Origin of the sequence: Rhizobium sp. AQ_MP (assembly GCF_014237835.1) — a bacterium.
Lineage (GTDB): Bacteria > Pseudomonadota > Alphaproteobacteria > Rhizobiales > Rhizobiaceae > Allorhizobium.
This window is the reverse complement of record NZ_JACJVI010000003.1, coordinates 339,858-396,374: the sequence shown is the minus strand read 5'-3', so window position 1 is coordinate 396,374 and position 56,517 is coordinate 339,858. Positions and strand designations below refer to the sequence as shown.

General features: G+C 62.3%; 52 protein-coding genes and 1 tRNA gene (1 of these 53 cut by a window edge). 25 read left to right on the top strand and 28 right to left on the bottom strand.

From position 1 onward, the window contains the following. Positions 1–5 precede the first annotated feature (5 nt). The 4 genes from xerD (at position 6) to H6M51_RS07565 (ending at position 3,617) form a co-directional block, all read left to right on the top strand. Positions 6–947, top strand: coding sequence for a site-specific tyrosine recombinase XerD (gene xerD / locus H6M51_RS07580; protein WP_185809259.1), 942 nt, complete (start codon positions 6–8; stop codon positions 945–947). Between the two features lie 62 nt (positions 948–1,009). Then, entirely contained in the window at positions 1,010–1,963 is a 954-nt protein-coding gene (locus tag H6M51_RS07575) for an acetyl-CoA carboxylase carboxyltransferase subunit alpha (protein WP_185809258.1), read from the top strand. A 181-nt stretch (positions 1,964–2,144) separates the two neighbouring features. Beyond that, positions 2,145–3,374, top strand: a complete 1,230-nt coding sequence (locus H6M51_RS07570; protein WP_185809257.1) for a murein L,D-transpeptidase family protein — start codon at positions 2,145–2,147, stop codon at positions 3,372–3,374. Between the two features lie 3 nt (positions 3,375–3,377). Then, the gene (locus H6M51_RS07565; protein ID WP_185809256.1) at positions 3,378–3,617 is read left to right on the top strand and encodes a sulfurtransferase TusA family protein; all 240 of its coding nucleotides are present in this window, start codon (positions 3,378–3,380) and stop codon (positions 3,615–3,617) included. On the opposite strand, the gene H6M51_RS07560 is transcribed toward H6M51_RS07565, so the two are convergent. Both H6M51_RS07560 and H6M51_RS07555 read right to left on the bottom strand, forming a co-directional pair. After that, positions 3,618–4,775 carry a GTP-binding protein gene (locus H6M51_RS07560; protein WP_185809255.1) on the bottom strand — a complete coding sequence of 386 codons (1,158 nt, stop codon included), beginning with the start codon at positions 4,773–4,775 and terminating at the stop codon, positions 3,618–3,620. It lies immediately after the preceding gene. Positions 4,776–4,783: 8 nt separating this feature from the next. After that, on the bottom strand, positions 4,784–5,896 hold the full coding sequence (locus tag H6M51_RS07555) for a serine hydrolase (protein WP_407073564.1): 1,113 nt from the start codon (positions 5,894–5,896) through the stop codon (positions 4,784–4,786). 167 nt (positions 5,897–6,063) lie between these two features. Here H6M51_RS07555 and H6M51_RS07550 point away from each other — a divergent pair, with 167 nt between their 5' ends. The 3 genes from H6M51_RS07550 to H6M51_RS07540 all read left to right on the top strand — a co-directional run bounded on the left by H6M51_RS07550 (position 6,064) and on the right by H6M51_RS07540 (position 7,722). Next, the gene (locus tag H6M51_RS07550) at positions 6,064–7,227 is read left to right on the top strand and encodes a M20 aminoacylase family protein (protein ID WP_185809254.1); all 1,164 of its coding nucleotides are present in this window, start codon (positions 6,064–6,066) and stop codon (positions 7,225–7,227) included. 61 nt (positions 7,228–7,288) lie between these two features. After that, a tRNA-Arg gene (locus tag H6M51_RS07545) sits at positions 7,289–7,365 on the top strand. Between the two features lie 129 nt (positions 7,366–7,494). Continuing rightward, on the top strand, positions 7,495–7,722 hold the full coding sequence (locus H6M51_RS07540) for a hypothetical protein (protein WP_185809253.1): 228 nt from the start codon (positions 7,495–7,497) through the stop codon (positions 7,720–7,722). A 3-nt stretch (positions 7,723–7,725) separates the two neighbouring features. Here the strand turns inward: H6M51_RS07540 and H6M51_RS07535 are convergent, their stop codons facing one another. From H6M51_RS07535 to H6M51_RS07525, 3 genes are all read right to left on the bottom strand, one after another. Next, a complete protein-coding gene (locus tag H6M51_RS07535; protein ID WP_185809252.1) occupies positions 7,726–7,914 on the bottom strand; it encodes a hypothetical protein in 189 nt (62 codons plus the stop codon). A gap of 76 nt (positions 7,915–7,990) precedes the next feature. Then, the gene (locus tag H6M51_RS07530) at positions 7,991–8,164 is read right to left on the bottom strand and encodes a hypothetical protein (RefSeq protein WP_185809251.1); all 174 of its coding nucleotides are present in this window, start codon (positions 8,162–8,164) and stop codon (positions 7,991–7,993) included. 107 nt (positions 8,165–8,271) lie between these two features. Beyond that, positions 8,272–8,604, bottom strand: a complete 333-nt coding sequence (locus H6M51_RS07525) for a hypothetical protein (protein WP_185809250.1) — start codon at positions 8,602–8,604, stop codon at positions 8,272–8,274. 154 nt (positions 8,605–8,758) lie between these two features. Between H6M51_RS07525 and H6M51_RS07520 the strand changes: the two genes are divergently transcribed. The 3 genes from H6M51_RS07520 to H6M51_RS07510 all read left to right on the top strand — a co-directional run bounded on the left by H6M51_RS07520 (position 8,759) and on the right by H6M51_RS07510 (position 10,736). Continuing rightward, entirely contained in the window at positions 8,759–9,022 is a 264-nt protein-coding gene (locus tag H6M51_RS07520) for a hypothetical protein (protein WP_185809249.1), read from the top strand. 98 nt (positions 9,023–9,120) lie between these two features. Further along, positions 9,121–9,648: a sigma-70 family RNA polymerase sigma factor gene (locus H6M51_RS07515; protein ID WP_185809248.1), complete on the top strand. Its 528-nt coding sequence runs from the start codon at positions 9,121–9,123 to the stop codon at positions 9,646–9,648. Further along, the gene (locus tag H6M51_RS07510) at positions 9,645–10,736 is read left to right on the top strand and encodes a DNA topoisomerase IB (protein ID WP_185809247.1); all 1,092 of its coding nucleotides are present in this window, start codon (positions 9,645–9,647) and stop codon (positions 10,734–10,736) included. Before H6M51_RS07515 ends, H6M51_RS07510 begins: the two co-directional genes overlap by 4 nt. Positions 10,737–10,817: 81 nt before the next feature. Here H6M51_RS07510 and H6M51_RS07505 read toward each other — a convergent pair whose 3' ends face one another. Continuing rightward, a complete protein-coding gene (locus H6M51_RS07505) occupies positions 10,818–11,318 on the bottom strand; it encodes a ferritin-like domain-containing protein (protein ID WP_185809246.1) in 501 nt (166 codons plus the stop codon). 165 nt (positions 11,319–11,483) lie between these two features. Between H6M51_RS07505 and H6M51_RS07500 the strand changes: the two genes are divergently transcribed. Further along, positions 11,484–12,227, top strand: coding sequence for a BON domain-containing protein (locus H6M51_RS07500; protein WP_348644420.1), 744 nt, complete (start codon positions 11,484–11,486; stop codon positions 12,225–12,227). An 11-nt stretch (positions 12,228–12,238) separates the two neighbouring features. Here the strand turns inward: H6M51_RS07500 and H6M51_RS07495 are convergent, their stop codons facing one another. Continuing rightward, positions 12,239–14,086, bottom strand: coding sequence for a heavy metal translocating P-type ATPase (locus tag H6M51_RS07495; RefSeq protein ID WP_185809245.1), 1,848 nt, complete (start codon positions 14,084–14,086; stop codon positions 12,239–12,241). Positions 14,087–14,193: 107 nt separating this feature from the next. On the opposite strand from H6M51_RS07495, the gene dxr reads away from it, so the two are divergent. From dxr to H6M51_RS07480, 3 genes are all read left to right on the top strand, one after another. Next, complete coding sequence (gene dxr / locus H6M51_RS07490; RefSeq protein ID WP_185809244.1) at positions 14,194–15,378, top strand: 1-deoxy-D-xylulose-5-phosphate reductoisomerase; 1,185 nt, start codon at positions 14,194–14,196, stop codon at positions 15,376–15,378. Between the two features lie 166 nt (positions 15,379–15,544). Then, positions 15,545–15,994, top strand: a complete 450-nt coding sequence (locus H6M51_RS07485) for an excisionase family DNA-binding protein (protein WP_185809243.1) — start codon at positions 15,545–15,547, stop codon at positions 15,992–15,994. A 2-nt stretch (positions 15,995–15,996) separates the two neighbouring features. Continuing rightward, on the top strand, positions 15,997–16,587 hold the full coding sequence (locus H6M51_RS07480) for a PIN domain-containing protein (protein WP_185809242.1): 591 nt from the start codon (positions 15,997–15,999) through the stop codon (positions 16,585–16,587). 88 nt (positions 16,588–16,675) lie between these two features. Here H6M51_RS07480 and hemA read toward each other — a convergent pair whose 3' ends face one another. The 4 genes from hemA to H6M51_RS07460 all read right to left on the bottom strand — a co-directional run bounded on the left by hemA (position 16,676) and on the right by H6M51_RS07460 (position 21,961). Further along, a complete protein-coding gene (hemA, locus tag H6M51_RS07475) occupies positions 16,676–17,890 on the bottom strand; it encodes a 5-aminolevulinate synthase (RefSeq protein WP_185809241.1) in 1,215 nt (404 codons plus the stop codon). A gap of 221 nt (positions 17,891–18,111) precedes the next feature. Continuing rightward, positions 18,112–18,912, bottom strand: coding sequence for a xanthine dehydrogenase family protein subunit M (locus tag H6M51_RS07470; RefSeq protein ID WP_185809240.1), 801 nt, complete (start codon positions 18,910–18,912; stop codon positions 18,112–18,114). Positions 18,913–18,923: 11 nt separating this feature from the next. After that, positions 18,924–21,290 carry a xanthine dehydrogenase family protein molybdopterin-binding subunit gene (locus H6M51_RS07465; protein ID WP_185809239.1) on the bottom strand — a complete coding sequence of 789 codons (2,367 nt, stop codon included), beginning with the start codon at positions 21,288–21,290 and terminating at the stop codon, positions 18,924–18,926. Positions 21,291–21,472: 182 nt separating this feature from the next. Continuing rightward, positions 21,473–21,961 carry a (2Fe-2S)-binding protein gene (locus H6M51_RS07460; protein ID WP_185809238.1) on the bottom strand — a complete coding sequence of 163 codons (489 nt, stop codon included), beginning with the start codon at positions 21,959–21,961 and terminating at the stop codon, positions 21,473–21,475. A gap of 317 nt (positions 21,962–22,278) precedes the next feature. Here H6M51_RS07460 and H6M51_RS07455 point away from each other — a divergent pair, with 317 nt between their 5' ends. The 3 genes from H6M51_RS07455 to H6M51_RS07445 all read left to right on the top strand — a co-directional run bounded on the left by H6M51_RS07455 (position 22,279) and on the right by H6M51_RS07445 (position 28,815). Further along, positions 22,279–22,542 (top strand): glycine zipper domain-containing protein, encoded by a 264-nt coding sequence (locus H6M51_RS07455; RefSeq protein WP_185809237.1) that lies wholly within the window; start codon positions 22,279–22,281, stop codon positions 22,540–22,542. Positions 22,543–22,690: 148 nt separating this feature from the next. Further along, entirely contained in the window at positions 22,691–24,625 is a 1,935-nt protein-coding gene (locus H6M51_RS07450; RefSeq protein ID WP_185809236.1) for an autotransporter assembly complex family protein, read from the top strand. A gap of 26 nt (positions 24,626–24,651) precedes the next feature. Next, complete coding sequence (locus H6M51_RS07445; protein WP_185809235.1) at positions 24,652–28,815, top strand: translocation/assembly module TamB domain-containing protein; 4,164 nt, start codon at positions 24,652–24,654, stop codon at positions 28,813–28,815. A 17-nt stretch (positions 28,816–28,832) separates the two neighbouring features. On the opposite strand, the gene H6M51_RS07440 is transcribed toward H6M51_RS07445, so the two are convergent. Further along, the gene (locus H6M51_RS07440) at positions 28,833–29,258 is read right to left on the bottom strand and encodes an Lrp/AsnC family transcriptional regulator (RefSeq protein ID WP_185809234.1); all 426 of its coding nucleotides are present in this window, start codon (positions 29,256–29,258) and stop codon (positions 28,833–28,835) included. 125 nt (positions 29,259–29,383) lie between these two features. Between H6M51_RS07440 and rocF the strand changes: the two genes are divergently transcribed. The 4 genes from rocF (at position 29,384) to H6M51_RS07420 (ending at position 33,769) form a co-directional block, all read left to right on the top strand. Next, positions 29,384–30,319: an arginase gene (rocF, locus tag H6M51_RS07435; protein ID WP_185809233.1), complete on the top strand. Its 936-nt coding sequence runs from the start codon at positions 29,384–29,386 to the stop codon at positions 30,317–30,319. A 216-nt stretch (positions 30,320–30,535) separates the two neighbouring features. Then, on the top strand, positions 30,536–32,320 hold the full coding sequence (locus H6M51_RS07430; protein WP_185809232.1) for a PAS domain-containing methyl-accepting chemotaxis protein: 1,785 nt from the start codon (positions 30,536–30,538) through the stop codon (positions 32,318–32,320). Continuing rightward, complete coding sequence (locus tag H6M51_RS07425) at positions 32,320–32,796, top strand: chemotaxis protein CheW (RefSeq protein WP_185809231.1); 477 nt, start codon at positions 32,320–32,322, stop codon at positions 32,794–32,796. The genes H6M51_RS07430 and H6M51_RS07425 overlap by 1 nt, the downstream gene beginning before the upstream one ends. 127 nt (positions 32,797–32,923) lie before the next feature. Continuing rightward, complete coding sequence (locus H6M51_RS07420; RefSeq protein WP_185809230.1) at positions 32,924–33,769, top strand: asparaginase domain-containing protein; 846 nt, start codon at positions 32,924–32,926, stop codon at positions 33,767–33,769. Between the two features lie 61 nt (positions 33,770–33,830). Here H6M51_RS07420 and H6M51_RS07415 read toward each other — a convergent pair whose 3' ends face one another. From H6M51_RS07415 to H6M51_RS07380, 8 genes are all read right to left on the bottom strand, one after another. Further along, complete coding sequence (locus H6M51_RS07415; protein ID WP_185809229.1) at positions 33,831–34,175, bottom strand: formate dehydrogenase subunit delta; 345 nt, start codon at positions 34,173–34,175, stop codon at positions 33,831–33,833. Next, positions 34,168–34,998 (bottom strand): formate dehydrogenase accessory sulfurtransferase FdhD, encoded by an 831-nt coding sequence (gene fdhD, locus H6M51_RS07410; protein ID WP_185809228.1) that lies wholly within the window; start codon positions 34,996–34,998, stop codon positions 34,168–34,170. The genes H6M51_RS07415 and fdhD overlap by 8 nt, the downstream gene beginning before the upstream one ends. Continuing rightward, on the bottom strand, positions 34,995–37,877 hold the full coding sequence (fdhF, locus tag H6M51_RS07405; RefSeq protein ID WP_185809227.1) for a formate dehydrogenase subunit alpha: 2,883 nt from the start codon (positions 37,875–37,877) through the stop codon (positions 34,995–34,997). The genes fdhD and fdhF overlap by 4 nt, the downstream gene beginning before the upstream one ends. A 151-nt stretch (positions 37,878–38,028) precedes the next feature. Then, the gene (locus H6M51_RS07400) at positions 38,029–39,585 is read right to left on the bottom strand and encodes an NADH-quinone oxidoreductase subunit NuoF (RefSeq protein ID WP_185809226.1); all 1,557 of its coding nucleotides are present in this window, start codon (positions 39,583–39,585) and stop codon (positions 38,029–38,031) included. After that, positions 39,582–40,061 (bottom strand): formate dehydrogenase subunit gamma, encoded by a 480-nt coding sequence (locus tag H6M51_RS07395; protein ID WP_185809225.1) that lies wholly within the window; start codon positions 40,059–40,061, stop codon positions 39,582–39,584. Before H6M51_RS07395 ends, H6M51_RS07400 begins: the two co-directional genes overlap by 4 nt. A 66-nt stretch (positions 40,062–40,127) precedes the next feature. Beyond that, a complete protein-coding gene (locus H6M51_RS07390; RefSeq protein WP_185809224.1) occupies positions 40,128–41,066 on the bottom strand; it encodes a LysR family transcriptional regulator in 939 nt (312 codons plus the stop codon). Between the two features lie 30 nt (positions 41,067–41,096). After that, positions 41,097–41,462, bottom strand: coding sequence for a metalloregulator ArsR/SmtB family transcription factor (locus tag H6M51_RS07385; protein WP_185809223.1), 366 nt, complete (start codon positions 41,460–41,462; stop codon positions 41,097–41,099). A gap of 85 nt (positions 41,463–41,547) precedes the next feature. Continuing rightward, the gene (locus H6M51_RS07380) at positions 41,548–42,480 is read right to left on the bottom strand and encodes an L-lactate dehydrogenase (RefSeq protein ID WP_185809222.1); all 933 of its coding nucleotides are present in this window, start codon (positions 42,478–42,480) and stop codon (positions 41,548–41,550) included. Between the two features lie 169 nt (positions 42,481–42,649). On the opposite strand from H6M51_RS07380, the gene H6M51_RS07375 reads away from it, so the two are divergent. The 4 genes from H6M51_RS07375 to H6M51_RS07360 all read left to right on the top strand — a co-directional run bounded on the left by H6M51_RS07375 (position 42,650) and on the right by H6M51_RS07360 (position 47,992). Continuing rightward, complete coding sequence (locus tag H6M51_RS07375) at positions 42,650–43,576, top strand: LysR substrate-binding domain-containing protein (RefSeq protein ID WP_246780429.1); 927 nt, start codon at positions 42,650–42,652, stop codon at positions 43,574–43,576. Between the two features lie 102 nt (positions 43,577–43,678). Beyond that, a complete protein-coding gene (aldA, locus tag H6M51_RS07370; protein WP_185809221.1) occupies positions 43,679–45,103 on the top strand; it encodes an aldehyde dehydrogenase in 1,425 nt (474 codons plus the stop codon). Positions 45,104–45,145: 42 nt separating this feature from the next. Continuing rightward, positions 45,146–46,363: a mandelate racemase/muconate lactonizing enzyme family protein gene (locus tag H6M51_RS07365; protein WP_185809220.1), complete on the top strand. Its 1,218-nt coding sequence runs from the start codon at positions 45,146–45,148 to the stop codon at positions 46,361–46,363. A 9-nt stretch (positions 46,364–46,372) separates the two neighbouring features. Continuing rightward, on the top strand, positions 46,373–47,992 hold the full coding sequence (locus H6M51_RS07360) for a GMC family oxidoreductase (protein ID WP_185809219.1): 1,620 nt from the start codon (positions 46,373–46,375) through the stop codon (positions 47,990–47,992). Positions 47,993–48,057: 65 nt separating this feature from the next. Here the strand turns inward: H6M51_RS07360 and H6M51_RS07355 are convergent, their stop codons facing one another. The 8 genes from H6M51_RS07355 to H6M51_RS07320 form a co-directional block, all read right to left on the bottom strand. Then, positions 48,058–48,465 (bottom strand): F0F1 ATP synthase subunit epsilon, encoded by a 408-nt coding sequence (locus H6M51_RS07355; RefSeq protein ID WP_185809218.1) that lies wholly within the window; start codon positions 48,463–48,465, stop codon positions 48,058–48,060. 69 nt (positions 48,466–48,534) lie between these two features. Next, entirely contained in the window at positions 48,535–49,998 is a 1,464-nt protein-coding gene (gene atpD / locus H6M51_RS07350; protein ID WP_185809217.1) for a F0F1 ATP synthase subunit beta, read from the bottom strand. A gap of 24 nt (positions 49,999–50,022) precedes the next feature. Next, on the bottom strand, positions 50,023–50,901 hold the full coding sequence (locus H6M51_RS07345) for a F0F1 ATP synthase subunit gamma (protein WP_185809216.1): 879 nt from the start codon (positions 50,899–50,901) through the stop codon (positions 50,023–50,025). 29 nt (positions 50,902–50,930) lie between these two features. Further along, positions 50,931–52,460 (bottom strand): F0F1 ATP synthase subunit alpha, encoded by a 1,530-nt coding sequence (gene atpA, locus H6M51_RS07340; protein WP_185809215.1) that lies wholly within the window; start codon positions 52,458–52,460, stop codon positions 50,931–50,933. Next, entirely contained in the window at positions 52,460–53,026 is a 567-nt protein-coding gene (locus H6M51_RS07335) for a F0F1 ATP synthase subunit delta (RefSeq protein WP_185809214.1), read from the bottom strand. The genes atpA and H6M51_RS07335 overlap by 1 nt, the downstream gene beginning before the upstream one ends. A gap of 264 nt (positions 53,027–53,290) precedes the next feature. Further along, positions 53,291–53,674, bottom strand: coding sequence for a DUF4345 domain-containing protein (locus H6M51_RS07330; protein WP_185809213.1), 384 nt, complete (start codon positions 53,672–53,674; stop codon positions 53,291–53,293). A 113-nt stretch (positions 53,675–53,787) separates the two neighbouring features. Continuing rightward, on the bottom strand, positions 53,788–56,001 hold the full coding sequence (locus tag H6M51_RS07325) for a primosomal protein N' (protein WP_185809212.1): 2,214 nt from the start codon (positions 55,999–56,001) through the stop codon (positions 53,788–53,790). 60 nt (positions 56,002–56,061) lie between these two features. Continuing rightward, positions 56,062–56,517: the 3' portion of a GNAT family N-acetyltransferase gene (locus H6M51_RS07320; protein WP_185809211.1), read on the bottom strand. 438 nt of this gene lie beyond the right edge of the window; 456 of the gene's 894 nt are visible here — the last part of the coding sequence; its start codon lies off the right edge, out of view; it ends in the stop codon at positions 56,062–56,064.

Here is a 56,517-nt window from a genome sequence, read left to right as displayed (position 1 = left end):
GCGACATGTCGGATCTAAGCCGGGCCCGCGTCGAAGCCTTTCTGGAAATGCTGAGCGCGGAGCGCGGGGCAGCCGTCAACACGCTCGCCTCCTACGAGCGCGATCTCGACGATGTCGCGGACTTTCTGTCGAGCCGCAAGGTGAGCCTAGGGGCAGCAACGCGCGAGGATCTCGCCGCCTATCTTTCCGATCTCGCCCGCCGCGGCTTCCAGCCCACCTCCCAGGCCAGGCGGCTGTCCGCCATGCGCCAATTCTACAAATTTCTCTATTCCGAGGGGCTGCGCGGCGATGACCCCACCGCGATCCTCGATGCGCCGAAGAAGTCCAGGCCACTGCCCAAGGTGCTGAGCGTCGAGGACGTCACGGGCCTTCTGTCGCTTGCGGAGAAAGAAGCCGAGCTCGACGGCCCCGAGCAGCCGGCCCGTATCCGCCGTCTCGCACTGATTGAACTTCTCTACGCGACGGGCATGCGCGTCAGCGAGCTCGTTTCGCTTCCAGTGAAGGTGCTGACGCAAGAGGGCCGCTTCCTGCTGGTGCGCGGCAAGGGCAACAAGGAACGGCTGGTGCCGTTGTCGCGCACCGCCATCGAAGCGCTTGCCCGATACGGCAGGATCCGAGCCTCGGACCCGGCGCATGCCGACAGCCCCTTCCTCTTTCCTGCTTCGAGCAGGGAGGGGCATCTGCCCCGCCAGGTCTTTGCACGAGACCTCAAGGATCTCGCTGTCAGGGCCGGATTATCGGCCAATGCCGTCTCGCCCCATGTCCTGAGGCATGCTTTTGCCAGCCATCTTCTCGGCAATGGAGCGGATCTTCGCGCCGTGCAGGAACTGCTGGGCCACAGCGACATTTCAACGACACAAATCTACACGCATGTGCTCGACGAACGCCTGCAACAACTGGTGCATACACATCACCCCCTTGCAAAACAGGCCAAAAACCCCGATTAGGACCGGCTAAGCCGGTTCCTGCGGGCGGCGAGCGCCAGGAACGAACGATCGGAACGGAGTTCATGCACAACTATCTCGACTTCGAAAAGCCCATCTCCGACCTCGAGGCCAAGATCCGCGAACTGAAGAAGCTTGCGGAAGAGGACGAGAGCATCGACACCTCGGAAGAGATCAGCCGGCTGGAAAGCCGTGTCGACGAGGCGATGGTGGAGATCTATTCGAAGCTCAACGCTTGGCAGAAGACGCAGGTCGCGCGCCATCCGCAGCGCCCGCATTTCGTCGATTATGCCGATGCGCTGTTTACCGAATTCACGCCCCTGGCAGGCGATCGGAAATTCGGCGAGGACGCCGCCATCCAGGCCGGCCTCGCCCGTTTCCGCGGCCAGCCCGTCGCCGTCATCGGCCAGGAAAAGGGCAACGACACCAAGTCGCGCATCAAGCACAATTTTGGCAGCCCCCGTCCGGAAGGCTATCGCAAGGCGATCCGTGTCATGGAAATGGCCGACCGCTTCGGCCTGCCGGTGATTTCGCTGATCGACACGGCCGGCGCCTATCCGGGCGTTGGTGCTGAAGAACGCGGCCAGGCGGAAGCCATCGCCCGCTCGACCGAGATGTGCCTGTCGCTCAAGGTACCGATGGTCTCCGTCGTGATCGGCGAAGGCGGCTCCGGCGGCGCGATTGCAATTGCCACCGGCAACCGCGTCTACATGCTCGAACATGCGATCTATTCGGTGATCTCACCGGAAGGCGCGGCATCTATTCTCTGGCGCGACTCGACCCGCGCCAAGGAAGCGGCGACCAACATGAAGATCACGGCGGAAGATCTGAAAAGTCTCGGCATCATCGACGCCATCATCCCGGAACCCGTCGGCGGCGCGCACCGGGCTCCGGATCGCGTGATCGGCATGACCGGGGACATGATCGCCGGCGCGCTGGCAGAACTGACACCCATGCCGGGCGACAAGCTTCGCTCCGACCGGCGTCAGAAGTTCCTCGATATCGGCCGCAATCTCTGACATTTCGGCGGTTGCTGCGTCAATTTGCCATCACTCCGCCGCTTTGCAGGAATAGCGGCGGGGAAAGAATGGCAAATCCGACGGTCATTGGTTTATAATTTGTGAAGAAAGCAGTTCTAAACTCCCGCATGACCGGCTCGTTCTGAGCCTCAACATGTGTTCCTGGAAAGAGCGTTTGCGCATGCGCTTGACATCGACGGCCCTGGTTCTGGTTTTCGCCGCTGCCCTTGCCGGCTGTAACGACACGTTGGAAAGCGCTGCCTATGATACGCCGCGCGTGGCCAACAAGGTCGAACAGCCGCTGCCGGCTCGCCTGCTTGCCGAAATCCAGAAGAAGGGCATGGATCGCAACTCGCCGATCATGATCCGCATCTTCAAGGAAGAAGGCAAGCTCGAGGTCTGGAAGGCCAAGACCAACAACCGCTTCGACAAGGTCGTGGAATACGACATCTGTGCCTGGTCGGGCCGTCTCGGTCCGAAGGTGAAGGAAGGCGACCGTCAGGCGCCGGAAGGCTTCTATCCGCTGACGCCCTATCACCTGAACCCGAACTCCAAGTATTTCCTGGCCATCAACACCGGTTACCCGAACCAGTTCGATCGAGCCAATGGTCGCAATGGATCCCACCTGATGATCCACGGCGCCTGCTCATCCTCGGGCTGCTATTCCATGACCGATGCGCAGATGCTGGAAATCTATGCCTTCGCGCGTGACGCCTTCAAGGGCGGTCAGCAGGCGGTTCAGCTGCAGGCCTTCCCCTTCCGCATGACGGCCGAAAACATGGCGCGTCATCGCCACAGCCCGCATTACGATTTCTGGAAGATGCTGAAGGTCGGCTACGACCACTTCGAAGTGACCAAGCGTCCGCCGGAGGTGAACGTCTGCGAGAAGAAATATGTCTTCAACCAGTCAGCTCCGGCCGGCTCGAGCTTCAATCCCCAGGGCGCCTGCCCGCCGATGAGCACGCCGCCGGCGCTTTCAGTCGCACTCAACGGCTTCAACGAAGCCTATGACGCCGCCTATGCCAAGGCACTGAAGAAATACGACGGAAAGATCTGGTACGACCCGACCGAAGCCGAGCGCAAGGCGCTGGTTGCCGACCTGCGCAAGTCGCGCTCGCACGATCTGGCCTTTGCCCCGACGGGCTCTGCGTTGAAGGCCGGCAAGCTGATGGACATCGATGATGTCGATCCTGCCAAGCTTGCCGCCGCCAATGGCACTGCCGCCGTCAACCAGATGGCGACCAACCCGAACGGCGACCCGCAGACGCAAACCGCACCGGCAACCGCTGCCGCCGGCGCTGCACCCGCAACGACGGCCATCCCCGTTCCCCAGCCAAACCCGCTGGCACCGCAGACGGCTCAAGCTGCCACGGAAGCCGCGCCGAAGAAGCCCTTCTGGAAGCTCTGGTAAGGCATGGCCGACGCGCCGATCTATGATCTGAGGGGGCTGAAATGCCCCCTTCCCGTTTTGAAGACACGCCGGCGCATGGCCGATCTTGGGCCCGGCGACGAGCTGATCGTCGAGACGAGCGATCCGCTGGCCGGCATCGACATCCCGCATTTCTGCCATGAGGACGGTCACACGCTGCTCGCCCAGGAACGACTGGACGGCGGCCACCGCTTCCATATCCGCAAGGGCGGACCGAGCGTCTGATCAGAACTTGAAGCCCGGGATGGAGAGCGGATTGTCCATCATCGCGGCCCGATCCGGACGGTCGATCGAGACCTTGCCGGTAAAGGCCCCGAACAGATCCCGCACATAGCTTTCCGACAGGTCCTTCGTGATCAGGACCAGCCGCGTCTTGCGATCCGAGCCTTCCGGCCAGGCCGGCAGGCGCACCGGCGGATGGAAGATCGACTGCACCCCATGCAGGACCAGCGGCCTGTCCGGCCGGTCGGTCAAGGCGACGATGGCCTTCATCCGGAGAAGTTTCTCGCCATGGGTGGAGCGCAGGAGATCGACGAACATGTTGATCGCCATCGGATCGATCGGCTCGTCGTGCAGGATCGAATAGGACCGGATCGACGTGCCGTGCCGGTTCACATCATGGTGGTGATGATGGCCATGATGGTGATGGCCGTGCCCATGATCGTGATCATGATGATCACGCCCGTGATGATGATGGTGATCATCGGCAGCCGCCATCTCCGCCTTCAGCCAACGGTCGACATCGGCAATCTTGCTTGCCGGATCATAGAGACCGTTGACCAGAATTGCGGCTGAGGCCGCATCAGCAGCATCGCCATCGGTGATCGGCGCCCGGGGATTGAGCGCTCTCAGGCGCTCGACGAGCGCCGCCATGCCCGGCGCATCAGCGAGCGTCTTCTTGGTAAGGATAAGCCGGTCGGCGACTGCCACCTGCTTGTAGGCCTCCGGATAGCTGTCGATGGTCGAGAGACCATTGACCGCATCGACGACGGTGATCACGCCATCGAGGTCGAAATGCTGGGCGATCGCAGGGTGCCCCATCACCGACTGCATGACGGGCGCCGGATCGGCAAGCCCCGTCGTTTCGATCACGACGCGCGACAGCGGCTTGATCTTTCCGGTCTGCATGCCGTCGATCAGTTCGGCGAGCGTATCGACGAGTTCCCCGCGCACCGTGCAGCAAAGGCAACCGTCGGACAGCTCGACCACCGCATCATTGGAGGCTTCGACCAGCAGATGGTCGATACCGACCTCACCGAACTCGTTGATGATGACGGCCGCATCCTTCATCGCCGGATCCTTGAGGAGACGATTGAGGAGCGTCGACTTCCCGGCTCCCAGAAAGCCGGTGAGAATGGAAACGGGAATGCGGTTTTGGGTCATCTATCTGCTCAGAAGGTGGGACGCGGCCGAGGGATCGGCACATTGGCGATCTCGCCCGTACCAGCGCCCTTTTTTGTCTCGACCGGTTCGCTCCCGGGGATGAGGCCGGCAAAGCTCATCGCCGGCGGACGGCCCATCTCCTGGATATAGGGCGAGGTCAGCTTCATGCGTCCAGCCTCGTCGCGGCCTTCGCTACGCACCTTCCGGGCCTGCGGATTGCAGATCTCGGCGCTGATGTCGGTCACCTGATCCAGACCCTCACCATAGGGCTGCAGCTGGTCCAGCCGGTTGCCTGCCAGCGAGGTCGTCAGTCCCTTCTGCAGGAGATCGGCCGAGAGGTCGGCACGCGCGCCCAGGCTGTCGGCGCCGAGCACGACGGAGATGACCGTGCGACCGTTGCGGGTCGCGGAGGACACCTGATTGAAACCCGAGGCGCAGACATAGCCCGTCTTCATGCCATCGGCGCCCGGAAAACGGCCGACCAGGAGATTGAAGTTCGGATAGTCCTTCTTGCCGGTCGTCACACCTTCCAGCGCGAAATAGCCCGCATACTCCGGAAACTCGCGGCGGATCGCTGTTGCGAGGATCGCCATGTCGCGGGCGGTCGTATACTGGCCCTTGCCCGGAAGTCCATTCGGATTGACGAAACGGGTCGAGGTCATGCCAAGACGCTGGGCTTCCTGGTTCATTCGCTGCACGAAGGCGCCTTCGCTGCCGCTGATCGTCTCGGCAATCGCCACCGCCACGTCATTGGCGGACTTGATGATGAGAAGCTTGAGCGCGCTGTCGAGCGTCAGCTTGGAGCCCGGCCTGAAATACATCTTGCTCGCCGGCTGGTCGGCAGCATGCTTGCTCATCACGACCACGGTTTCCGGCGAAAGCTCGCCGGCACGCATGGAGCGGAAGGTGGTATAGGCGGTCATCAGCTTCGTGAGGGAAGCCGGATACCATTTGCGGAACGCTTCCTGATGAGCGATGACCCGGCCGCTGCTGACATCGACCACCATCATGGGATTTGCGGCAGCCATCCCCGGCAGCATCAGCGCGGTCAGGGAAACGGCAACCGCCCATCGACGGAAGGCACGGGCTGCGGGCAACATTCGGGAACGCTTCGTCAACACCAGTTCGATCCTCTTGTTCGGCTGGTCACTCGCCAAGGTCACGGCGATCTCTTATGTAGCGAAGGAATGGCAAAGCCCATTGAATACGTCAATTGAAAGGCGCACATTCGTGCCGACAATCACGTGATCCCCCCAAACGTGATCAAGAATGAACGCAGGACGAGAGAATGCCGATTCTGAACCGTGCTTCCGAACTCCAATCGGAGGCCACCGAATGGCGCCACCATCTGCATGCCAATCCGGAAATCCTGTACGACGTTGAGAACACCGCAGCCTTCGTCGCGACGAAACTACGCGAATTTGGCGTCGACGAGATTGTCGAAGGTCTCGGTCGCACTGGCGTGGTCGGGATCATCAAGGGGCAAGGCGTCGGGGAACGCACGATTGGCCTACGCGCCGACATGGATGCGCTCCCGCTCGACGAGATCACAGGCAAACCATGGGCCTCGACCATACCGGGCCGCATGCATGCCTGTGGGCATGACGGGCACACGGCCATGCTGCTGGGGGCCGCCAGATATCTTGCGGAAACCCGCAACTTCGCGGGGCGGGTGGCCCTCGTCTTCCAGCCAGCCGAGGAAGGCGGCCGCGGCGCGCTCGCCATGGTCGAAGACGGACTGATGGAGCGCTTCGGCATCGAGGAGATTTACGGCATGCACAACATGCCGGGCATGAAGGTCGGAACGTTTGCCATCCGCAAGGGCGGAATCATGGCGGCACCGGACAAGTTCTTCCTGAAGATCACGGGGCGGGGCGGCCACGCCGCCGAACCACACAACACGACGGACACGATCGTGATCGGCTCGCAGATCGTGGGCGCCCTGCAGACGATTGCAGCACGCAATGCCAATCCGCTGCGCTCTGTCGTTGTTTCCGTAACCCAGTTTCATGCCGGCACGACGCATAACATCATTCCGGAAGAGGCCATCATCAACGGCACGGTCCGTTCGCTGGACGAAGAGGTGCGAGATCTCGCTGAACGCCGGATCGGCGAAATCGCGGCTGGCATTGCAGCGGCGCACGGCGCAAGCATTGATTACGAATACGAGCGTGCCTGCCCGGTCACGGTGAACCACCCGGCGGAAACGGAGCATGCGGCGAGGGCGGCATTCGATGTCGTTGGCGCCGATAACGTGGATACCGAAGTCGATCCCACCATGGCCGGCGAGGATTTTGCCTTCATGCTGCAGGCTCGACCCGGCGCCTATATCCTGATCGGCAATGGCGAGACAGCCGGCTTGCACAATCCGGCTTACGACTTCAACGACGACGTCATAGCCACCGGCATCTCCTACTGGGTTCGCCTCGCCGAGCAGCGGCTGCCGCGCTGACGGACATCGTCGCGCAAAACCGCTTGGCTTGAAGGCTGGGCTTTTGTATGGAGGAGGAAGTGGTCCCGTAGCTCAGCAGGATAGAGCACCAGATTCCTAATCTGAGGGTCACGCGTTCGAATCGCGTCGGGATCACCACTCCCCCCAGGTCAGATATTGTCATTGCGAATCCAGGGTTGCATTTGAATCGTTATGCGGCATGATGGTTCCATGCCAAGCCGGCGGGTGGTTATCCGTTTTACGTCGGCCTCGAACGGAGGGAATGCTATGGCATCGACACCCCCCGGCAAGACCCAGGATGAACATGCAATTGTCGAACGAGCCGTCAGACGGCTGCAGGAACGCAACCATCTTGACAGGCACGTGAAGAAAAACGCCGAAGCGTTTGTCAGCTATCTCGTGAAAAGCGGTATTCGCAACGAAGACGATCTCGTCGAACTGGCAAGCATTGCAAACGGCAAGCGTTACGATCCCAGGGATGGCAGCTTCCTCTGAAGCTTACCGCCGTCCGCCATACGGGCGGGTATCTGCTGCTTCATCCTTTTGATAGAGCTCTCGCGTGGCCGCATCCTGATGGATGCGCTCGCGCCCGCTCAGGCGCCTCTGACGCATGATCGCGAAGAAAATGGCTCCACCGAGAAGAACCGGTCCGAGCATGACGACGACTAACCAGAAGTAATTGATCATGATCTGCCCTTTCATGACGTGCATATGGATGTGTCATCAAGGCAACCCTCGACTGGCCGGAAGGTTCCGGAATGCCTTATCTGACCGGCTTCTCGTCAAGGGCGGTCTGAAGCTCCTCGGCAAGCCGGATCAAGTGCATTGGCACTTCTTCCCGACGCATCTCGGCCATCAGCAGGTCCAGCTTGTCGCGCACCAGGCCGCCCGTGCGGTCGCGCCTCGTGTCTTGCGATAGAGATTTCAGTTCTTCCATGTGGACCTCCGACTTGAGGGCATTGCGTTGTTTTAAAAGGGCAACAATACCCTTACGCCAGATGAACGGTTTCGGATCAAACCGTTTACGCAAGTCATGCAGCCGGGTCAGCTTTCGCGGCCGATCAACTCAGGGAAAGCGTCACACAGCTCCTGACGATCTCTATACTCGAGCGCGTCGGTACGCAGGACGACACTGATGCTGTCCGTTACGTCCAGTTCCCGACCATAGGTAATCTGCGCGCGATCTCCGGATGCGAGAACAAGCGTGGCCTGCTTCTCGAACCCCTGCCGGATCAGCCAGTCGCGCGGTGCCTGCATTTCGACTTTTGCGGCATAGCCATCACCCCTTTCCTCGACCTCGACGTGATAGCTGATCGGGGAGACGCGCTCCCCTATCAGCAATTGTCCCTGGCCGTCGGCATTCTGCAGATAAGTCATGATCGCGCTCTCGTTGAGGAACTATTCGGTGAAAAGAAACCTTCAGACCGGCTCCGAGTTCCGTTCGAAAAAGCCGTGACCTGCGGGGAACCACTCACGTGTAGCAGCGTTCCCTCACCGGGTCTGGAGGAGAACAAGAACGAGCGAGACAACCATGAGCAGTGCGCGTCAAACGACGGACCATGACGAAATCCGTCGATGGATCGAGGAGCGTGACGGCACGCCGTCCCGCGTGAGGGACAGCGGCGAAGGCGGCATCTTGCGCGTCGATTTCGGTGAGCCGGAGGAAACCCTCGAACCGATCGGATGGGATGAATTCTTTGAGATCTTCGAGAAGAGCGATCTGGCCTTTCTCCACCAGGAGAAGACCGACGACGGCAAGCTCAGCCGCTTCAGCAAATTTGTAAGCCGAAGCTGACCGCCCGACCGGCGAGCCGGCCGTTCACATTTTCGGGAACCAAGGCAGTTGACGAGCGTTCTCGCGTCGTTGTGCCGTGGTACCACAGACATCGGAGGATGGCGATCTTGACGACCCGTAGAGCCGAGCTTGCCGCACAGTCTGAAGTGGTCGAGTTGATACCGGCATTGCGCGCCTTTGCGCGCACCTTCTGCCAGAAGCCGGAAGAGGCTGACGACCTCGTCCAGGAGACCCTGACCAAGGCGCTGGCCAACCTGGACAAATTCGAGCCGGGCACGCGCCTGAAATCCTGGCTTTTCACGATCATGCGCAACACCTTCTGTACACGCTTCAAGAAGAGCAGCCGCGAGACCGTGGGCCTGCCCGACGCCGTCACCGCTCGGCTGACCAGCGAGGCGAGCCAGGAATGGACGGTGCAGGCCGAAGAGGTGCGCCGGGCACTCAACCGGTTGCCGGAGCATCACCGCGAAATGCTGGTCCTGATTGTGATGCTGGGCGAACGTTACGAAGACGCAGCCGAAATCTGTGGCTGCGCAGTCGGCACAGTAAAAAGTCGGCTGAGCCGGGCCCGCCAGCAGTTGCGCAGGGAACTCGGCGAAATGGGTACGGACAGCCCCGTCGGATGACAGTGACCGACAAGGAAGCCGAAAGCACATCCGGGCCGCCACCCTCGACCGAGGACCTGCCCGAACTTACCGAAATTGGCCTCGTTTACGGCACGGATGCAGCCCTTGGCATCAGTCGCCGGAGGCGCGGCAAGGGCTTTTCCTATCATCTTCCTGATGGCACGACCGTCAGCGACACCACCCTTCTCGATCGCATTCGCAAACTCGCTTTGCCACCCGCTTACGAACGGGTATGGATCAGCCTTGACCCACGCAGTCACCTGCAAGCGACCGGCTATGACCAGCGAGGTCGCAAACAATATCGCTACCATCAAGAGTGGGCCGCCTGGCGCAGCACTCGCAAGTTCGACGACCTGATCGCCTTCGGGGAGGCTCTTCCAGGTATCCGGCGTCGGATTGCGCGCGACATCGCCGCACATGCGGACGAGAGCTATTTTCTTTTATCCGCACTCATCAGTTTGCTCGATGTGACTTACATGCGCGTTGGCAATCGCACCTATGCGGAGGAAAACCGCACCTATGGTGCGACTACGCTCCAGAAGCGTCATCTGACCTTCGAGCCGGACGGCATCCGCCTCAGCTTTCTCGCCAAGGGCGGCAAGCGCGTGCGCCGAAAGCTCCGTCATCCGAAGCTGCAGAAGATCCTGGAAGAGATCGCCGACCTGCCCGGACGCGACCTGTTTTCCTGGAGGGATAGGGATGGTCATCTTCACCGGATCGATTCGGGACGACTGAACAGCTATTTGGCAGAAATCACCGACAGGAGGCTGTCGGCCAAGACTTTCCGGACCTGGGGCGGCTCGGTGGCTGCCTTTGCCGAAGCCTGGAGGCTGATCGAGGTGTCCGAGCGCCCCACCATCCGACAAATGTGCGAGGTCGCCTCCGATCGGTTGCACAATACGCCGAGCATCTGCAGATCGAGCTATGTGCATCCGGCAATCCTGGAACTTGCGGACAAGACCACGGATCTGGATGCGGTGCGCGCCGTGGTCGGGGCAGCACCTGGCCGCGCCCTCCTTCGCGCCGACGAAAACCGTCTCATGGCATTCCTGCAGGCGCGTTATCCCGACACGAACGCAGCCGCCTGAAAAGCCTCAAACTGAAGCGATGAAGACAAATAAAGAGGCCGGGAAAATCCCGACCTCTTCGCTTCCGTGCAGCGATCCGGATTACGCCGCCTTCTTCTGGGCTGCGGCGTTGACGGCCTTCTCGGCAAGCTTGGTCAGCGCCTCGTCGGTCTTGGATTCTTCCGCCAGCGTCTCATCGAGCAGCTTCACGGCATCCTGGTAACCGAGCTGCTGAGCCCAGGCACGCAGGGTGCCGTAACGGCTGATCTCGTAGTGTTCAACGGCCTGGGCGGCTGCCAGCAGGCCGGCATCGAGCGCAGGCGAACCCTTGAACTCTTCCATGATCTCCTCGCCCTCTTCGACGATGCCGTCGATGGCAGGGCAGGTCTTGGCGCGCGGGCGCTTGCCGATGATCTCGAACACCTGCTGCAGGCGCTCGACCTGTCCTTCGGTCTCTTCCTTGTGTTGCTGGAAAGCGGCCTTCAGCTTTTCGTCCTGGGCGCCCCGCGCCATCTTCGGCAGGGCCTTCAGGATCTTGCGTTCAGCGTAGTAGATGTCCTTGAGGGTCTCGTGAAAGAGGTCTTCGAGTGTCTTGGTAGCCATTGTCTGTATCTCCTCGGTTATCAGTTATGGCGAGAGAAGAACCGGTGCGCTGGCGCTTTGTTCCGGAGAGGATTTTCCGCTTTCAGCGGAACGATCGACGGGGGCCGGGGGTTAGTTTCCAAGGTGACGCAGCGTGTCACCCTCCCCAATCCAAAGGAGGAAACAATGGTCAATCGCAACGACAACTGGGATGCCGATTCCGGCCGAAACCGCAATACACGACGCGGCCCGACGGGCGACTACGGCCCAGGTGAAAGTGGCTTTGTCCGCGGCTATGGCGAGAACCGGCCGGAAGCCGACCGTTATGATGCAGAACGTCAACGGGACTTCGGCATGGATGGCGGCAATGGCGCCAGCGGGTCGCGATACCCGCGCATGGGCCGGTCGGACTGGACGACGGACGACCTCGGCTACCAGGGTGATCTCAGCGACCGTGGATATGGTGATGATACCCGCCGCTATGCGAGAGGCACCGGCCGCGGCTATTACCCGTCCGACAATCCTTCATACCGCGGTGGCTACGGTCGAACCAACCGCGATTACGACGATGACCGCGGTTTCGTTGACCGCGCGAGCGACGAGGTCGCCTCCTGGTTCGGCGATGAAGAGGCCGCACGCCGCCGCGAGATGGACAGCCATCGCGGCAAGGGACCGAAAGGCTATCGCCGCTCGGATGCCCGCATCCTGGAAGACGTCAACGACCGGCTAGCTGACGACCCGGCAATCGACGCTTCCGATATCGAGGTCACCGTCAAGGACGCCGAAGTGACGCTGTCAGGCCACGTGACCGACCGTTGGGAAAAGCGTCGGGCTGAAGATTGCGCCGAGCGCGCAAGCGGCGTTACCCATGTGCAGAACAACCTTCGCGTCCGGATCTCCGGCGAAGGCAGCGTGATGACTCAGGCCTGAGCTGAGAAGCCTTAGCCGCGAAGCGCGCGCAAGGCATTGAGGATGACCGCTACATCGATCACCTCCTGCAAAAGCGCCCCCTGAACCGGCGTGAGGTACCCAAAAGCCGCCAGCACCATGGCACCGCCCGAGAGAACGAGCCCGGCAATCGCACTTTGCCGGGCTATTTTGCGGGATCTCCTCGCAATGCTACAGGCAAGCGGCAGGCGTGACAGCTCATCCGCCAGCAGCACAACATCCGCCGCTTCCGACGAGGCCGCCGAGCCCCGCGCACCGATTGCCACGCCGACATCGGCTAGCGCCAGCGCCGGGGCATCATTGACCCCATCTCCCACCATCATCACCACGCCACCGGCGCGTTCCCGACTGATAAGATCGACCTTGCCTTCCGGCGCGAGATCGCCTGCGACGGCATCAAGGCCGAGACAGGCCGAGGCTTTTTCCGCCACATCGCTGCGGTCGCCGGAGGCCATGACGATGCGGCGCACACCGCCAGCCCTAAAAGCACCGATCGTATCACCGGCGTCCGCACGAATGGGATCGGACAGGAGAATGAGGCCGGCAGCCCGTCCATCGATCCCGACGGCGACCACCGCCGTGCCACTGTCGATGCCGGCTCTGGCGAAGTCTTCGCCGGCCAGCAGCTGCGAGCGGACATAACCACTGCCGCCGAGCACCACCTTGACGCCAGCGACCTCTCCGGAAAGCCCCCGCCCCGCCTCTTCGATAACGCCCTGCGGCAGGGTCAGGCCAAGGCCCCGCGCGGTGGCGGCGCGCACCAGCGCTTCTGCCGCGACATGGCCGGAGGCCTGATCGAGCGAGGCAGCCAGTGCCAGCACCTGATCGGAGGTGAAGCCGGGTTGCGGCCGGACCTCCGACACCTCGGGCCGTGCGGAAGTCACGGTCCCGGTCTTGTCGACAACGACGGTGGTGACCGCAGCCAGCGCCTCCAGTGCGCCGGCGGTCTTGACCAGCACGCCATGGGAAGCGGCGCGCGACATGCCGGCAATGACGGCCACGGGCACGGCGAGGATCAGCGGACAGGGGGTGGCAACGACGAGCACGGCGAGCGCCCGCGTCGCTTCGCCGCTCCACCACCAGGCGCCGCCGGAAAGCAGCAGCGTGATACCGAGAAAGTAGAGGGCAAAACGGTCCGCAAGACGCGCCATCGGCGCCCGGCTGGCTTGCGCCTGTTCGACGAGGCGGACGATGCCGGCATAGGTGCTCTCCCTCGATTCGCGCAGTACCAGGAGATCGAAGGCATCGCCCAGCACGGTACAGCCGCTCGGCACTTCATGGCCCATCTGGATGGGCACGGGCAGCGACTCCCCCGTCAGCGCAGAGAGATCGAGCACGGCCGTCGCGGCCAGCAATCGCCCGTCGACCGGCACGACCTCGCCCTTGCGGACCAGGATCCGGTCCTGCGGCTTGAGCGCCTCGATCGACACGCTTTCCAGCGTCTCGCCGCGATAGCGCATGGCCGTGCGCGAGACACGGCCAAGCAGGGCCGTCATGTCGCGCCGGGCGCGCCCCTCGGCGAAGCTTTCGAGCAATTGGCCGCCAGCATACATCACCGCGACGATCGCCGCGGCAAGGTTTTCCCCAAGGGCCAGGCCAACGCCGATCGACAGCGCAGCGATGGCATCAACGCCCATCCGACCGTTGAGAAGCGCCCGCAGGATATCGATAACGAGAACGACAAAGACGGAACCGGCGCCGACCAACCAGATGAGTGCAGCCTGTTCCGGACGGGCGGCGAGGTAGAGAACCCCACCGCCGACGAGACAGAGAAGGGCAAGTGCCGCGAGCAGGACAGGCAGGCTCTCACGCAATCGTGTCGGCTGCAGAAAGTCCGGCATGGTCCATTTCCCCAAGCACTGGCGAAAGGTCCACACGGACCTCTCTTGCTGGTCTTCCCTTTCCCTTGTAGAGCCTTCTGAGCATGAAGCAATCGGACGTAAGCAGCATGATCGACAGTGCCCGGCCCCGCCGCCTTTCAGTCCTCGGCTCGACCGGCTCGATCGGCGTCAATACGCTCGATGTCATCGAGCAGCTCGGTGGTCGCGACAGCTTCGAAGTCATGGCGCTCACCGGCAACGGCAATCTCGACCTGCTTGCCGAACAGGCCCGCCGCACGGGCGCGAAGCTCGCCGTCACGGCCGACGAAAGCCAGTATAGGACATTGAAGGACCTGCTGTCGGGCTCCGGCACGGATATCGCAGCCGGCGCAAGCGGGCTGGAAGAGGCCGCCGACATGGATGCCGGCTGGGTGATGGCGGCTATCGTCGGCACGGCAGGCCTCGCCCCCACCCTGAAGGCAGCCGCCCGCGGTGCCGATATCGCGCTTGCCAACAAGGAATGCCTTGTCTCCGCCGGCCACCTCTTCGTCGAGGCGGTGAAAAAGGGCGGCGGACGGCTGATCCCCGTGGACAGCGAACACTCGGCGATCTTCCAGTGTCTTGAGGCCGACCAGCGCCACGCGCTGGAGCGCATCGTGCTCACAGCGTCCGGCGGCCCCTTCCGCACCCACACGCGCGAGCAGATGGCCAATGTGACGGTACAGACGGCACGCAGCCATCCGAACTGGTCGATGGGCCTGAAGATCTCCGTCGGCAGCGCCTCGATGTTCAACAAGGCGCTGGAGATGATCGAGGCCAAGCACCTTTTCGACGTGGCGCCCCACCAGGTCGAGGTCGTCGTCCATCCCCAGTCGATCATTCATTCCATGGTCGGTTATACCGACGGCTCCGTCATCGCCCAGCTCGGCGTGCCGGACATGCGCACCGCCATCGGCTATGCGCTCACCTATCCGAAGCGCCCGGCGCTCAATGTCGACAGGCTCGACTTTGCCAAGCTCGCACGGCTCGATTTCGAGGCGCCGGACGAAACACGCTTTCCGGCGCTCCGGCTTGCCCGCACGGCGCTGGAACGCGGCGGATTGCAGGGCGCGATCCTCAACGCCGCCGAAGAAACCGCCTTCAACGCCTTCGTCGAGGACAAGATCCGCTTCCTCGACATGGCAGATGTCGTTGAGGCGGTGATGGATGCGATGGTCGAGGGCGTGCCGGCAGACACGATCGAAGACGTCTATGCGGCGGACCGCGAGGCGAGGCGCAAGGCGGCTGAGGTGATTGCCAAGACGGTTGCCTAAAGTCGACGTGAGCCGGCAGCCAATTCGATCGATGACAGCCTCTACGATATCGGCATGATGACCCAGAGGCGTTCTGCTTCCACGGCAACACTGTTTCGTTTAATTCGTTTATTGCACCTGTTGCGAATAAGTCATATCATCTCCTTCTGAACGGAAGGAATTCAACATGTCAGTTACCGCAGCCACCACAGCACTCGGTGGCAGGCGACCGTCCCGGGAAGAACAGGCCGCCGCGAACCGTCTGCGCAAGATTCTCGCTGCCCAAGGCGACGATACGACCTTGCGTATGCTGGACAATGGCAAGACCGCGGAAATCGCTCTCACGCCTGCGCTGTCCGGACTTCTGATGGACTTGCTGGACCATGTCGGCAAGGGAGACGCAGTCGCGCTTGTACCGGTCTCGCAAATGCTGACGACACAACAGGCTGCCGACCTCCTCAATGTTTCGCGCCCGTTTTTGATCTCGCTGCTCGACCGGGGAGAGATCGAGTATGTATTCGTGGGACGCCACCGGCGGATAGAAGCGGACGCCTTGTTTGCCTACAAGAAAATCCGGGATGCGAAGCGAAGTGCCGCGCTTGATACCTTGGCCGAACTCGATGGGGAGATGCTCTGACGGTGCCCCGCGTCGGCACCACCGCCCTTGTTGACGCCTGCACGCTCGCAGGCGTTCTCAGACGCAATCTCCTGTTGACGCTCGCGGAAGCAGAGCTTTTTCGCGTCAGATGGTCGAAGGCCATCCTCGACGAGACGGAACGCGCCATTGAGAAAATGGCCAGAGGCAAAGGCCTTGCCGACCCAAAAGACCGTGCGGCACGGGCTCGGCGTGCGATGGAAACGGCCTTCCCAGAAGCGATGGTGACCGACTTCGAACGCTTCGAACCGGTTTGCGCAGATCTCCCCGACAAGACAGACATCCATGTTGCCGCCGCGGCCTTGAAAGCGCGCGCCACCGTCATAGTCACGGAAAACCTGGTGGATTTCCCCGAGACGATCCTGTCGAGGCTGGGGCTTGAAACCCGCAGCGCGGACGCCTTTATCGCAGATATGATCAATCTCGACACGGAAAAGGCAAGCACCGCAATCAAGACAATGCGTCAGCGCTTCAAACTGCCGCAAAAGACCGCAGACGAGCTGCTAACCGATATGCAAGAATCCGGTTTGCACCACACGGTCGAAGCTCTGCGAGCGCACTTTCCATTCCTGTGAATGACGAAGCGTGCATTGGGCATAGCTCAAAAGAAAAACGGGCCGCGTCACCGCAGCCCGTTTTGCATTTCCGAAGGTTTTAGCCCGATCAAGCCACCGCACGGGCCAGCGCGCAGCGCGACCAGAGCTGGTGCAGCGAGCCGACGAGATGTTCGAGATCGGCGTCGGAATGCAGGGGTGTCGGGGTGATGCGCAGCCGCTCGGTCTTTTTCGGGACCGTCGGATAGTTGATCGGCTGCACGTAGATGGAACAGTTGTCGAGCAGCAAGTCGGAGATCCACTTGCACTTGGCAGCATCGCCGACCATGACCGGCACGATATGGCTGGGATTCGGCATATGCGGAATGCCGGCCTTGTCGAGCATCGAGCGCAGACGACGCACGCGCTCCTGATGAGCGAAACGCTCGACCTGGCTGGTCTTCAGATGACGGATCGAGGCGACCGCACCGGCGGCAAGTGCCGGCGGCAATGCAGTCGTGAAGATGAAGCCGGACGCAAAGGAACGGACGAAATCGCAAAGCGCGGTCGAGGCCGCGATATAGCCACCCATGACGCCGAAAGCCTTGCCGAGCGTGCCTTCGATGATCGTCAGACGATCCATCAGGCCTTCGCGTTCGGCAATACCGCCACCGTGAGCGCCATACATGCCGACCGCATGCACTTCATCGAGATAGGTCATCGCGCCATACTTGTCGGCAAGATCACAGATTTCCTTGATCGGCGCGATGTCGCCGTCCATCGAATAGACGGACTCGAACGCGATCATCTTCGGCGCCTTGGGATCGGCGGCGGCAAGCTTGGCTTCCAGATCCTTGACGTCATTGTGCTTCCAGATGACGCGCTCAGCCTTGGAATGGCGAATGCCTTCGATCATGGAGGCGTGGTTGAGCGCATCCGAGAAGATGATGAGACCCGGGATCTTGGCGCCGAGCGTACCGAGCGCGGCCCAGTTCGAGACATAGCCCGAGGTGAAGATCAGCGCAGATTCCTTGCCGTGCAGATCGGCAAGCTCGCGCTCGAGCAGGACGTGGTAGTGATTGGTCCCAGAGATATTCCGGGTGCCACCGGCACCGGCGCCACAGTCGTCGATCGCCTTCTTCATGGCGTCGATCACGAGCGGGTTCTGCCCCATGCCGAGATAGTCGTTGGAGCACCAGACGGTAACTTCCTGGGTACCGTTTTCGGTGTAGCGGGTCGCGCGCGGGAAATTGCCGCGCTGGCGTTCCAAATCAGCGAAGACGCGGTACCGGCCTTCCTCGTGAAGCCCCGCGAGCTGATCCTTGAAAAACGCCTCGAAATCCATGCCTAAACTCCAGTCTACGACACTCTTTTGTGTCTCTCCGGCGCTGGGGTCAACCCCGGTTTTGTAAATTCATTCTAAACTGCGACAAATGGCGCGAACATTAGAACGCTTGCACATAAATACTAACGGATTGTGCCTCTGCAAACTTGATCTGCGTCAAGCGACACGAAAAAGGACGGCCGAAGCCGCCCTTTTTTGTTCGTCCCTCAAAAGCCGCGCGATCAGGAGGCCTGAACCGCCCGTTTTGCCATGACCCGGATCAGATTGGCGCGGTATTCGGCCGTGCAATGCAGGTCCGACAACAGCTCCGACGAATCAATCTCGACACCGCTGACGGCATCTGGCGACCAGTTGGCCGAGAGTGCGGCCTCAAGGCCGGCATGACGGAAGACACCGTTCGAGCCGGCACCGGTGACCGCGACACGCGCACCGCCCGCCCCCTTCGAGACGAAGACGCCGGTCATCGCATAACGCGAGGCCGGGTTGGCGAACTTCGCATAACCGGCCTTTTCCGGAGCGTCGAAACGGATCGCCGTGATGATCTCGTCTTCGGAGAGCGCCGTCTCGAACAGGCCGACAAAGAAGTCGTCGGCTGCGATCTCGCGGGTGTTGGTCACCACCGTCGCCCCGAGGCCGAGAACCGCCGACGGATAATCCGCAGCGGGATCGTCGTTGGCCACCGAGCCGCCGATCGTGCCCATATGGCGGACATGCGGATCGCCGATCATCGAGGCAAGATGGCAAATCGCCGGGCAGATCGCGCGGATGGCCGAGGAAGAGGCGACCTCCGCATGGGTGACGGCCGCACCGATCGTGACGCGGCGCCCCTCGACCTTGATGCCCTTGAGCGCATCAATATGCCGGAGATCGATGAGATCAGACGGCTGGGCGAGACGCTGCTTAAGCGCCGCGATCAGCGTCTGCCCGCCGGCGATGAACTTGCCGTCTTCGGCACCGGAGAGCAGTTTACCGGCATCCTCGATGGAAGAGGCGCGATGGTAGCTGGTTGGATAAAGCTGCATGGTCCTCTCCCTTACTCGGCAGCCTGACGCGTCGCATTCGCCTGGATCGCAGTCCAGACGGCAAGCGGCGTCGCCGGCATGTTGAGGTTGTTGTTGCCGATCGCATCGGTGATCGCATTGATCAGCGCCGGCGGCGACCCGATGGCGCCGGCCTCGCCACAGCCCTTGATGCCGAGCGGATTGCCCGGGCAAGGCGTGTTCTGGTGCGAGACATTGAACGACGGCAGGTCATCGGCACGCGGCATGGCATAGTCCATGTAGCTTGCGGTCAGAAGCTGGCCGGTCTGCGGATCGTAATGCACGCCTTCGAGCAGCGCCTGGCCGATGCCCTGCGCGATGCCGCCATGCACTTGGCCCTCGACGATCATCGGGTTGATGATGTTGCCGAAGTCGTCGGCGGCCACGAACTGGATGATGTCGGTCTTGCCGGTATCCGGATCCACCTCGACTTCCGCGATGTAGCAGCCGGCCGGGAAGGTGAAGTTGGACGGATCGTAGAATGCGCCCTCCTTCAGACCCGGCTCCATGCCCGACGGCAGGTTGTGGGCGGTATAGGCGGCAAGTGCCACCTGGAACCATGGAACCGACTTGTCGGTACCGGCGACCTTCAGTTCGCCATTCTCGATGACGACATCGCTCTCGTCCGCTTCCATCAGATGCGCGGCGATCTTCTTGGCCTTCGCCTCGACCTTGTCCAGCGCCTTGACGATCGCCGACATGCCGACGGCCCCCGAGCGCGAGCCATAGGTGCCCATGCCCATCTGCACCTTGTCGGTATCGCCGTGGACGATCGAGACATTGTCGATCGGCACGCCGAGACGCTCCGCAACCAGCTGGGCAAAGGTGGTTTCGTGGCCCTGGCCATGGCTGTGCGAGCCGGTGAGCACCTCGACCGTGCCGACCGCATTGACGCGGACTTCAGCGGACTCCCACAAGCCCACACCGGCGCCGAGCGAACCGACCGCCGCCGACGGCGCAATGCCGCAAGCCTCGATATAGCAGCTCATGCCGATCCCGCGCAGCTTGCCGCGCCGTGCGGCTTCCGCCTTGCGGGCCGGGAAGCCGTTCCAGTCGGCAGCGGACATGGCCGCCTCCAGCGAAGCGTCGTAGTCGCCCGCGTCGTAACACATGATGACCGGTGTCTGGTACGGGAAGCTGCGGACGAAGTTCTTCCGCCGCAGTTCCGCCGGCGAGATGCCGAGCTCGCGGGCCGCGGTTTCCACGGTGCGCTCGAGCAGATAGGTCGCTTCCGGACGACCGGCGCCGCGATAGGCATCGACCGGAACGGTGTTGGTGTAGACGGTTCGCACATTGGCGTGGATCGCAGGGATCGCATACTGGCCAGACAGAAGCGTGGCGTAGAGATAGGTCGGGACCGATGACGAGAAGAGCGACATATAGGCGCCGAGATTGGCGATCGTGTCGACCTTCAACCCGATGATCCTGTGGTCCTTGTCGAAGGCCATCTTCACCTTCGACACATGGTCACGGCCATGCGCATCGGTGAGGAAGGCCTCGGTGCGGTCGGCCGTCCATTTGACCGGCACGCCGGTCTTCTTCGACGCCCAGAGACAGACGACTTCTTCCGGATAGATGTAGATCTTCGAGCCGAAGCCGCCGCCGACATCGGGCGCGATGACACGCAGCTTGTGTTCGGGCGCGACATTGTAGAAGGCGCTCATGACGAGACGCGCGACATGCGGGTTCTGCGAGGTCGTGTAGCAGGTATAATGATCTTCCGCCGTGTCGTAGATGCCGAGCGTCGCGCGCGGCTCCATCGGGTTGGGCGACAGGCGGTTGTTGAAGATGTCGATCTCGGTGACATGGGCAGCACTGGCGATTGCGGCGTCTGCCGCAGCGCTGTCGCCGATCTCCCAGTCGAAGATCAGGTTGCCGGGAGCCTCCGGATGAAGCTGCGGCGCACCAGGCTTCAACGCATCGACGGCACCGGTGACAACAGGAAGCTCTTCATATTCGACCGAAACGGCCTCCGAGGCATCGCGCGCCTCGCCGAGGCTGTCGGCGATGACGATTGCCACCGCATCCCCGACATAACGCACGGTTTCATGCGCCAGCGGACGCCAGGCGCCCATCTTCATCGGCGTGCCGTCCTTGGAATGGATCATCCAGCCGCAGATCAGGTTGCCGATGCCATCGGCAAGCAACTGCTTGCCGTCGAGCACGTCGATCACGCCGGGCATGGCCTTGGCGGCAGAGACGTCGATCGACTTGATCTTGGCATGCGCATAGGGCGAACGGACGAAATAGGCATATTTCATGCCGGGGACGACCATGTCGTCGGTGTACCGGCCCTTGCCGGTCAAGAAACGCTTGTCTTCCTTGCGCGCCACTCGCGCGCCGATTCCTTCAACACCCATTGTCTTCTCCTCCAGAGAAACAGGATTAAGGTTTTAGGCAGTAGGCAGTAGGCAGTAGGGAATAGCTTCTGGACCTTGAGCATCAGCACGATCTCTATGTCGATGCTTCCAAATCTCTTGGCCAAGGGAGCATCGCTGATGCAGCCCTCACTCGCCATTGGCTAATGCCTAATTCCTCCCACTCACTCGGCGGCCTGGCGGCCGGCGGTCATCGCTTCGTTGGCCGAAAGCACGGCCTTGACGATGTTGTGGTAGCCCGTGCAGCGACAGATATTGCCTTCAAGCTCGTGGCGGACAGTGGCCTCGTCGAGCGCACCGTTGTGACGACAGATCATGTCGAGCGTCGTCATCACCATGCCGGGCGTGCAGAAGCCGCACTGCAGGCCGTGATGCTCCTTGAACGCCGCCTGCACCGGATGCAGGTCTCCACCGGAAGAGATGCCCTCGATCGTCGTGATCGACGATCCCGCGGCCTGGACGGCCAGGATCGAACAGCTCTTGATCGACTTCCCGTCCATATGAACGACGCAGGTGCCGCACTGGGTCGTGTCGCAGCCCACATGCGTTCCCGTCAGACCAAGTTTCTCGCGAATGAAATGCACGAGCAGGGTGCGATCCTCGCACTCCCCGCTCACTGTCCGGCCGTTCACCGTCAGTGTCACTTTAGCCATGTTGTTCCTCCTCGTGTCTCTCCCGGACACGAAGGGCATGGTGTGAGTTTTATGTGACATGTGCAACAGTCCAGAAGGTCGCAAACGAAAATTTTGTGTGCCGCATTGCAGCATCAAACCGCCTGTAAATCCTGGGTTCATCTACGGTGTTCCATGCAGGGAAGCGACCCGCGAGGGTGTGAGCCGCGACCATGGACTTTCCGCTGGCCAAGGTTATGCTCAGAGAAGCCCGGAGCCGCGTGGGAGAGCTCGAGCGGCGGGGCAAGTGTCAAAACAAGACCGGCTGGACCGGGCGCGTGGAACTTGGAGAGATGAAGATGAAGAAAGCTCTTGTGCTGATGCTGGTCGGCCTGACGGTCGCAGGATGCAGCCAGACGGAACGAGGCGCCGGTATCGGCGCGGCCTCGGGCGCCATCATCGGTGGCATTGCTACGGGCAACGTCCGCGGCGCTGCCGTCGGCGCCGCCATCGGTGGCGTTGCAGGTGCCGTAATCGGGAATGTTTCGGAGCAGCCTGGACAGTGCTACTACCGCGACCGCTACGGCAACCGTTACATCGACGCCTGCCCGCGCGGCTACTAAAGGCATCTGCCGCAATCGAGACAGGGCGGGAGGCAACACTTCCCGCCTTTTTTCATGCCCACACAAAAAGGGGTATGCCTTTTCGCTCATTTGCGCCTAAGTTGTCCCGCAGGCGGGGGAGCGCCTTACGGATCGCGATGAAAGCGAAATGCCGAGACCGAGTGGATGGATATTGCCGAAGTTTAGTCATGCGTTCCGGCTCGGACTTGCTCTGACCGTCGCGAGCCCCTTCTCCATCGGGATCGCCTCGGAGGCTCGCGCCTTCGAGCTTTTCGGCTTTCGGCTGTTCGGCAGTGACGAAGCCGACCGCGACGTCATTGATCCCGTCGGCTACACCATTACCCTCGACACAGGCGATGCCGATCGGGCTCTGAAAAAATCGCTGGAGCGCACCTCGCTATTGCTTGCCGATGAGGAGCAGCCTGTCTCCGGCGATCTCGGCCTCGTGATAAAGGCACGGGACGACCGCGATCGTCTGATCGCGACGCTTTACGAAAACGCGCTTTATGGCGGTATCGTCACCGTGACGATCGACGGTCGGGATATCGACAGCCTGCCGCCAAACCCGGTCTTCGATCGTTCCAGACCGGTGCCAGTCGCGATCAGCATCGATCCCGGCCAGACCTTCACTTTGGGCGAAGTTCGCCTGGAAGGCGATGCTGCGGGTCTGAACCCGGAGGAATTCGGCCTGGAACGGGGCGGGAACGCCGGCTCGCTTGTGATCCTGAAGTCGGCGGAACAAATCGCCGAGAGCCTGAGGGAGCAAGGACGCCCGCTGACTGAAGTGACCCGCCGCGACGTTGTCGCCGACCATGCAACGAAGACGGTCGATCTGACGATCGCCGTCGAGGCTGGCCCGGTCGCTCCGCTCGGTGCCGTCACCGTCAAGGGCGCACGGGCCGTGGATTCGAACTTCGTCGCATATTACTCGCGCCTGAGGCCAGGTCAGACCTATTCGCCGGAGCAATTGCGCAAGGCAGGAGAACGCCTGCGCACCCTTGGCGTCTTTTCGTCTGTCACAATCGATGAGGCGGAAAGCTTGGATCCGAGCGGATCGCTGCCGATCGGCATAACCGTCTCGGAGGGCAAGCACCGCTATTTTGGCATCGGCGCCAGCTATTCCTCGCTCGACGGTGGCGGGATCGAGGGATACTGGGGGCACCGCAATCTCTTCGGCCAGGCAGAATCGCTGAGGATCGAAGGCTCGGTGCGGGGCCTGGGAGAGCTCAAGAACGTCAGCGATGTCTCCTCGCTCGACTATACGGCCGGGATCACGTTCATCAAACCCGGCGCCTTTGTCCCCTCGGGAACGCTGGAGGCCAGCGTCAAGGGCAGCACGCTCAAGACGGACTACTATGACGCGGCCACGGTGACTGGCAAGGTTTCCTATGCCTATGAACTGACGGACGCCGACAGTGTCAATGCGGGCGTCTCGCTTGCCTACGACAGCATCGACGACGCGTTCGGCAAGGGCAAGGAATACCTGACTTTCGGCGTGCCGATCGGCTATGTCCGGGACACGCGCGACAATCGGCTGAACGCCACCGAGGGCCATTACGGCACGCTGACATTGACGCCGAGCTACGAGTTCTTCGGCCAGACGATCTTCTCTTCGCTGGAAGGGTCGATCTCGGCCTATCTGGGCTTTGGCGAGGAAGACCGTTTCGTGCTCGCAGGTCGCCTGAACGCCGGCACCCTGGTTGGCGGCGGAGACCTCTCGGCCATCCCTGCGACCCGGCGCTTCTTTGCCGGCGGCGGCGGTTCGGTCCGTGGTTATTCTTTCCAGGAAATCACGCCGAGAACCGCAGCAGGTGGCGGCACCGGCGGTCGCTCATATGTGACGGCCAACCTCGAAGCCCGCATCAACGTCACCGAGACCATCGGCATCGTGCCCTTTCTTGACATCGGCACAGTCACGGACACCTCAGTGCCCGATTTCAATGACATCAAGATGGGCGCAGGCGTGGGCCTGCGTTACATGACCCCCTTTGGTCCTCTTCGGCTCGACGTGGCGGTTCCGCTGGATCCGTATGCCGGTGGCAACCGTTATGCCATATACGCCGGCATCGGCCAGAGCTTCTGACCAGGCAAGACAGGACGACACTGAACATGAACTGGTTGAAGCGCATCCTGATTTGGACGATTCGCCTGCTGGGCGGCCTCGTTGCGGCCCTCATCGCCTTGTTTGTCGTGGTCATTCTCGTCGGCGGCTTTTCGCGAACGGGCAGCCAGTTTCTTGCGGATCAAATCGCATCGCTCGTCTCGACAGACAACCGGCAGATTTCCTTAAGCGGCACCGGACCCCTGCTCACCAGCCAGTTCTCTGTCGACCGTATCACGATCGCAGACAGCCAGGGCGTCTATGCCACGGTCGAGGATCTTGCCCTCGACTGGACCCCGCGTGACCTCATCCGCAAACGCTTCACTGCCGATCGCATTTCCGCACGACAGGTCACCATCGACAGGGCGCCGCTGCCCTCGACCGAGCCGGTGCCGGACAGTGACGAACCCTTCTCGCTCCCCGTTGAAATCGACGTGGCGACGGTCGACCTGCCATCGATTGCAATCGGCGCAAAACTCGCCCAGCGCGAACTTGCCCTCTCCGCCCAGGGTTCACTGACCATCGTCGGCGACACGATCGGAAGCCGCCTGACGGCGACGCGACTGGACGACCCGGGCAACAACGCCGTCGTGGACCTGCTTTACGCCCCCAACGACAACCAGCTGCGCATGAACCTCGACTATCAGGAACCGCCGTCGGGTCTCCTCGGCCAGCGGTTGCAGTTGCCGGGACAACCGGCCCTGGCGATCAAAGTCGACGGGGATGGTCCCCTCGATGATTGGGCAGGCAAGGTCACGGCATCCCTGGACGGCGAGCGCACCATCACGGTCGACATCACCCATGCGCTTGAAGGGGACGGTGCTCGGACGCTAACCGCAAGGGGTGGCGGATCGTTCTCGGCCCTGGTTCCGCCGGAACTGCGCGACGTGCTTGCTGGTCAGACCGCAATCGATATTGCCGCTCGTTTGGGCGCAGACGGCTCAGCGACAATCGAGAGAGGCCGCTTCTCGACCGCTTCGGCGGAGGTGGTTGCAGCCGGACGTTATGACCCCGGCGGGCAGAATGACCTGACCCTGACGACCCGCGCGACCGGAGACCCTGTCCTCATCACGTCTCGATCGCCCGAGTTCAACGGCAGTTTCAGGTTGAGAAGTCTCGATCTGGCCGTCACCGGACAGGCCCCGGCGGCAGAGCTATCCGCGAAGGTCGATCTGGCCGAACTCAGCGTCCCCCAGGGTAGCTTCGCGGATGTCGCATTTGCTGCCGAAAGCAACAGCTTCGACCTCACCGGTCGCACGGGATCGGTCACGGTTGTGGCCTCGGTGCAGGGCACGGACATCCGTGACGAAGCCATTCGCCCCTATATCCGGGGACCGCTGGCATTGACGGCCCCGCTGACCGTGACCTCAGAGGCGATCGCTTTCGACGGCCTCGTCCTTGACAGCAATGGTCTCGACCTGCAGGGGGCCGGCCAGTTTACGTTTGCAAACAGCAGCTTCAGCGGGCGTCTTGCGATGCGCGCGGTACCCGGCATGCTGCCGGCCGCAGTTGCAAGCCGCGTCAACGAACCCGTTGATCTCTCGGCCCGTATCGACTTTGTCGCCCCCCGTGCCATAGCGCTCCGGGACATCGTCCTGTCGAGCGACATTCTCCAGGCGGAAGGATCCCTGTCGCTCGACCAGAACGGAATGCTCGCAACCGACCTGACCGGCCGAATTCGGGATCTCGGGCAGTTCGTCGAGCGTATCGAAGCTCCTGCCGCCTTCAATCTCTCAGCCTCCGGTCCCCTTGATTCCGTTGAGGCGACAGTAAGCCTCGCCGTCGAAGAGGGGCGGGCCGCCGGCTATCGCCTTGAAAACTTCAATCTCCAGCTGGACGGCGTGGCAAACCGCAAGGCGCCGAGCGCCTCACTGACCGCGACCGGGCAGATCGACGGAAAGGCTGTGGATGCCAAAGCGCAGCTTGCCAGCACCAACGGCGTGACGCGGGTCGACGCGCTGGATCTTGCCATTGGTCCAAATCGGTTGACCGGGGCTCTCGATCTCGGGCAGGACCTGTTGCCGAACGGCCAGATCGCCTTCGACTTTCCGGACTTGAGCCTGCTTGCGGCGCTGGCTGGACAGACCGTCAGCGGCGATCTGCGCGGGGAGATAGCGCTCCGTTCAAGTGAAGGGCGGATCTCGGCGAATGTGGAAGCATCCGGCTCGGCCATCCGCCAGGGCACGCTCACCATTGGCGACCCGAGCATCGACCTGCGGGTTACAGACGTGACGGCGTTGGCAGCCGAGGGAACCGTACGCGCCGAGAGCATCGCATCAGGCGAAAACCGGTTGAATGCGGTGGAACTTGCCTTCGCCCGATCAGGGACCAACACGAATTTCGATCTGACGGGACGTTACGACAATGCCCCCGTGGTTCTGCGCGGCTCTCTAGGCCAGGACACGGACGGGCTGGCCGTCGCCATCAACGAGCTGACTGCAGCCCCGCGCGGCATCGCACTGGCGCTGGCATCGCCGACCTCAATCCGAGTGTCGGACGGACGTGTCTCCATCGGGGACACGGTCATCTCCGCAGGGGCTGGGCGGGTCGCGGTGTCCGGCATCGTCGCAGACACCCTCGATATCGAGGCAGACATAAGGGCCTTGCCGGCCTCGCTTGCCGCCTCGTTCGCGCCGGCAATTGCGCCCGAAGGCACGATCTCGGGAACGATCACCATTTCCGGCACTGCGGCAGCACCGATTGCAGACTATCGCCTCGACTGGCAGGGAGCAGCGATCGCGCAGACCCGCAGTGCTGGCCTGGCTGCCCTCGGCGTCACCGCGAACGGCCGATTCGAGAACGGCAATCTTACGCTCGACAGCAGCATCAACGGCGGCGGCATCGGCCTGACGGCGGCCGGGCAGGTTTCGCTGCAGAATGGCCCCGGCCTCGACATCCGTGTTCAGGGCGACGTTCCGCTCTCGGCTGCCAACGCCCAGCTTGGCGCTCAGGGTTTCGTGGCCGAAGGCAATGCCAGCGTCAACGTGACGGTCGGCGGAACCGGCGGCGAACCGACAATCACCGGCACCGTGTCCACCAGCGGCGCCCGCGTCGTCGATGTCCGCAGAAATCTGGCGATCGAGCAGATTACAACCACCATAAACCTGACGGGCACCCGCGCCGAGATCGGTGGTTTGACCGGCAACTTCGCCACGGGCGGGCAGATTTCGGTGACGGGATTCATCGATATCTCGAATCCGGGCCTGCCGTCCGAGTTGACGATCAATCTGGATCAGGCCGTCTATGTCGACGGCAACACGGTCACCAGCACGGCAGATGCGCGGCTTACCCTGACCGGATCTCTGCTGAACGGGCCGCTGCTGGCAGGTACCGTGAATTTGTCCCGCACATCGATCACCTTGTCTGAAAGCCGTCCCGCAAGTCTTCAGGCGCTCGACATCGAGCACCGCAACGCCCCCACAGCCGTCTTGCGCCAGCGACGGGACCAGGAGCCGGCGGAGGGCCGGACCTCCAGCGCTCCGATCGCTCTCGACCTGACCATTTCTTCTCCGAGCCAGACCTTTGTCCGTGGTCGTGGCATCGACGCGGAACTTGGGGGAACGATCAGGCTGACGGGCAGCGCGGCGACACCCGAGGTCTCTGGTGCATTCGAATTGCGCCGCGGCCGGATGCAGATCCTCACCAAGCGGCTAACCATCACCCGTGCGACGATTACCTTCGGCGGCGACCTCGTGCCGCTGCTGGACCTTGAGGCGACAACAACCTCGGGCGACGCAACGATCGTCATCCGGCTGACGGGACTCGCCAGCAATCCCCAGGTTACCTTCAGTTCGACCCCATCGCTGCCGCAGGACGAAATTCTTGCGCAGCTGATCTTCGGCCAGTCGCTGGCGCGCCTCTCGCCGCTGCAGATTGCCCAGCTCGCCGACGCAGCCGCCCAGCTTGCCGGCGGACGCGGCACCTCGCTATTTCAGTCTCTTCGCAGCACACTCGGCATCGACGATCTCGACGTATCGACCGACGAGACCGGCGGGACCAGCATCAGTGCAGGCAAGTATCTGAACGACCGGACCTACATCCAGCTCCAGCAGGGCGGCAATGGTGGCGCCAGGGCGACGATCAACCTGGACATCGGGCGAGGGCTCAAGCTCAAGGGTGAGGCCGGCGGATCCGGCGCCGGTGGCGGCATCTTCTATGAAAAGGAATACTGAACCGGAGAGAGTTCGGCTCAAGTGACCTTGCTGGTTTTCAGCAGGATATTGGATTCGGTGAAATTGATCCCCTCGATCAGCCGGATCCGTCGCAGCGTCTCGTCGAAACTTGCAAGATCCCGCTCTTCCAGTTCCGCGATGAAGTCCCACTTGCCATTCGTGCTGTGAAGCGAGCGGACTTGCGGCATGCCGCGCAGCTGATGCGCCACGCGGTCCGCAAACTTTCCGACGACCTCGATCATGATGATCGCCCGCACGCCCGTGGGCTGGATCTCGCTGCCGGTCAGGATGGTGAAGGCCGCGATCGTCCCGTTCGCCACCAGTCGATCGATCCGCGCCGAAATCGTCGCGCGCGACGCCCCCGTCATCGCGGCAAGCGAAGCCACGGGCAGGCGCGCGTTCTGGCGTAGCGCGCCCAGGATATGGCGGTCGAGATCATCCATCGTTGCAATTTGTCATATGCGGGTTGCGATTTGCGCAAAGTATAGCGCTTTGTGACGAAGTTCCATCTTTTTGACAACGTCACTTTGGCCGATCATGGCAATACAGCATTGAACGAGGAAGACCCATGCACAAGCAGCAGAAGACCGTGGCACTGATCGGCGTACCGCTCGAGGAGGGATCGGGCCGCGGTGGTTGTGCCATGGGGCCGGCAGCCTATCGCATCGCCGGGATTGCATCCGCCATGCGCGAGCTAGGCTACGAGGTCGAAGACCGCGGTGACCTGCGTCCGGCCCCGGCCGGAGATCTGAAGGAGATGGAGCGTGCCAGGCATCTTCCCGTCGTCGGCGCCTTCACCCGCGCCATAGAAGCTGCGACCTACGATGCAGCAGCTGGCGGCGCCGTGCCGATCCTGCTTGGCGGGGATCACAGCCTGTCCATGGGCAGCGTCTCCGGCATGGCCCGCTATGCGGCCGAGGCGGGCCGCCCGCTTTACGTCCTATGGCTCGACGCCCATTCCGACTTCAACGCGCCCGAGACCTCGCCCTCGGGCAATATCCACGGCATGCCGGTCGCCTTCTTCTGCGGCAAGGCGGAATTCGCGCCGATCCTGCCGGCAGGTCGGCCCTTCGTCGATCCGCGTCACGTTTACCAGGTCGGCATTCGCTCCGTGGACGAGGAAGAACGCCGTCTGATTTCCGAAAACGCCGTCAATGTCTACGACATGCGCGCAATTGACGAGGAAGGCATTGGCAGCATTGTCAAGCGGATCCTGGCCGATGTCCGCGCGGCCGGTGCGCTGCTGCATGTCAGCCTCGATGTCGACTTCCTTGATCCGGACGTTGCCCCCGGTGTCGGAACGACCGTCCCTGGAGGCGCGACCTTCCGCGAGGCGCACCTGATCATGGAATTGCTCCACGACAGTGGGCTCGTCTCCTCGCTCGACCTTGTCGAATTGAACCCCTTCCTTGACGACCGCGGGCGCAGCGCGCGGGTGATGGTTGAGCTCGCAGCGAGCCTCTTCGGCCGTCGCATCCTGGATCGTCCTACGAGAGGCGGATGATCGGCTGCTTCAAGATTTCATACTAAAATGTGACAGATAATTTGTATTAAACTTGACTTTCATCAAGAAAAAAGCGGTTCTCATGACCTTTAATTGTTGTTTTTGGCCCATCTTATTGGACATGCGTCAACAGAAATTGACACTTATTTAAGGTCATGTGGTCAATATTTACCCCCAAGCCGCACCAGTTGGTGCCAGCCATATTGGGGGATTGAAATGGCATTGATCGCACTTCCCGGACAAGGATCCAGATCCGTCCTAGACGCATTGAGTCGCTCGCAGGCCGTCATCGAGTTCAATCTCGACGGCACGATCATCACGGCAAACGAAAACTTCTGTCAGGCGCTGGGTTACAGCCTGGCGGAAATCAAGGGCAAGCATCACCGCATCTTCTGCGATCCGGCCTATACGGCCACGCAGGACTATCGCGATTTCTGGGCGATGCTGAACCGCGGAGAGTTCGACAGCCGCGAATACAAGCGCATTCGCAAGGACGGCAGCGAGATCTGGATTCAGGCCACCTACAACCCGGTCTTCAAGAATGGCAAGCTCTGGAAGGTGGTGAAATTCGCCACCGACATCACCGCAGCGAAGCTGAAGTCAGCGGAAGACGCTGGCAAGCTCGACGCGATCTCGCGCGTTCAGGCGACGATCGAATTCACGCCGACAGGCGAGATCCTGGCAGCCAATGAAAACTTCCTGTCCACGCTTGGCTACACACTCGGTGAGATCGTAGGCAAGCATCATGCGATGTTCTGCGAACCGGACTATACGCGATCGGAAGCCTATCGCGAGTTCTGGCAAACCTTGGCAGCAGGCCACTTCGTGGCCCAGGAGTTCAAGCGCATCGGGAAGGGCGGAAAGATCGTCTGGATCCAGGCATCCTACAATCCGATTTTCGACGCCAGTGGCCGCGTCTTCAAGGTGGTGAAATATGCGACCGACATCACCGGCCGCGTCAACGCCGTCGAGGAGATTGCGAAAGGCTTGACTTCCCTTGCCAATGGCGACCTGACGGCAACGATCGACAAGCCGTTCATCCCGGCGCTTGAGCAGATTCGCACCGACTTCAACGCCGCCATGGCGCGTGTTGCCGCTGCAATTCAAAATGTCAGCCACAACACAGACGCCATCGCTTCGGGTTCGGCCCAGATTCGTGAGGCCTCCGACAGCCTGGCGAAGCGAACCGAACAACAGGCAGCCGCTGTCGAAGAAACGGCAGCCGCGCTTGAACAGATTACGCAGACTGTCAACGACAGTGCGAAACGAGCGGTGGAGGCCGGCCAGCTCGTCGCCCGCACAAAGGGTGGCGCGGAACGGTCCGGGGTGGTGGTCAAGGACGCGATCGAGGCCATGGGCCAGATCGAGAATTCGTCCAAGGAAATCTCCAACATCATCGGCGTGATCGACGACATCGCCTTCCAGACCAATCTCCTGGCCCTGAATGCCGGTGTCGAAGCTGCCCGTGCCGGAGAGGCCGGCAAGGGCTTTGCGGTCGTAGCCCAGGAAGTGCGCGAACTCGCCCAGCGCTCGGCGAAGGCGGCGAAGGAAATCAAGGCGCTGATCAACACCTCGTCCGATCAGGTCAAAGCCGGCGTGCAACTCGTTGGCGAAACCGGCAAGGCACTGCAGCAGATCGTGACGGAAGTTCAGGATATCGACCGCAACGTAGTCGCGATCGTGGAAGCGTCTCGGGAGCAATCCACCGGTCTGGCCGAGATCAACAAGGCGGTCAACGCCATGGACCAGAACACCCAGCAGAATGCCGCCATGGTCGAGGAATCGACAGCCGCGAGCCACAGCCTGGCAAAACAGGCTGCTGCACTGCGGGAACTGGTGGCGCAGTTTAGAATTGGGCAACACTCTTCGCATAAAGTCATGGAAGCGCGTCCCGATGCCTCACCCGTTGCATCGCCGGCACGCAAGCTCATGGCGAGTGTCGCTCGCGCCACAGGTGGCGCAGCTGCCGCCAAGGTACAGGAAGGTTGGGAAGATTTCTAATGGCAACTATCAGCTCCACCAGCTTCGGCAGTGAGACCCTCGAGATCATCGCCTTCCGGCTTCATGATCAGGAGTTCTGCGTCAAGACCACCACCATTCGCGAAATCCGCGGCTGGGCTCCGTCGACGCCGATCCCGCATGCGCCGGCAGATGTCATCGGCGTGATGAACCTGCGCGGTTCGGTCATCCCGATCATCGACCTCGCCTACAAGCTCGGCATGAAGAGCACGGTTGCCAATGAACGTTCGGCCATCGTCGTTGCCGAAGTCCACAACATGGTCATCGGCATGCTGGTCGACCGCGTTTCGGACATCCTGACCATCCCGTCGAGCCAGGTTCAGCCGGTTCCGGAAGTTTCCGCTTCCTTCGACAAGACCTTCTCCGAAGGCATCATCGCCAATGAAAACGGCATGATCTGCTTCCTGAACCTCGCCAAGATGTTCAAGGGTAGCGACCTGGAAGACATGGCTGCCTGATCGGGCGTCACCGACTCCGTTTCCAAAGGGCAGCGCTTCGCGGCGCTGCCCTTTCGCGTTGATGCTGATGGTTGATCTTGGCATGCTGCTGGCCTACCAGACCCCGAAAGTCCTGGGAGGCGCGACGATGACACTGCTTTTGATCCATACCGGCGGCACGATCGGCATGGCTGAAACGCCCGAGGGCCTCGCGCCGCGCAAGGGCCTGGTGGAAGAGGCGATCAGCAAGCGCCTGCCTGAGGGTACGGAACTGATTGCCCACGTCTTCGATCCCCTGCTCGACAGCGCCGATGTCGGCCCTGCTCACTGGAACCGGATGCTGGAGGCGATTCGCAGCCATCCGGACGCTGCCGTGATCATCACCCACGGGACCGATACCATGGCCTTCACCGGTGCCGCGCTCAGCCAAGCCCTGGCCGGCGAGGCGAGGCGCGTCATCCTCTGCGGCTCGATGCTGCCGCTCGGACAGGAAGGCGATGCCGAAGGCAATCTCGATCTCGCGATTCAGGCTGCAACGGCCGTAGGTCCCGGCGTCCTACTTGCCTTTGCCGGCAAGCTTCTCCCTGCCGATGGCCTGGTGAAGCATCACAGCCACGAAGCAGACGCCTTCCGCTCGCAGCCGCAGGCGAGACCGAACACGCCGCAGCGTCGGACCTTCGAAAACCGCAAGCTTGCGATCCTCACGCTGTCTCCGGGCATTCCCGCAGAGGCCGTCGAGGCCATGCTGGTCAAACTCGACGGTGCGGTGCTGCGGATCTTCGGCGCGGGTACGGCGATGAACGATGCCGAGCTGCTGGAGGTTCTTGGCCAGGCAGTGAAAGACGGAAAGCGCCTTCGGGCAGTGAGCCAGTGCGAGGCCGGCGGTCTGTCACCTGGCGCATACGCCGCTGGCGCCGGCCTCTGGAGCACGGGCATCGAGAACGGCGGCACGCAGACACCGGAAGCCGCTCTCATCCATCTCTGGCTGAACTGAGGGAAGCGCGCCTGGCGCCCCGTCTGGTCGATGGCCAATGCCCCACGAGGCTGGGCCTCGATCAGTGCGTCGTTTCCGGAATGCTCGGCTCCGACAGCGATTCGCCTGCGGCCACACCTTTGCCACCGGGGGCACCATCCGCGGCGTCGCGACCGACGCCGATGGCGCTGGCATCAGCCTCACCCGGGCGCTTGACCTGGCTGGCGGCTTCGACCACCAGCGGCAGGAAACCGGCATCGGGGACAGCCATCAGTTCGAAAAAGCGACGGCGCATGCGGGTTTCCCAGAACTTGTTGATATGCGTGGCCACGCCCTCCGCGCGCACCTCCTCCGGCTGAGACAGAAAAAAAGTGGCGATCTGATTGGCCATGCGGATCAGCTTGGCATCGGTGCCGGTTTCAGACATGCAGCGGTACTCCCTCGGCCACCCGGTCCGGCCGGGTGAATATTTCGAAATCCTCGTCGCGCGCAATACCGATCAAGGTAATGCCGGCCTGCGCGGCGGTGCGGATGGCAAGCGCTGTCGGTGCGGAAATGGCAATCAGCACGGGCGCCCCGAGCGCTGCCGTCTTCTGCACCATCTCGACGGACAGACGGCTCGTGACCACGACCGCCCCCTGGGCCGGCTCCCAGCCGCCGATGACGACGGCACCCACCAGCTTGTCGAGCGCATTGTGGCGGCCGACATCCTCGCGGATCGCGACAAGCCCGTCTGTCAGGCTGTAGAAGCCGGCAGCGTGCACGGCGCGCGTCTGGCGGTTCAGATCCTGCCGCGCTGTCAACTGCGCCATGGCTTGGGAAACGTCCCGAGCAGACAGGCGGAAGCCCTCGGTAGCAACCGGCTTCACCGCACGGCTCGCCTGCTCGATCGACTCGATGCCGCAAAGCCCGCAACCAACAGGTCCGGCCATGCGGCGACGCCGGGCGACCAGAGCCTCTGCCGTCAGCTTTTTCAGCGTCACCTGCACATCGATGCCCTCGCCCGCCTCAATGGCGTCAATGGCAAGCACATCCTCGGCCCCCTCGATAATGCCTTCCGCGAGCGAAAACCCGACGGCAAAATCCTCAAGATCATCGGGCGTCGCCATCATCACCGCATGGGTGGAGCCGGCAAAGGAAAAGGCGATCGGCACCTCCTCGGGCACTAGCCGGCTGCTGCTGGAGACGCGCCCGTGGCTCGCCTTCAGCCCGCCGACAATCCGTGCCGTGGAGCCGATCACGTCACTCATTCCGCCGCTTCCAGCTTGCCGGCAATGCGCCGCGAACGACGGCTCAGCTCCTCATACTCCTCCTGCCACTCGGTCGGGCCGTTGGACGGCGAGACCTGCACGGCGGTCACTTTGTATTCCGGGCAATTGGTCGCCCAGTCGGAGAAGTCGGTGGTGATGACATTGGCCTGCGTATTGGGGTGATGGAAGGTGGTGTAGACCACGCCCGGGGCCACGCGATCGGTGATCAGGGCGCGCAGCGTGGTGTCACCGGAACGGCTGGCAAGCTTGATCCAATCCCCGTTCTTGATGCCACGCTGTTCGGCATCATGCGGATGGATCTCCAGCCGGTCTTCCTCATGCCAGACACTGTTTTCCGTGCGCCGCGTCTGCGCGCCGACATTATATTGCGAGAGAACGCGGCCAGTCGTCAGCAGAAGCGGGAAGCGTGGGCCAGTGCGTTCGTCCGTTGGCACATATTCGGTGCGGATGAACTTGCCCTTGCCGCGCACGAAGCCATCGACATGCATGATCGGCGATCCCACAGGGAATTTCTCGTTGCAGGGCCACTGCACCGATCCCATCTTCTCCAGATAGTCGTAGGAGACGCCGGCAAAGCTCGGCGTGGTCGCGGCGATCTCGTCCATGATCTGCGACGGATGGGTGTAGTTCCAGGCAAGGCCCATGGCCTGGGCGAGCTTCTGGGTCACTTCCCAATCCGCATAGCCGTTCTTCGGGGTCATCACGCGGCGTACGCGGTTGATCCGGCGCTCGGCATTGGTGAAGGTCCCGTCCTTTTCCAGGAAGGTCGAGCCCGGCAGGAAGACATGGGCGTAATTGGCCGTCTCGTTGAGGAAGAGGTCGTGCACGACGACGCATTCCATGGCGGCAAGTCCCGCCGAGACATGCTTGGTGTCGGGATCGGACTGCAGGATGTCCTCGCCCTGGATATAGATCCCCTTGAACGAACCATCGACGGCAGCATCCAGCATGTTGGGGATGCGCAGGCCCGGCTCGTTGCTCAGCTCGACGCCCCAGAGCTTTTCGAAGGTCTCGCGCGTCGCATCGTCGGAGACGTGGCGATAGCCCGGCAGTTCATGCGGGAAGGAACCCATGTCGCAGGAGCCCTGAACATTGTTCTGGCCTCGCAGCGGGTTCACGCCGACGCCGGGCCGGCCGATATTGCCGGTGACCATCGCAAGGTTGGCGATTGCCATAACCGTGGTCGAGCCCTGGCTGTGTTCGGTGACGCCGAGGCCGTAATAGATCGCGCCATTACCACCGGTGGCGAACAGGCGTGCGGCACCGCGCAGTTCGGCAGCCGGCACACCGGTGAACTTTTCGGTCTCCTCCGGCGAATGCTCCGGCTCGGAGACAAAGGCTGCCCAATCCTCGAACTCCGACCAGTCGCAGCGCTCGCGGATGAACGCTTCGGCAAACAGGCCCTCGGTCACGATGACATGGGCAAGCGCGGTCAAGACAGCGACGTTCGTGCCGGGCTTCAGTGGCAGGTGGTAAGACGCCTCCACATGCGGCGTGCGTACGAGGTCAATACGGCGCGGATCGATGACGATCAGCTTGGCGCCCTGGCGCAGCCGCTTCTTCAGCCGCGAACCGAAGACGGGGTGACCATCGGTCGGATTGGCGCCGATGACGACGACGACATCGGAATGCTCGACGGAATCGAAATTCTGCGTGCCGGCCGAGGTGCCGAAAGCCTGGCCGAGGCCATAACCGGTCGGCGAGTGGCAGACGCGGGCGCAGGTATCGACATTGTTGTTGCCGAAACCGGCGCGGATCAGCTTCTGGACCAGATAGGTCTCTTCATTCGTGCAGCGCGACGAGGTGATGCCGCCGATGGCTTCGCGGCCATACTGATACTGGATGCGCTTGAACTCGGAGGCGACATGGGCATAGGCCTCTTCCCAGGTCACTTCACGCCAGGGTTCGGTGATCTTCTCGCGGATCATCGGGTTGAGAATGCGGTCCTTGTGGCTGGCATAGCCATAGGCGAAGCGGCCCTTGACGCAGGAATGGCCGCGATTGGCCTGGCCATCCTTCCACGGCACCATGCGCACCAGTTCCTCGCCGCGCATCTCCGCCTTGAAGGAGCAGCCGACGCCGCAATAGGCGCAGGTGGTGACGGCCGAATGCTCTGGCTGGCCAATCGCAATGACGGACTTTTCCGTCAGCGTCGCGGTCGGGCAGGCCTGCACGCAGGCGCCGCAGGAAACGCATTCCGACGAGAGGAAGGCTTCATGCGCGCCGGGTGACACGCGGCTGTCGAAGCCACGGCCCTCGATGGTCAGCGCAAACGTACCCTGCACCTCTTCGCAGGCGCGCACGCAACGCGAACAGACGATGCATTTCGACGGATCATAGGTGAAATAGGGATTGCTCTCGTCCTTCGGCATCCACTGGGCATTGATCCCGCCCTCGGCAGATCGTGCCTTCACGTGGTTTTCGCCTTCATAGCCGTAACGCACGTCGCGCAAGCCCACGGCACCGGCCATGTCCTGCAGCTCGCAATCGCCGTTCGCCGCACAGGTCAGACAGTCGAGCGGATGGTCGGAGATATAGAGCTCCATCACACCCTTGCGGATGGCCTTCAGCCGCTCCGTCTGGGTGTGAACGACAATGCCGGGTGCCACGGGCGTGGTGCAGGAGGCGGGCGTGCCGTTGCGGCCTTCCACCTCGATCAGACAGAGGCGGCAGGAACCAAAGGCATCGACCATGTCTGTGGCGCAGAGCTTCGGCACCTGAATGCCAGCCTCCATCGAGGCGCGCATGATCGACGTGCCCTCTGGCACCGTGATCTCGCGACCATCGATGGTGAGCGTCACCAGTTTTTCGGAGCGCGAGGCGGGCGTGCCGTAGTCGATTTCAGGAACGAGGGGCATGGCGCTTACCTTTCCGCCGTCATCCTCGGGCTTGTCCCGAGGATCTGCTGCGTCTGAATTTTGGGAGCCGGTTCAGTTGTGAACGTACCCCGTCTGGCAAAGTCGGTAGATCCTCGGGACAAGCCCGAGGATGACGAAAGAGAAACGAAGCTCATTCCGCAGCCTCCCGAACCGGTGCCGGCACAAAATCTTCTGGGAAATGCGTCATCGCGCTCATCACCGGATAAGGCGTGAATCCGCCCAGCGCGCAGAGCGAACCGAATTTCATGGTGTTGCAAAGGTCTTCCAGCAGCACCTTGTTTTTCTCCGGCTCTATACCGCGGGCGATCTTGTCGACCGTCTCTACGCCGCGCGTCGAGCCGATGCGGCAGGGCGTGCACTTGCCGCAGCTTTCGACCGCACAGAACTCCATGGCAAAGCGCGCCTGTTTCAGCATATCGGCCGTATCGTCGAAGACCACGACACCGGCATGGCCGATCAGGCCACCGGCAGCGGTGAAGGCCTCATAGTCGAAGATCGTGTCGAACAGCGAAGGCGGGAAATAGGCGCCGAGCGGACCGCCCACCTGCACGGCCTTGACCGGACGCCCGGAGATCGTGCCGCCGCCGATCTCGTTGATCAGCTGGCCGAGCGGCAGGCCGAAGGCGGTCTCATAGAGGCCGCCATGCTTCAAATTGCCGGCGAGCTGGATCGGGATCGTGCCATGCGAACGGCCGACGCCGAAGTCGCGGTAGAACGTAGCACCACGGTCCATGATGACAGGGATAGAGGCGAGCGACATGACATTGTTGACGACGGTCGGCTTGCCGAACAGGCCCTGAAGCGCGGGCAGCGGCGGCTTGGCTCTGACAACGCCGCGCTTTCCTTCCAGCGAGTTGAGCAGAGAGGTTTCCTCGCCGCAGACATAGGCGCCGGCGCCCATGCGCACTTCCATGTCGAAGGCGTAAGGGGAACCCATCACCGAGGCGCCGAGGATGCCTTCGCGCCGCGCGATCTGGATCGCCTCTTCCATGATGGCGATGGCATGCGGATATTCGGAGCGGGTATAGACATAGCCCTTGGTGGCACCCACCGCCATACCCGCAATCGCCATGCCTTCGATCAACACGAAGGGATCACCCTCCATGATCATCCGGTCGGCAAAGGTGCCGCTATCGCCCTCGTCGGCATTGCAAACGATGTATTTCTGGTCGGCCTTCGCGTCCGCGACCGTCTTCCATTTGATGCCGGTCGGGAAGCCGGCACCACCGCGACCGCGCAGGCCGCTGTCGGTGACCTGTTTGACGATCTCGGCCGGCGCCATGGCGATGGCATTGGCAAGACCCTTGAGGCCCTGATAGTGGCGGTAGTCATTGAGCGACAGCGGATCGGTAACGCCGCAGCGGGCGAAGGTGAGCCGCGTCTGCCCCTTGAGGAAGGGGATGTCGTGGGTCAGGCCATGACCGAGCGGGTGCTCGCCGCCATCAAGGAAGCCGGCTTCGAAGAGCGATGGCACATCGGAAGCCTTGACAGGACCATAGGCGACGCGGCCGTGATCGGTGCGGACCTCGACCAGCACTTCCAGCCACAGCATGCCGCGTGAGCCATTGCGCACGATGGTGACATCCCTGCCGCGCGCCCTGGCTTCGCGCTCGATGGCAGCCGCCACCTTGTCGGCACCAACGGCAAGGGCCGCCGCATCACGGGGGACGAAGACGGTCACGCTCATGAGCGCACCTCCGCCAGAATGTCGCTAAGACAGTGCTCGTCGAGGCGGGCATGCAGCTCACCGTCGAGCATGGCAGCCGGCGCCTGGGCACAGAGGCCGAGACAGAAGACGGGTTCCAGGGTGACGGCACCGTCGGGCGTGGTCTCGTGCCAGTCGATGCCCAGCTTCGCCTTGATCGTCTCCGCCAGAGGCTCGCAGCCCATCGACTGGCAAGCCTCGGCGCGACAGAGCTTCAGCACATGCCGCCCGGCCGGTTGGGCGCGGAAATCGTGGTAGAAGGTGATGACGCCATGCACCTCGGCGCGCGACAGGTTCAGCGCGCTGGCGATGATCTGCTTGGCGACCTCCGGGATGTAGCCGAATTCCTCCTGCACGCGGTGCAGGATTGGCAGCATTGGACCCTCCAGATGCTGCAGTTCGGCGATCACAGCCGATATGCGGGCGGAGACGTCGTCCGCAGCCACACGAATGTTCATGCTTGTCCTCCTCACCTGCCGAGCTCTGGCAGGGTCGTTCATCGCGAGATGATGATGGGACAGGGCTTAGGAGGTCAATACAGCGCTTCCGTCGCTTGATAGAAGATTTCTATCGAAGGCTTGAGAGGCCGCCAGAAGTCGTGCCTCGTGCAGCAAGCCCGAGACCAGCGGCGTAAAGGGCTCCCTATGGGTGGCGACCAGGCCGACCAGATGCTCGGCCTCGGGTGCGGTGATCGGGACCATCCGGATCTCCTCGCCGAAGCCGAAGGATTCCGCGACATTCTTCGGCATGATCGAGGCCCATTTGCCGGTCCGGATATGGGAGAAAAGCACGATCATCGAATTGGATTCGAGCGTCGGCTTCGGCGTCACCCCGGCCTCTGCCAGATGTTGGTTGATGATCCGCCGGTTCTGCATGTCGGCGGTCAAGAGACAGAGCCTGAGATCGGCCACCTCGCTCCAAGTGACGCTATCGCAATCAGCAAGCGGCGTGCCGACAGCCGTAATCAGGTGATAGCGTTCGGAGTAGAGCGGCACGCTGGTGACGCGCCCGAGCGGCTCGTTGTCGAGATAGGTGATGCCGGCGTCAATCTCGAGGTTTTCCAAGAGGCTCAAAACCTGCAGCGAGGTGCGCGACAGGACGGAAAAGGTGACGTCCGGATGGCGGGTCTGGAAGGGTTCGGTGAGCTTCTGCACCATGGCAAGCGCGGTGGGAATGGCGGCCAAGCGAATGTGACCCGCCAGACCCCGGCGCGCCGCCCGCATCTCCTCGCGCATGGTACGGGTATCGCCAACGATCCGTCGCGCCCATTCGAGCACCCGCTGGCCTTCCGGGGTGAGGCCGAGAAAGCGGGAACCGCGCTGCACGAGCATCACGCCGAGCTGCTCTTCGAGCTGGCGTATGCCGGCAGACAACGTCGGCTGCGTCACGCCGCACTCTTCCGCGGCACGTCCGAAATGCTGCTGGCGGGCGAGCGCGATGAAGAATTCCAGCTTGTCGATCATACCTCATGCCCCTCGCCGGTGCCGACGAACTCAGGCGTCGGTCAGCGCACTCTCGACATCACGCGTCACGGGCGTAGGCCCGCAATACATCTTGTAGAGCACGGAAATCAGTTCGGCGAGTTGCGGATCGGCGATCCGGTAATGGATCTGTCGTCCTTCGCGGCGGGTCTGCACGACATTGTCGCTTCTCAAACGCGCGAGCTGCTGAGAAACGACGGCCTGCTGGATGCCGAGGAACTGCTCGATCTCCGTGACAGACTTTTCGCCCTGGCACAGGATGCAGAGCATCAGCAGCCGCGTCTCATGCGACAATGCCTTCAGCAGTCCGCTAGCGGCGCGCGCCTTCGAGAGGAAGTCCTCTAAAGCCTCTGGTGTGAGTGGCGGCGTTTCATTCATGACGAGGTCCAGTTGTGGAAGGTTCTGTTCTTTGGAAGCAAAGGGAGCCCTGTTGCGCGATCACTTAACATATAGGCTGTGCTGCCTATAAAGGAATGGCGTCGGCTCGTTCCTTCAAAAGCGCCGCACTGCGGTTCAAGGCCGCATATTCCCCGTCATCGAGATCCGGATACAGATCCGCCAACACCCCGTCTGCACCCATCACACGCGGAATGGACAGAGCGACATCACGCACACCCGCCACTTCGGGCGTCGAAATCGAAACCGACAGCACGTCCCGCTGATCGCGGGCGATGGCCTTGACGATGCGCGCCAGACCCGCTCCGATCCCGTAATAGGTCGAACCCTTGCCGTTGATGATCTTGTAAGCAGCATTACGCACGCCGTCGTCGATCTGGGCGCGCACCTCCGCTGTCAGTGGCGACCCGACCTGCGCGGCGAAGGAAGACAGAGGCACGGAGCCGGCGCGCGCACTGGTCCAGGCGAGAACCTCGCTGTCACCATGTTCGCCGAGCACATAGGCATGCACCGATTGCGGCGAGATCCCGAGATGGCGTCCGACCAGGCTGCGGAACCGCGCGGTATCGAGGATGGTCCCGGAGCCGATCACCCGGCGCGGATCGATGCCAGAGAGACGCGTGGTGATCTGGGTCATCACGTCGACGGGGTTGGAGGCGATCAACAGGATGGCATCGGGGACAACGGGTAGCACCTCGGCCAGCACGGCACGAAAGACGGCGGCATTGCGTTCCAGAAGTTCGAGACGCGTTTCGCCCGGCTTCTGGCTGACCCCGGCCGCGAGGATGACGACGCCGGCACCTTCGAGATCCCGGTACTGACCGGCATTCACCACGGTCGAGGACATGAAAGGCACCGCATGGGCGATGTCCTCGGCCTGCGCGACCGCCAATGCTTCGTTGCGATCGATCAGCACGATCTCACTCGCAAGTCCCATCAGAGTCAGCGCATAACCCGCCGAGCTGCCGACCATTCCCGCACCCACGATGCCGATCTTCATGCGTCTTCTCCCCAAACCATGAAATGACTGGGCCTTATGCCATCGGTCATCCGATGCCACCAACCTGATATAGCAGAAAGCGTGACACATTCGCGTCAGATGTGCATGGCGAAGGATGTTCGCCTCTGCTTTAATGCGACGAGGCTCTGAAGGGGATGTTCAAGGGATCATGAGACGGCTGCCCGCCCTGTCTGCAATGAAGGTGTTCGAGGTCGTCGGCCAGACGCGCAGCTTCACGCGTGCTGCCGAATTGCTGAACCTCACCCAGAGCGCCGTCAGCCGACAGGTGCGCAATCTCGAAGAACAGCTCGGCGAGACACTGGTCATTCGCCGGCATCATCACCTGGAGCTGACCCCCTCCGGCGCCGAACTGCTCGCTTCGCTGCAGCAGGCTTTCCACACGGTGGAGATGACGGTTCGCAACATCCGCGAGAAGAGCAATCTGCGCCGCCTGCGTATCAACGTTCCGCCGACCTTTGCCAAGCGGTGGCTGATGCCACGGCTGATGAGCCTCAGGGCCTTCCTGCCTGACGTCGATCTAAGCATCACCACCGATCTCGAGGACAATCTTTCCGAACGCGGCATGCTGGATTGCGCCATCCGGTTCGGCAATGGCGAGTGGCCGAGCCTCAAGTCGGAACGGCTGTTTACCGAACGCCATATCGCCGTCTGCGCCCCACACCTGATGGAAGGGATGAGGCATGGCGAAGCGATCGATCTCTCCCGCTTCACCTTCCTGCATGTGCTCGCCTCTGCCGACCAGCGTTATCTCACCTGGCAGCGCTGGCTGGATGCGGCAGGCCTTCAAGAGACCGACACGCAGGGCGGACTGGAATTCGACCTGTTGGATCTCGTCATCGAAGCCGCCTGCAACGGGCTGGGTGTCGCCGTCGCCGATCGCTCGATGGTCACACCGCTGATGCAGACGGGCGCACTCACCCAGGTGCTCGATGTCGAGGTGGAGGGCCATGAATCCTACTGGCTGGTGACTCGCACCGACCGGACGCTGTCTCCCCATGTCGAGGCGCTGAGGCGCTGGCTGAGTCGTGAGATCAGCGAGAGCTCGCTGCCACCGCTGAAGCAGGCGCACGCCTGAAACATTCCTTTTAGGAATGCTCAACCCGACAATAAGTCGCTTGCGAAGCAGATGGAGCGACTTCCTACTGGCAGCAGACTGTCCGTTGCCGGAGCGCCTGCCATGACCACCTTCCAGAACTTCATCGCCGGGTCCTTTCGCGAGACCGGTACCCGCCAGACGATCGAGGTGAAGAACCCGGCCAGGGGCCAGGTCTTTGCTTCGGTGACGGCGGCGACGGAAGCCGATGTCATCGAGGCGGTGGAGGCCGCTGCCTCAGCCCAGAAGCCCTGGGGCCGCCTGCCGGCCATCGAGCGGGGTAATGCGCTGCGCAGGCTGGCCGACGCCGTCGAGCGCCATCAGCAGAAGATCGGCGCTGCATTGGCCCAGGAGTCCGGCAAGAGCCTTGACGACGCCGTGGCCGAAACAGGTTATGGCGTGGAACTGATGCGCTACCACGCCGAATGGGCGCGCCGCGTCGAGGGCGAGGTGATCGAGAGCGACACGCCGGACGAAACCCTGATGCTGAAGCGAGCACCGATCGGCGTCGTCGCTTGCCTGATCCCCTTCAACTTTCCGATCTATACGTTGGTCCGCAAGATCGCGCCGGCTCTGATCACCGGCAACGCCGTGGTCGTGCGCCCCAGCAACAACACCCCGACCTCGGCCTTCGTTTTTGCCGAAGCGATCAGGGAAGCCGACCTTCCCGCAGGCCTCGTCAGCATCATGGCCATGAGCCACGACGTGGCCCAGGTGATGTCGACCCGACGCGAGGTCGGCATGATCACCCTGACCGGCAGCGTCGCCGCCGGTCAGACGGTCCTGGACTATTGCAAGGTCAATATCGCCAAGCCATCGCTGGAACTCGGCGGCAAGACACCCGTCATCGTCGAGCCGGATGCCGATCTCGACGTGGTAACGAAAAGCGTGCTCGCGGCAAAGACGGCCCATTGCGGCCAGGTCTGCACCTCCGTCGAGCGTCTCTACGTGCATGCCTCCGTGCATGGCACGCTTCTCGCCAAGCTCAAGGACGCTTTCGAACGCCGCCACTATGGCGATCGCGCCGAGGATCCGACCCGCATGGGGCCGCTGGCGAATGCCGCAGCGCGTCTCAGGGTTCATCACATGGTCGAACGGGCCAAGGCCGACGGCGCCGTCATCGAAACGGGCGGCTTCCTGCCCGCAGGCGACGGCTATTTCTATCCGCCGACCCTGCTCTCCGATTGCCGCCAGGACATGGAGATCGTCCAGGAGGAAGTCTTCGGCCCGGTGCTCGCCGTGATCCCCTACACCGATTTCGACGAGGCATTGGACATGGCCAGCGACCACCAGTTCGGCCTCGCCTCCGTCGTCTTCACCGAGAACTACCGCAAGGTGATGAAGGCCGCGAACGAGATCGAGGCGGGCGAACTCTACATCAACCGCTTCCCGGCCGATCCCTACCAGGGCTACCATGCCGGCTGGAAGCGCTCCGGCCTCGGCGGCGACGACGGCAAGCACGGCATGCTGGAATTCACCCAGACCCGCCTCGTCATCCTCAAGCACTGATTGCCGATTAGCCGGCTCAAGAATCCTTCATCGGGGGCATCCATGAAAGTCGCTTCGCTCAAGACACACGTCGTCGCAACGCCCGCACCGCATATTGGCGGTATGTACTGGATCTTCGTCGAGCTGGAGACGGCCTGCGGCATCAAGGGCGTCGGCGAAATCTATTCGACCGCCTTCCACCCCTCTGGCATCGCGGTTCTCGTCGAAGAAGTCTTCACCCGCTATCTCGAAGGTCACGATCCGCACCAGATCGAGCGCTTCTGGCGCGCCGCCTATTCGAGCGGCTTCACCCAGCGGCCCGACCCGACCATGGTCGGGATCATCTCCGGTCTCGAAATCGCCTGCTGGGACATCATCGGCAAGGCGGCGGGACGCCCGGTCGCCGATCTGCTCGGCGGCCCGGTCCACGACAAGCTGCGCGCCTATACCTATCTCTATCCGAAGAATTCAGCCGGCGAATATGACTACAACGATCCGGATCTCGCCGCCGAAGAGGCGATCCGCATGGTCGAGGCCGGATTTACCGGGCTGAAATTCGACCCGGCCGGCCCCTATACCAACTATTCCGGTCATCAGCTCTCCCTACCTGTCATGGATCGCTGCGAGGAGTTTTGCCGCAAGATCCGTGATGCCATCGGCAACCGCGCCGACATCCTCTTTGGCACCCATGGCCAGATGGTGCCGTCGTCGGCAATCCGACTGGCCAAGCGGCTGGAGAAATACGACCCGCTCTGGTTCGAGGAACCTGTTCCGCCCGGCCAGGAAGCCGCAATGGCGGAAGTCGCTCGCGCCACGTCCATCCCCGTCTCGACGGGTGAGCGCCTGACGACGAAATACGAATTCCAGAGAGTATTGCAGCTTGGCTCTGCCTCCATACTGCAGATGAATGTCGCTCGCGTCGGCGGCTTGCTGGAGGCGAAGAAGATCGCCGGGATGGCCGAAACCTTTTATGCGCAGATCGCGCCCCACCTCTATAACGGCCCGGTCGGGGCAGCCGCCTCGATCCAGCTTGCGGCGACCTGCCCGAACTTCCTGATCCACGAGGCGATCATGGATTTCGGCGGCTTCCATGCCGAGGTGCTTAAGACAAAGCTCGGCTTCGACGACGGCTATCTCATCCCGTCCCGCGAACCGGGCCTGGGCATCGAACTGAACCACGAGGTCATCGCCAGGCACACGCCCTATACCGGCGAACGGCTGCATCTGCAGATGGCGGCGGAGCATGCCGACGTAAAGGCCTTCGCACCGGCCAAGGGCTGAGGTAGCACCATGATCTTCGATTTCATCGTGGTCGGTGCAGGCTCGGCAGGCTGCATCGTGGCCAGCCGCTTGAGCGAGAGCGGCCGCCATACCGTGCTGCTCATCGAGGCCGGCGGCGAAGACAAATCCTTCTGGTTCAAGATCCCCGTCGGCTACGCCAAGAGCTATTACAATCCCAAGGTCAACTGGATGTACCGCACTGAGCCCGAGCCCAATCTCGGCGGGCGGCGGATCTACGCCCCGCGCGGCAAGGTGCAGGGCGGCTCCGGCTCGATCAATGCCATGGTCTTCGTGCGCGGCGCGCGTCAGGATTTCGACGACTGGCGAGACGCCGGAAACCCGGGCTGGGGCTTTGACGACGTACTGCCTTTCTTCCGCAAGCTGGAAACCCATGCTCGCGGGGAAAGCCCCTGGCACGGCGCGAGCGGCCCAATCCATGTGACCCCCATGCGTGGCGCGACACATCCGGGGAGCGATGCTTTTCTTCACGCCTGTGACGAGCTTGGGTTGCCCCTGAACGAAGATTTCAACGGGGAGACGATCGAGGGCGCCGGCGTCTACGACGTCAACACAAGGCGCGGCCAGCGCTCCCATTCGAGCGCCGAATATCTACGCCCGGCGCTCAGGCGAGCAAACCTGATGATCGAGCGCGAGGCTCATGCAAGGCGGCTGCTGGTCGAGGCCGACGGCAGGGTGTCTGGCATCGAAGTCGTGCAGCATGGCCGGGCGACACGCTTCAGCGCCCGTCGTGAGGTGATCCTTGCGGCGGGGGCCGTCGACACGCCAAAGCTGATGCAGCTTTCAGGCTTCGGCGCTGGATCAGCTCTCTTCGCCCAAGGCATCGAGACGCGCAAACACCTCCCGGCCGTCGGCAAGAACCTGCAGGACCATCTTTGCGCCAGCTTCTACTATCGCTCGAAGAAGCCGACGTTGAATGGTGATTTTGGGAGCCTCGTCGGTCAGGCCCGCTTCGGCCTGATGTGGCTGCTGAAGCGCAGCGGTCCCTTTGCCATGAGCGTCAATCAGGCCGGCGGCTTCTTCCGCGGCTCGCCTGAAGAGATCAGGCCGAACATCCAGCTCTACTTCAACCCGCTTTCCTACCGCATCCCTGACAACCCACGCGCGGGTCTCACACCGGAACCCTATCCTGGCTTCCTGATCGCCTTCAACGCCTGCCGGCCAACGAGCAAGGGGACCGTGACCATCGCCTCACCCGATGCAACAGACGCCCCCCTGATCCGCCCGAACTACCTGTCGACGGAGCGGGATATCAACGAGGTTCTCCAGGGGAGCCGGCTGATGCGGCGCATTGCGGATGCACGGGCTCTGTCGGATTGGGTGGAGGAGGAAGTGTCGCCTTCGAAGACGGTCGACACCGACGACAAGCTGCTCGACTATTTCCGCCTCAACAGCGGCTCGATCTACCATCTCTGCGGCACCTGCGCGATGGGCGGCGATCCACGTGAGAGCGTGGTCGATGCGCGGCTGCGCGTGCATGGGGTCCCCGGACTTCGGATCGTCGATGCCTCCGTCTTCCCGAACATCACGGCCGGCAACATCAATGCCCCGACCATGATGGTTGCCGAAAAGGGTGCGGCGATGATCCTGGAAGACGCTGTCTCCGCCTGACATCAGGGCATGAAAAAAGCCGGACTCGAGGATCCGGCTTCAATTCGCATGTCGCAACCACCCGATCAGGCGGCGACGAGTACGCCGTTGAGGTTGGTGAGCTCGGCGAGATACTGCTCGAGCTTGGTGCGGTGTTCGTGATGCTCGACGCCTTCCAGTTCCTTGCGGGCATCGTCGATACGCTTGGTGAGCGTCTCAGGCGAAATTTCAGCCAGCGGAACCGCGGATTCGGCGAGCAGCGTGCAACCGGTCGGCAGGACGTCGGCGAAGCCGCCGAAGACCACATACTTGGACACCTGACCCGAAGCGAGCTTCACGCTCACAACGCCCGGCTTGATCGTCGTCATGGTCGGCGCATGATTGGCCATGACGGTCATTTCGCCTTCCGTTGCCGGAATGACGACTTCGCTCACCTGTTCGGAGAGCAGAAGACGCTCGGGCGAAACGAGCTCAAAGTTGAAATTGTCGGCCATGGTCGTTCACTTCTCTGATGAAGGATGGAGCGGCACGCGGGAGTTCCCGCGTGCCGCCAGTCCCGATACTTAGGCGGCTTCGGCAGCCAGGCGCTTGGCCTTCTCGATGGCTTCCTCGATGGAGCCAACCATGTAGAAGGCGGCTTCCGGCAGGTGGTCGTAGTCGCCGTTGACCAGACCCTTGAAGCCCTTGATCGTGTCTTCGAGAGCAACCAGCTTGCCCGGCGAACCGGTGAAGACTTCGGCAACGAAGAACGGTTGCGACAGGAAGCGCTCGATCTTGCGGGCGCGGGCAACGGTCTGCTTGTCGTCTTCCGACAGTTCGTCCATGCCCAGGATCGCGATGATGTCCTGCAGGGCTTTGTAGCGCTGCAGCGTCGACTGAACCTTACGAGCCACTTCGTAGTGCTCTTCGCCGATGATCATCGGGTCGAGCATGCGCGAAGTCGAGTCGAGCGGGTCAACGGCCGGGTAGATACCCTTTTCAGCGATCGAGCGCGACAGAACGGTCGTTGCGTCGAGGTGGGCGAACGAGGTGGCCGGAGCCGGGTCGGTCAAGTCGTCGGCGGGAACGTAGATGGCCTGAACCGAGGTAATCGAGCCCTTGGTCGTGGTGGTGATGCGTTCCTGCATCTGGCCCATGTCGGTAGCAAGCGTCGGCTGATAACCAACGGCCGACGGGATACGGCCGAGCAGAGCCGACACTTCCGAGCCTGCCTGGGTGAAGCGGAAGATGTTATCGACGAAGAACAGAACGTCCTGACCCTTGTCGCGGAAGTCTTCAGCGATCGTCAGACCGGTGAGAGCGACGCGAGCGCGGGCACCCGGCGGCTCGTTCATCTGACCGTATACGAGGGCTGCCTTGGAGCCTTCGCCGCCACCGTGCTTGTTAACGCCGGACTCGATCATTTCGTGGTAGAGGTCATTGCCTTCGCGGGTACGTTCACCCACGCCTGCGAAGACCGAGTAACCACCGTGCGCCTTGGCGACGTTGTTGATCAGTTCCATGATGAGAACGGTCTTGCCAACGCCGGCGCCGCCGAACAGGCCGATCTTACCACCCTTGGCGTAAGGAGCGAGAAGGTCGACGACCTTGATGCCGGTGACCAGGATCTGGGCTTCGGTCGACTGCTCGACATAAGCCGGAGCTTCCTGGTGGATGGCGCGACGGCCGGAGGTGACGAGCGGACCGGCTTCGTCAACCGGCTCGCCAATGACGTTCATGATGCGGCCGAGCGTTTCCGGGCCGACCGGAACTGAGATCGGAGCACCGGTGTCGGTGACCGGCTGACCGCGAACGAGACCTTCGGTCGAGTCCATGGCGATGGTGCGGACCTGGTTTTCGCCGAGGTGCTGCGCGACTTCGAGAACGAGGCGGTTGCCGCCGTTGTTGGTTTCGAGCGCGTTCAGGATCGGGGGCAGTTCGCCTTCGAACGAAACGTCGACGACGGCGCCGATGACCTGCGTGACCTTGCCGAGAGCACCGGCTGCGGAGGTGACCGCCTTAGACTTGGGGGTAGCTGCCTTAGCCATTTATCTTACCCTCTTTCCTTAACCTCAGAGCGCTTCCGCGCCCGAAATGATTTCAATGAGTTCCTTGGTGATCTGCGCCTGACGCTGGCGGTTGTACGAAAGCGTCAGCTTGTTGATCATCTCACCGGCATTGCGTGTCGCATTGTCCATGGCGCTCATCTTGGCGCCCATTTCACCAGCGACGTTTTCGAGCAGGGCCCGGAAAATCTGAACCGAGATGTTACGCGGAATGAGATCCTCGAGGATCGCAGCCGCATCCGGCTCGTATTCGTACAGCGCGGACGCCCCGCCCTGCTGAGCAGCAGCTGCCGGAGCAGCCGGGATGATCTGCTGCGCCGTCGGCACCTGGCTGATTACCGACTTGAACTCGGAGTAGAACAACGTGCAGACGTCGAACTCACCACGCTGGAACATGTCGATGACCTTGCGGCCGATGACATCTGCATCGGTGAAGCCGATACGCTTCACTTCACGCAGATCCGTGCGCTGAACGATCATATCGGCGAATTCACGACGCAGGCTGTCGTAGCCCTTCTTGCCGACGCAGAAGAACTTGACCGTCTTGCCCTGGGCCAGAAGCTTGCGGGCATGGTCACGGGCAAAGCGAGCGATCGACGAGTTGAAGCCACCGCACAGACCACGTTCTGCGGTGCAGACGACGAGCAGGTGCACGTCGTCCTTCCCGGTGCCCGTCATCAGGCGCGGCGCGCTGTCGTCCGAACCCACGGCTTGCGCGATGTTGGCCAGGACGGCGCCCATGCGCTGCGAGTACGGTCGGGCAGCCTCGGCCGCTTCCTGAGCACGACGCAGTTTCGCCGCGGCGACCATCTTCATCGCCTTGGTGATCTTCTGCGTCGCCTTGACGGAGGCGATCCGGTTTTTCAGATCCTTAAGTGAAGGCATCCGTTATCCGTCCTTGGCTTGAGCCTGAATTAGGCGAAGTTCTTCGCGAAGCTATCGAGGGCGGCCTTGAGCTTGCCCTTAGTATCATCGCTGATCGCCTTCTCCGTGCGGATGGTGTCGAGGAGCGCCTTGCCTTCCGAACGAAGGTAGGAAAGGAAGCCCTGTTCGAACTTGCCGACCTGGTTGACCGGGATCTTGTCCAGGTAGCCGTTGACGCCGGCGAAGATCACCGCAACCTGTTCTTCCGTCTTGAGCGGCGAGAACTGCGGCTGCTTCAGGAGTTCGGTCAGGCGTGCACCACGGTTCAGGAGGCGCTGGGTTGCAGCGTCAAGGTCCGAACCAAACTGGGCGAAGGCAGCCATTTCGCGATACTGCGCGAGTTCACCCTTGATCGAGCCAGCAACCTGCTTCATCGCCTTGATCTGGGCGGCAGAACCAACGCGCGAAACCGAGAGACCGACGTTAACGGCCGGACGGATGCCCTGGTAGAACAGGTCGGTTTCAAGGAAGATCTGACCGTCTGTGATCGAGATGACGTTGGTCGGAATGAAGGCCGAAACGTCGTTGCCCTGGGTTTCGATGACCGGCAGAGCGGTCAGCGAGCCAGCGCCGGCAGCGTCGCCCATCTTGGCGGCGCGCTCGAGCAGACGCGAATGCAGATAGAAGACGTCGCCCGGGTAAGCTTCGCGGCCCGGCGGACGGCGCAGCAGAAGCGACATCTGACGATAGGCAACAGCCTGCTTGGACAGGTCGTCGTAAGCGATCAGGGCGTGCTGGCCGTTGTCGCGGAAGTATTCGCCCATCGCGCAGCCGGCGAACGGTGCGAGATACTGCATCGGAGCCGGGTCGGATGCGGTAGCGGCGATGATGATCGAGTACTGCAGAGCGCCACGCTCTTCGAGAACCTTCACGAACTGGGCAACGGTCGAACGCTTCTGGCCGACGGCGACGTAGACGCAGTACAGCTTGTCGTTCTCGGGGCCGTTGTCGTGGATGGCCTTCTGGTTGAGGAAGGCGTCCAGGATGATGGCGGTCTTGCCGGTCTGACGGTCACCGATGACCAGCTCGCGCTGGCCACGGCCAACCGGGATGAGGGCGTCGATGGCCTTGAGGCCGGTCGACATCGGCTCGTGAACCGACTTGCGCGGGATGATGCCCGGAGCCTTCACGTCGACGCGCGAACGGCGGGTCGCGTTGATCGGGCCCTTGCCGTCGATCGGGTTGCCGAGTGCGTCGACGACGCGGCCGAGCAGCTCCGGACCAACCGGTACGTCAACGATGGCGCCGGTCCGCTTGACGATGTCGCCTTCCTTGATGTCACGGTCGGCACCGAAGATAACCACACCGACGTTGTCGGCTTCGAGGTTGAGCGCCATGCCGCGGATGCCGCCCGGGAACTCGACCATTTCGCCGGCCTGAACATTGTCGAGGCCGTAGACGCGGGCGATACCGTCACCGACGGACAGAACCTGGCCGACTTCGGAGACTTCCGCCTCTTTGCCGAAGTTCTTGATTTGATCTTTAAGAATTGCGGAAATTTCCGCGGCGCGGATATCCATCAGCCAACCTCTTTCAGTGCAAGCTTAAGGGTGGAAAGTTTGGTGCGAAGAGACGTGTCGATCTGGCGGGAGCCGATCTTCACGATCAGGCCGCCGAGCAGGGAAGGATCGACCGTGACCGAGATCGAGACATCCTTGCCGGTGACGCCCTTCAGCGCCGCTTTCAGTTCGGTTTCCTGCTCGGCCGAGAGGGCATGAGCAGACGTGACGTCAGCCGAAATCTCACCCTTGTGGCGGGCGAGGATCTGGCGATAGGCAGCCACCATGCCGGGTACGGCAAACAGGCGGCGATTGCTTGCGACGACCTTCAGGAAGTTCAGCACCAACGCATGAAAACCGGCCTTCTCGCCGATCGCGCTGATGGCCTTGACCTGGTCTTCGGCCGTGAAGACGGGCGACAGGACCAGACGCTGCAGATCGCCGCTCTCGTCGATCATCGCCTGGAAACGGTTGAGATCGGCGGCGACGGCGTCGATCGTGCCGGCTTCGAGCGCAAGCTCGAACAGCGACGATGCGTAACGCTCCGCCACGCCTGAAATCACTTGGGATGCGTCTGCCACGGGCAAAAAATTCCCTGATCTGGAACCAGGTCGCCGGACACCTCGGGCGAGGCCTCTCAAGCTCCTGATATCGTTTTGTTTTTCCCCAAAAACACAAGTATGCTGCACTTGCGTTTTCCGAATTTCGCGGTTCGTCTAGCATAGCAGGTCTAGACTCGCAACACGCGTATTAAAGGTTTGCTCCTTCAGAGCAAGGCCTGTCGTCGTTTTTTTGTACGAAACGGCCTCAAATATCCGGGATCGGCGACAGTTCTGCTTCTTTGCAGATCTTCATGTCAGACCAAAGACATAGGCAAGTGAGAGGGAAGCGATCAAGACCTGCACAACCAGGAGGAGAAGGTTGCGCCATGTACCGCCATGGTCGGACATGATCGAGAGGATCCGGGCAAACGCAGAGAGAGCCACGGCGGCGCCGAAAGCCAGATAGACCGTTGGCTGGGCCAGCAGCAGCGCAGTGCCGGAGAAGCCGACCATCAGGCCGCCGATCGAGCGCGCGGCTCCGAGACCTTCGGGCCTCCCCTCGGCAGCGCTGAGACCGAGCGCCTTCAGCGTCAGCCCGGGAGCAAACAGAATGAAGCACCCGATGACGGCCGTGGCGACCGCAGACAGAAAGGCGAGCTGCTCGCCAGGCTCGGTGGGAAAGTAGAATTCCATGGATCAACCCGCGTTGAAACAAACCGGGCGGCTTATGGCACGAAATGCGCGCCGGCGGTATGGCCTCGGCGCCTTATTTCGCAGGTGATGCGACGTATTCCGTGCCGATCGGCTCAGAGGAAGCTTTGCGGATCGACATCCACCTGCACCTGGATCGACCGGCGCTCCCTAGGCCCGCGCTCGAGCATGCTGCGCACGAAGGCCTGCATGTCGCTGTTGCGGCGGCCATGGACAAGCAGACGGAAGCGGTGGCGACCACGAATGAGCGCAAGCGGCGCTTCGGCTGGGCCGAGGATCATGATGCCGCTTTCGTGCGGCGCTGTCTGGCGCAGCGCGCGCGCATGCCCCTCGGCTTCGGCCCGTGTATCCGCAGAAACGATGATCGAAACGAGCCGCCCAAACGGCGGCAGCTGCGCCCGCTCGCGCTCGGTGATCTCCCGCTCGTAAAAGGCCGAGGCGTCGCCCGACACGATTGCCTGCATCACAGGATGCTGCGGCTGGAAGGTCTGCAGCAGGCCGAGGCTCTTGCGCCCCGTACGCCCCGCGCGGCCCGTGACCTGCGAGAGAAGCTGGAAGGTCCGTTCCGCCGCCCGCGGATCCCCGTTCGACAGACCGATATCTGCGTCGATGATGCCGACAAGCGTCATCAGCGGGAAGTTATGGCCCTTGGCGACGAGCTGCGTGCCGATGACGATATCGGCCTCGCCATTGGCAATCGCTTCCAGTTCGAGCCGGAGCCGCTTCACCCCGCCGATATCGGAGGACAGCACCAGCGTGCGGGCATCGGGAAAATGTTTCTCCACTTCTTCGGCGATACGCTCGACCCCCGGCCCGCAAGCGACAAGATGGTCGAGCGTCCCGCATTCCGGGCAGGCATTCGGCGTCGGCTCGTGATAGCCGCACTGGTGGCACTGGATCTGGCCACGGAAACGGTGCTCGACCAGCCAGCTCGAACATTGCGGGCACTGAAAGCGATGGCCGCAGACCCGACACAGCGTCAGCGGTGCATAACCGCGCCGATTGAGAAAGAGCAGCGCCTGTTCGCCGCGCTCCACCGCCTTGCCGACGGAACGCAGCAGAACAGGCGACAGGAACCCACCCCGCTCCGGCGGTGAGCGTCGCATGTCGACGAGATGCAGATCCGGCATAGCCGCATCGGCGAAACGCGTCGGCAGATGGATGCGTGTGTAGCGCCCGGCGATGCAGTTGACCTGGCTCTCGACCGACGGCGTCGCCGAGACCAGGACGACCGGGAAGCCCGCGATGCGCGCCCGCACGACAGCCATGTCCCGGGCATTATAGAAGACGCGGTCTTCCTGCTTGAAGGCAGGGTCATGCTCTTCGTCGACGATGATCAGGCCCAGATTCTCGAAGGGCAAGAAGAGCGCCGAACGCGCACCCGCCACCACGCGGATCTCGCCGGTCGCCACCTGGCGCCAGACCTTTTCGCGGGTGCGGGTCGCAAGATCCGAATGCCATTCCCCCGGCTTGGAGCCGAAGCGATCCTGGAAGCGCTCGAGGAAGTTGGCGGTGAGCGCGATTTCCGGCAGCAGGATCAGCACCTGCTTTCCCTGTTTCAAGGTCTCGGCAATCGCTTCGAAGTAGACCTCCGTCTTGCCGGAGCCCGTGACACCATCGATCAGCGATACGGCAAAGCCGCCCTTGCGCAGACTATCGAGGATCTCTTCGGCGGCGTCCTTCTGCGGACCCGCAAGACGGTTCTCCGCATAGTCAGGGTCCGGAGCGGCGACCAGCGGCGGCGGCGGCAGGAAGACCTGTTCGAACACGCCCTGCTTGACGAGACCGTCGATGACGCTCGTCGAGACGCCGCTGGCATGGGCAAGGCCGCTCTTGGTCCAGGAAAGACCATCCGATGCCATCTCCAGCACCCTCTGCCGCGCCGGCGTCAGCCGTTCGGGCTGGTAGCCGGCATAACGCAGGCCCTCGATCATCGGCTCCGGATCGAAGGCCGCCGGTGCCCGAAGCGCCATGCGGGCCACATAGCCGGGCGGCGACAGCGTGTAGGCGGCCACCCAGTCGAGGAAGGTGCGCATGTCCTGGTGGAGCGGCGGGCAATCGAAGACCTTGGTGATCTCACGCAACTTCTTCGGATCGACTGACGCTTCCTCGCCGCCATCCCAGACGACGCCGATCACCTGACGCGGCCCAAGCGGCACCTGCACGATCGCGCCTGGCTCGACCGTCAGCCCATCGGGCACGGCATAGCTGTAAGCGGTCGGCGCGGGCATGGGGACGAGCACCGGCACCACCTTGCGGCGCGGTGTCTCGAACAGCTCCCCGAACAGGCTTTTCGAATCGTCCTTCATCGGGCTGCAACTTGCCCCCGGAAGAACAGAAAGAAAACAGGCTTTATGTGAGGTGAGCGATCAGCGGAAACTGCGGTCGGGATCGGCAGGGAGTTGGTGAACCGTGTAGTCCTCAAGCGCCTTGGTCACCTCGGCGGGATCCCCGTCCAATGCCTCGACCGAAATCAGATTGCCGACCGTGAAATCGAAGCGACCGCCGCGCTTGTTCAGAAGCTCGTAGAAAACGGTCATGTCGCGCAATTCGGTCGACCACCGGGCAAACCAGTAGAACAGGCCCGAATTGCGGGCCTTCATGTTCACCGGCAGGATCGGCAGATTGTATTTGCGCGCGAGCGAGATGGCCGATGTCTTCCAAGGCCGCTCGTTGAGCTTGCCCTCATCCCAGTAGGCGATGCGACCGGAGGGAAACAGCACCGTCGCCCGCCCCTCTTCGACGGCCCGCGTGGTGAGCTTCAGCGTTTCGCGCGCCTTCAGTTTCGACTTGTACTCCTCGCGCCATTCCACCGGGATGATGAT

Bases quoted from the DNA above. Each gene is read 5' to 3' on its own strand.
- H6M51_RS07455 (WP_185809237.1), top strand. From the start codon at position 22,279: ATGAAGAAAGCTCTTGTGCTGATGCTGGTCGGCCTGACGGTCGCAGGA.
- H6M51_RS07325 (WP_185809212.1), bottom strand. From the start codon at position 56,001: ATGAAGGACGATTCGAAAAGCCTGTTCGGGGAGCTGTTCGAGACACCG.
- H6M51_RS07330 (WP_185809213.1), bottom strand. From the start codon at position 53,674: ATGGAATTCTACTTTCCCACCGAGCCTGGCGAGCAGCTCGCCTTTCTG.
- H6M51_RS07365 (WP_185809220.1), top strand. From the start codon at position 45,146: ATGAAAGTCGCTTCGCTCAAGACACACGTCGTCGCAACGCCCGCACCG.
- H6M51_RS07400 (WP_185809226.1), bottom strand. From the start codon at position 39,585: ATGAGCGTGACCGTCTTCGTCCCCCGTGATGCGGCGGCCCTTGCCGTT.
- H6M51_RS07460 (WP_185809238.1), bottom strand. From the start codon at position 21,961: ATGGCTAAAGTGACACTGACGGTGAACGGCCGGACAGTGAGCGGGGAG.
- H6M51_RS07525 (WP_185809250.1), bottom strand. From the start codon at position 8,604: ATGACTTATCTGCAGAATGCCGACGGCCAGGGACAATTGCTGATAGGG.
- H6M51_RS07415 (WP_185809229.1), bottom strand. From the start codon at position 34,175: ATGTCTGAAACCGGCACCGATGCCAAGCTGATCCGCATGGCCAATCAG.
- H6M51_RS07420 (WP_185809230.1), top strand. From the start codon at position 32,924: ATGACACTGCTTTTGATCCATACCGGCGGCACGATCGGCATGGCTGAA.
- H6M51_RS07380 (WP_185809222.1), bottom strand. From the start codon at position 42,480: ATGAAGATCGGCATCGTGGGTGCGGGAATGGTCGGCAGCTCGGCGGGT.
- H6M51_RS07465 (WP_185809239.1), bottom strand. From the start codon at position 21,290: ATGGGTGTTGAAGGAATCGGCGCGCGAGTGGCGCGCAAGGAAGACAAG.
- H6M51_RS07535 (WP_185809252.1), bottom strand. From the start codon at position 7,914: ATGATCAATTACTTCTGGTTAGTCGTCGTCATGCTCGGACCGGTTCTT.
- H6M51_RS07530 (WP_185809251.1), bottom strand. From the start codon at position 8,164: ATGGAAGAACTGAAATCTCTATCGCAAGACACGAGGCGCGACCGCACG.
- H6M51_RS07430 (WP_185809232.1), top strand. From the start codon at position 30,536: ATGGCATTGATCGCACTTCCCGGACAAGGATCCAGATCCGTCCTAGAC.
- H6M51_RS07450 (WP_185809236.1), top strand. From the start codon at position 22,691: ATGCCGAGACCGAGTGGATGGATATTGCCGAAGTTTAGTCATGCGTTC.
- hemA (WP_185809241.1), bottom strand. From the start codon at position 17,890: ATGGATTTCGAGGCGTTTTTCAAGGATCAGCTCGCGGGGCTTCACGAG.
- H6M51_RS07515 (WP_185809248.1), top strand. From the start codon at position 9,121: ATGGCGATCTTGACGACCCGTAGAGCCGAGCTTGCCGCACAGTCTGAA.
- H6M51_RS07470 (WP_185809240.1), bottom strand. From the start codon at position 18,912: ATGCAGCTTTATCCAACCAGCTACCATCGCGCCTCTTCCATCGAGGAT.
- H6M51_RS07355 (WP_185809218.1), bottom strand. From the start codon at position 48,465: ATGGCCGACAATTTCAACTTTGAGCTCGTTTCGCCCGAGCGTCTTCTG.
- H6M51_RS07575 (WP_185809258.1), top strand. From the start codon at position 1,010: ATGCACAACTATCTCGACTTCGAAAAGCCCATCTCCGACCTCGAGGCC.
- H6M51_RS07440 (WP_185809234.1), bottom strand. From the start codon at position 29,258: ATGGATGATCTCGACCGCCATATCCTGGGCGCGCTACGCCAGAACGCG.
- H6M51_RS07485 (WP_185809243.1), top strand. From the start codon at position 15,545: ATGTCAGTTACCGCAGCCACCACAGCACTCGGTGGCAGGCGACCGTCC.
- H6M51_RS07375 (WP_246780429.1), top strand. From the start codon at position 42,650: ATGAGACGGCTGCCCGCCCTGTCTGCAATGAAGGTGTTCGAGGTCGTC.
- fdhD (WP_185809228.1), bottom strand. From the start codon at position 34,998: ATGAGTGACGTGATCGGCTCCACGGCACGGATTGTCGGCGGGCTGAAG.
- H6M51_RS07385 (WP_185809223.1), bottom strand. From the start codon at position 41,462: ATGAATGAAACGCCGCCACTCACACCAGAGGCTTTAGAGGACTTCCTC.
- H6M51_RS07540 (WP_185809253.1), top strand. From the start codon at position 7,495: ATGGCATCGACACCCCCCGGCAAGACCCAGGATGAACATGCAATTGTC.
- H6M51_RS07445 (WP_185809235.1), top strand. From the start codon at position 24,652: ATGAACTGGTTGAAGCGCATCCTGATTTGGACGATTCGCCTGCTGGGC.
- H6M51_RS07560 (WP_185809255.1), bottom strand. From the start codon at position 4,775: ATGACCCAAAACCGCATTCCCGTTTCCATTCTCACCGGCTTTCTGGGA.
- H6M51_RS07390 (WP_185809224.1), bottom strand. From the start codon at position 41,066: ATGATCGACAAGCTGGAATTCTTCATCGCGCTCGCCCGCCAGCAGCAT.
- H6M51_RS07510 (WP_185809247.1), top strand. From the start codon at position 9,645: ATGACAGTGACCGACAAGGAAGCCGAAAGCACATCCGGGCCGCCACCC.
- H6M51_RS07565 (WP_185809256.1), top strand. From the start codon at position 3,378: ATGGCCGACGCGCCGATCTATGATCTGAGGGGGCTGAAATGCCCCCTT.
- H6M51_RS07550 (WP_185809254.1), top strand. From the start codon at position 6,064: ATGCCGATTCTGAACCGTGCTTCCGAACTCCAATCGGAGGCCACCGAA.
- H6M51_RS07395 (WP_185809225.1), bottom strand. From the start codon at position 40,061: ATGAACATTCGTGTGGCTGCGGACGACGTCTCCGCCCGCATATCGGCT.
- aldA (WP_185809221.1), top strand. From the start codon at position 43,679: ATGACCACCTTCCAGAACTTCATCGCCGGGTCCTTTCGCGAGACCGGT.
- H6M51_RS07495 (WP_185809245.1), bottom strand. From the start codon at position 14,086: ATGCCGGACTTTCTGCAGCCGACACGATTGCGTGAGAGCCTGCCTGTC.
- H6M51_RS07425 (WP_185809231.1), top strand. From the start codon at position 32,320: ATGGCAACTATCAGCTCCACCAGCTTCGGCAGTGAGACCCTCGAGATC.
- H6M51_RS07505 (WP_185809246.1), bottom strand. From the start codon at position 11,318: ATGGCTACCAAGACACTCGAAGACCTCTTTCACGAGACCCTCAAGGAC.
- fdhF (WP_185809227.1), bottom strand. From the start codon at position 37,877: ATGCCCCTCGTTCCTGAAATCGACTACGGCACGCCCGCCTCGCGCTCC.
- H6M51_RS07570 (WP_185809257.1), top strand. From the start codon at position 2,145: ATGCGCTTGACATCGACGGCCCTGGTTCTGGTTTTCGCCGCTGCCCTT.
- rocF (WP_185809233.1), top strand. From the start codon at position 29,384: ATGCACAAGCAGCAGAAGACCGTGGCACTGATCGGCGTACCGCTCGAG.
- H6M51_RS07360 (WP_185809219.1), top strand. From the start codon at position 46,373: ATGATCTTCGATTTCATCGTGGTCGGTGCAGGCTCGGCAGGCTGCATC.
- atpD (WP_185809217.1), bottom strand. From the start codon at position 49,998: ATGGCTAAGGCAGCTACCCCCAAGTCTAAGGCGGTCACCTCCGCAGCC.
- dxr (WP_185809244.1), top strand. From the start codon at position 14,194: ATGATCGACAGTGCCCGGCCCCGCCGCCTTTCAGTCCTCGGCTCGACC.
- H6M51_RS07520 (WP_185809249.1), top strand. From the start codon at position 8,759: ATGAGCAGTGCGCGTCAAACGACGGACCATGACGAAATCCGTCGATGG.
- atpA (WP_185809215.1), bottom strand. From the start codon at position 52,460: ATGGATATCCGCGCCGCGGAAATTTCCGCAATTCTTAAAGATCAAATC.
- xerD (WP_185809259.1), top strand. From the start codon at position 6: ATGTCGGATCTAAGCCGGGCCCGCGTCGAAGCCTTTCTGGAAATGCTG.
- H6M51_RS07500 (WP_348644420.1), top strand. From the start codon at position 11,484: ATGGTCAATCGCAACGACAACTGGGATGCCGATTCCGGCCGAAACCGC.
- H6M51_RS07345 (WP_185809216.1), bottom strand. From the start codon at position 50,901: ATGCCTTCACTTAAGGATCTGAAAAACCGGATCGCCTCCGTCAAGGCG.